The sequence below is a fragment of the Nonomuraea sp. NPDC026600 genome (genome assembly GCF_040638335.1).
Taxonomy (GTDB): domain Bacteria; phylum Actinomycetota; class Actinomycetes; order Streptosporangiales; family Streptosporangiaceae; genus Nonomuraea.
On the sequence record NZ_JBEZYD010000005.1, the window covers coordinates 55805 to 113168 of the forward strand.

Annotated in this window: 53 protein-coding genes and 1 pseudogene (2 of these 54 cut by a window edge); 35 read left to right on the plus strand and 19 right to left on the minus strand. The window is 69.8% G+C overall.

Annotation, left to right across the window (positions count from 1 at the left end):
• From AB0F17_RS13210 to AB0F17_RS13260, 11 genes are all read left to right on the plus strand, one after another.
• Positions 1–857, plus strand: partial view of a LysR family transcriptional regulator gene (locus AB0F17_RS13210; RefSeq protein WP_358021036.1) — the 3' portion only. The gene continues 52 nt to the left of window position 1, outside the view; the window shows 857 of its 909 coding nt (coding positions 53–909); its start codon lies off the left edge, out of view; its stop codon occupies positions 855–857.
• A gap of 212 nt (positions 858–1069) precedes the next feature.
• Positions 1070–1438 carry a hypothetical protein gene (locus AB0F17_RS13215; RefSeq protein ID WP_358021039.1) on the plus strand — a complete coding sequence of 123 codons (369 nt, stop codon included), beginning with the start codon at positions 1070–1072 and terminating at the stop codon, positions 1436–1438.
• Positions 1429–2634: a DUF6395 domain-containing protein gene (locus AB0F17_RS13220; RefSeq protein ID WP_358021042.1), complete on the plus strand. Its 1206-nt coding sequence runs from the start codon at positions 1429–1431 to the stop codon at positions 2632–2634. Before AB0F17_RS13215 ends, AB0F17_RS13220 begins: the two co-directional genes overlap by 10 nt.
• A gap of 65 nt (positions 2635–2699) precedes the next feature.
• Positions 2700–3542, plus strand: coding sequence for a M55 family metallopeptidase (locus AB0F17_RS13225; protein ID WP_358021045.1), 843 nt, complete (start codon positions 2700–2702; stop codon positions 3540–3542).
• A 224-nt stretch (positions 3543–3766) separates the two neighbouring features.
• Positions 3767–5317: a flavin monoamine oxidase family protein gene (locus AB0F17_RS13230; protein ID WP_358021048.1), complete on the plus strand. Its 1551-nt coding sequence runs from the start codon at positions 3767–3769 to the stop codon at positions 5315–5317.
• A gap of 74 nt (positions 5318–5391) precedes the next feature.
• The gene (locus AB0F17_RS13235) at positions 5392–5904 is read left to right on the plus strand and encodes a YbaK/EbsC family protein (RefSeq protein WP_358021051.1); all 513 of its coding nucleotides are present in this window, start codon (positions 5392–5394) and stop codon (positions 5902–5904) included.
• Positions 5905–6025: 121 nt separating this feature from the next.
• Positions 6026–8080, plus strand: a complete 2055-nt coding sequence (locus tag AB0F17_RS13240) for a protein kinase (protein WP_358021054.1) — start codon at positions 6026–6028, stop codon at positions 8078–8080.
• Between the two features lie 16 nt (positions 8081–8096).
• Positions 8097–9890 carry a serine/threonine-protein kinase gene (locus AB0F17_RS13245; protein WP_358022328.1) on the plus strand — a complete coding sequence of 598 codons (1794 nt, stop codon included), beginning with the start codon at positions 8097–8099 and terminating at the stop codon, positions 9888–9890.
• A 34-nt stretch (positions 9891–9924) separates the two neighbouring features.
• Positions 9925–11157 (plus strand): serine/threonine-protein kinase, encoded by a 1233-nt coding sequence (locus AB0F17_RS13250; RefSeq protein WP_358021057.1) that lies wholly within the window; start codon positions 9925–9927, stop codon positions 11155–11157.
• Between the two features lie 215 nt (positions 11158–11372).
• Entirely contained in the window at positions 11373–12152 is a 780-nt protein-coding gene (locus AB0F17_RS13255) for an electron transfer flavoprotein subunit beta/FixA family protein (protein WP_358021060.1), read from the plus strand.
• 21 nt (positions 12153–12173) lie between these two features.
• Positions 12174–13127: an electron transfer flavoprotein subunit alpha/FixB family protein gene (locus AB0F17_RS13260; RefSeq protein ID WP_358021063.1), complete on the plus strand. Its 954-nt coding sequence runs from the start codon at positions 12174–12176 to the stop codon at positions 13125–13127.
• Positions 13128–13343: 216 nt separating this feature from the next.
• Here the strand turns inward: AB0F17_RS13260 and AB0F17_RS13265 are convergent, their stop codons facing one another.
• The 3 genes from AB0F17_RS13265 to AB0F17_RS13275 all read right to left on the minus strand — a co-directional run bounded on the left by AB0F17_RS13265 (position 13344) and on the right by AB0F17_RS13275 (position 15901).
• Complete coding sequence (locus AB0F17_RS13265) at positions 13344–14018, minus strand: rhomboid family intramembrane serine protease (protein ID WP_358021066.1); 675 nt, start codon at positions 14016–14018, stop codon at positions 13344–13346.
• A 76-nt stretch (positions 14019–14094) separates the two neighbouring features.
• Positions 14095–15297: an MFS transporter gene (locus tag AB0F17_RS13270; protein WP_358021069.1), complete on the minus strand. Its 1203-nt coding sequence runs from the start codon at positions 15295–15297 to the stop codon at positions 14095–14097.
• 97 nt (positions 15298–15394) lie between these two features.
• On the minus strand, positions 15395–15901 hold the full coding sequence (locus tag AB0F17_RS13275) for a TetR/AcrR family transcriptional regulator (RefSeq protein ID WP_358021072.1): 507 nt from the start codon (positions 15899–15901) through the stop codon (positions 15395–15397).
• A gap of 53 nt (positions 15902–15954) precedes the next feature.
• On the opposite strand from AB0F17_RS13275, the gene AB0F17_RS13280 reads away from it, so the two are divergent.
• Positions 15955–17118: a cysteine desulfurase family protein gene (locus AB0F17_RS13280; RefSeq protein ID WP_358021075.1), complete on the plus strand. Its 1164-nt coding sequence runs from the start codon at positions 15955–15957 to the stop codon at positions 17116–17118.
• Between the two features lie 18 nt (positions 17119–17136).
• Here the strand turns inward: AB0F17_RS13280 and AB0F17_RS13285 are convergent, their stop codons facing one another.
• Positions 17137–18189, minus strand: a complete 1053-nt coding sequence (locus tag AB0F17_RS13285) for a DUF695 domain-containing protein (RefSeq protein WP_358021078.1) — start codon at positions 18187–18189, stop codon at positions 17137–17139.
• 79 nt (positions 18190–18268) lie between these two features.
• Here AB0F17_RS13285 and mnmA point away from each other — a divergent pair, with 79 nt between their 5' ends.
• Positions 18269–19399, plus strand: coding sequence for a tRNA 2-thiouridine(34) synthase MnmA (mnmA, locus tag AB0F17_RS13290; protein WP_358021081.1), 1131 nt, complete (start codon positions 18269–18271; stop codon positions 19397–19399).
• 119 nt (positions 19400–19518) lie between these two features.
• Here the strand turns inward: mnmA and AB0F17_RS13295 are convergent, their stop codons facing one another.
• Positions 19519–20151, minus strand: coding sequence for an MBL fold metallo-hydrolase (locus AB0F17_RS13295; RefSeq protein WP_358021084.1), 633 nt, complete (start codon positions 20149–20151; stop codon positions 19519–19521).
• A 24-nt stretch (positions 20152–20175) separates the two neighbouring features.
• On the opposite strand from AB0F17_RS13295, the gene AB0F17_RS13300 reads away from it, so the two are divergent.
• From AB0F17_RS13300 to gatB, 7 genes are all read left to right on the plus strand, one after another.
• Positions 20176–21168: a methionine synthase gene (locus AB0F17_RS13300; protein ID WP_358021087.1), complete on the plus strand. Its 993-nt coding sequence runs from the start codon at positions 20176–20178 to the stop codon at positions 21166–21168.
• Between the two features lie 14 nt (positions 21169–21182).
• Entirely contained in the window at positions 21183–21602 is a 420-nt protein-coding gene (locus AB0F17_RS13305; RefSeq protein WP_358021089.1) for a hypothetical protein, read from the plus strand.
• Between the two features lie 95 nt (positions 21603–21697).
• Positions 21698–23881, plus strand: coding sequence for an NAD-dependent DNA ligase LigA (gene ligA / locus AB0F17_RS13310; RefSeq protein ID WP_358021092.1), 2184 nt, complete (start codon positions 21698–21700; stop codon positions 23879–23881).
• A gap of 149 nt (positions 23882–24030) precedes the next feature.
• Positions 24031–26103 (plus strand): EAL domain-containing protein, encoded by a 2073-nt coding sequence (locus tag AB0F17_RS13315; RefSeq protein ID WP_358021095.1) that lies wholly within the window; start codon positions 24031–24033, stop codon positions 26101–26103.
• Between the two features lie 127 nt (positions 26104–26230).
• The gene (gene gatC, locus AB0F17_RS13320) at positions 26231–26530 is read left to right on the plus strand and encodes an Asp-tRNA(Asn)/Glu-tRNA(Gln) amidotransferase subunit GatC (RefSeq protein WP_214639933.1); all 300 of its coding nucleotides are present in this window, start codon (positions 26231–26233) and stop codon (positions 26528–26530) included.
• On the plus strand, positions 26527–28017 hold the full coding sequence (gene gatA / locus AB0F17_RS13325; RefSeq protein ID WP_358021100.1) for an Asp-tRNA(Asn)/Glu-tRNA(Gln) amidotransferase subunit GatA: 1491 nt from the start codon (positions 26527–26529) through the stop codon (positions 28015–28017). Before gatC ends, gatA begins: the two co-directional genes overlap by 4 nt.
• Before the next feature lie 15 nt (positions 28018–28032).
• A complete protein-coding gene (gatB, locus tag AB0F17_RS13330; protein WP_358021103.1) occupies positions 28033–29538 on the plus strand; it encodes an Asp-tRNA(Asn)/Glu-tRNA(Gln) amidotransferase subunit GatB in 1506 nt (501 codons plus the stop codon).
• Positions 29539–29766: 228 nt separating this feature from the next.
• On the opposite strand, the gene AB0F17_RS13335 is transcribed toward gatB, so the two are convergent.
• Complete coding sequence (locus tag AB0F17_RS13335) at positions 29767–30300, minus strand: hypothetical protein (RefSeq protein ID WP_358021105.1); 534 nt, start codon at positions 30298–30300, stop codon at positions 29767–29769.
• Positions 30301–30672: 372 nt separating this feature from the next.
• On the opposite strand from AB0F17_RS13335, the gene AB0F17_RS13340 reads away from it, so the two are divergent.
• Both AB0F17_RS13340 and AB0F17_RS13345 read left to right on the plus strand, forming a co-directional pair.
• Positions 30673–31944, plus strand: coding sequence for a helix-turn-helix transcriptional regulator (locus AB0F17_RS13340; RefSeq protein WP_358021108.1), 1272 nt, complete (start codon positions 30673–30675; stop codon positions 31942–31944).
• Between the two features lie 135 nt (positions 31945–32079).
• Entirely contained in the window at positions 32080–32412 is a 333-nt protein-coding gene (locus AB0F17_RS13345; RefSeq protein WP_358021111.1) for a hypothetical protein, read from the plus strand.
• 698 nt (positions 32413–33110) lie between these two features.
• Here the strand turns inward: AB0F17_RS13345 and AB0F17_RS13350 are convergent.
• Positions 33111–34232 (minus strand): CU044_5270 family protein, encoded by a 1122-nt coding sequence (locus tag AB0F17_RS13350; protein WP_358021114.1) that lies wholly within the window; start codon positions 34230–34232, stop codon positions 33111–33113.
• Positions 34229–34849 carry an RNA polymerase sigma factor gene (locus tag AB0F17_RS13355; protein ID WP_358021117.1) on the minus strand — a complete coding sequence of 207 codons (621 nt, stop codon included), beginning with the start codon at positions 34847–34849 and terminating at the stop codon, positions 34229–34231. The genes AB0F17_RS13350 and AB0F17_RS13355 overlap by 4 nt, the downstream gene beginning before the upstream one ends.
• Positions 34850–35138: 289 nt before the next feature.
• On the opposite strand from AB0F17_RS13355, the pseudogene AB0F17_RS13360 reads away from it, so the two are divergent.
• Together AB0F17_RS13360 and AB0F17_RS13365 are read left to right on the plus strand one after the other, a co-directional pair.
• Positions 35139–35829 (plus strand): annotated as a pseudogene (locus tag AB0F17_RS13360) (transposase); the annotation flags it as partial.
• A 128-nt stretch (positions 35830–35957) separates the two neighbouring features.
• Positions 35958–36377 (plus strand): transposase, encoded by a 420-nt coding sequence (locus AB0F17_RS13365; protein ID WP_358021119.1) that lies wholly within the window; start codon positions 35958–35960, stop codon positions 36375–36377.
• Here the strand turns inward: AB0F17_RS13365 and AB0F17_RS13370 are convergent.
• From AB0F17_RS13370 to AB0F17_RS13395, 6 genes are all read right to left on the minus strand, one after another.
• Positions 36374–36514 carry a hypothetical protein gene (locus AB0F17_RS13370; RefSeq protein ID WP_358021121.1) on the minus strand — a complete coding sequence of 47 codons (141 nt, stop codon included), beginning with the start codon at positions 36512–36514 and terminating at the stop codon, positions 36374–36376. The two genes, AB0F17_RS13365 and AB0F17_RS13370, sit on opposite strands and share 4 nt — an antisense overlap.
• A gap of 4 nt (positions 36515–36518) precedes the next feature.
• A complete protein-coding gene (locus AB0F17_RS13375) occupies positions 36519–36878 on the minus strand; it encodes a DUF6247 family protein (RefSeq protein WP_358022331.1) in 360 nt (119 codons plus the stop codon).
• Positions 36879–36916: 38 nt separating this feature from the next.
• Complete coding sequence (locus AB0F17_RS13380; RefSeq protein WP_358021124.1) at positions 36917–37372, minus strand: VOC family protein; 456 nt, start codon at positions 37370–37372, stop codon at positions 36917–36919.
• A 107-nt stretch (positions 37373–37479) separates the two neighbouring features.
• The gene (locus tag AB0F17_RS13385; RefSeq protein WP_358021127.1) at positions 37480–39006 is read right to left on the minus strand and encodes a tripartite tricarboxylate transporter permease; all 1527 of its coding nucleotides are present in this window, start codon (positions 39004–39006) and stop codon (positions 37480–37482) included.
• Positions 39007–39540: a tripartite tricarboxylate transporter TctB family protein gene (locus AB0F17_RS13390; RefSeq protein WP_358021130.1), complete on the minus strand. Its 534-nt coding sequence runs from the start codon at positions 39538–39540 to the stop codon at positions 39007–39009.
• Positions 39540–40514 carry a tripartite tricarboxylate transporter substrate binding protein gene (locus AB0F17_RS13395; RefSeq protein ID WP_358021133.1) on the minus strand — a complete coding sequence of 325 codons (975 nt, stop codon included), beginning with the start codon at positions 40512–40514 and terminating at the stop codon, positions 39540–39542. The genes AB0F17_RS13390 and AB0F17_RS13395 overlap by 1 nt, the downstream gene beginning before the upstream one ends.
• A 136-nt stretch (positions 40515–40650) precedes the next feature.
• Between AB0F17_RS13395 and AB0F17_RS13400 the strand changes: the two genes are divergently transcribed.
• From AB0F17_RS13400 to AB0F17_RS13410, 3 genes are all read left to right on the plus strand, one after another.
• Positions 40651–42234, plus strand: coding sequence for a sensor histidine kinase (locus AB0F17_RS13400; RefSeq protein ID WP_358021136.1), 1584 nt, complete (start codon positions 40651–40653; stop codon positions 42232–42234).
• A complete protein-coding gene (locus AB0F17_RS13405) occupies positions 42231–42893 on the plus strand; it encodes a response regulator (RefSeq protein ID WP_358021139.1) in 663 nt (220 codons plus the stop codon). The genes AB0F17_RS13400 and AB0F17_RS13405 overlap by 4 nt, the downstream gene beginning before the upstream one ends.
• A gap of 261 nt (positions 42894–43154) precedes the next feature.
• Complete coding sequence (locus AB0F17_RS13410) at positions 43155–45017, plus strand: VanW family protein (protein WP_358021142.1); 1863 nt, start codon at positions 43155–43157, stop codon at positions 45015–45017.
• On the opposite strand, the gene AB0F17_RS13415 is transcribed toward AB0F17_RS13410, so the two are convergent.
• On the minus strand, positions 45018–46064 hold the full coding sequence (locus AB0F17_RS13415) for a PQQ-dependent sugar dehydrogenase (RefSeq protein ID WP_358021145.1): 1047 nt from the start codon (positions 46062–46064) through the stop codon (positions 45018–45020).
• A gap of 149 nt (positions 46065–46213) precedes the next feature.
• Here AB0F17_RS13415 and AB0F17_RS13420 point away from each other — a divergent pair, with 149 nt between their 5' ends.
• The 5 genes from AB0F17_RS13420 (at position 46214) to ilvC (ending at position 53346) form a co-directional block, all read left to right on the plus strand.
• Complete coding sequence (locus tag AB0F17_RS13420; RefSeq protein ID WP_358021148.1) at positions 46214–47011, plus strand: 2-hydroxyacid dehydrogenase; 798 nt, start codon at positions 46214–46216, stop codon at positions 47009–47011.
• A 238-nt stretch (positions 47012–47249) separates the two neighbouring features.
• Complete coding sequence (locus AB0F17_RS13425; RefSeq protein WP_358021151.1) at positions 47250–49883, plus strand: GGDEF domain-containing protein; 2634 nt, start codon at positions 47250–47252, stop codon at positions 49881–49883.
• Between the two features lie 200 nt (positions 49884–50083).
• Positions 50084–51823: an acetolactate synthase large subunit gene (locus tag AB0F17_RS13430; protein WP_358021154.1), complete on the plus strand. Its 1740-nt coding sequence runs from the start codon at positions 50084–50086 to the stop codon at positions 51821–51823.
• Complete coding sequence (gene ilvN, locus AB0F17_RS13435) at positions 51816–52340, plus strand: acetolactate synthase small subunit (protein ID WP_358021157.1); 525 nt, start codon at positions 51816–51818, stop codon at positions 52338–52340. The genes AB0F17_RS13430 and ilvN overlap by 8 nt, the downstream gene beginning before the upstream one ends.
• 22 nt (positions 52341–52362) lie before the next feature.
• Positions 52363–53346: a ketol-acid reductoisomerase gene (ilvC, locus tag AB0F17_RS13440; RefSeq protein WP_358022334.1), complete on the plus strand. Its 984-nt coding sequence runs from the start codon at positions 52363–52365 to the stop codon at positions 53344–53346.
• A 297-nt stretch (positions 53347–53643) separates the two neighbouring features.
• On the opposite strand, the gene AB0F17_RS13445 is transcribed toward ilvC, so the two are convergent.
• The gene (locus AB0F17_RS13445) at positions 53644–53805 is read right to left on the minus strand and encodes an XRE family transcriptional regulator (protein WP_358021160.1); all 162 of its coding nucleotides are present in this window, start codon (positions 53803–53805) and stop codon (positions 53644–53646) included.
• A gap of 103 nt (positions 53806–53908) precedes the next feature.
• Between AB0F17_RS13445 and AB0F17_RS13450 the strand changes: the two genes are divergently transcribed.
• Positions 53909–54856, plus strand: coding sequence for a DUF1152 domain-containing protein (locus AB0F17_RS13450; RefSeq protein WP_358021163.1), 948 nt, complete (start codon positions 53909–53911; stop codon positions 54854–54856).
• Positions 54857–54866: 10 nt separating this feature from the next.
• On the opposite strand, the gene AB0F17_RS13455 is transcribed toward AB0F17_RS13450, so the two are convergent.
• Positions 54867–55124, minus strand: coding sequence for a hypothetical protein (locus AB0F17_RS13455; protein ID WP_358021166.1), 258 nt, complete (start codon positions 55122–55124; stop codon positions 54867–54869).
• A gap of 113 nt (positions 55125–55237) precedes the next feature.
• Here AB0F17_RS13455 and AB0F17_RS13460 point away from each other — a divergent pair, with 113 nt between their 5' ends.
• Complete coding sequence (locus tag AB0F17_RS13460; protein WP_358021169.1) at positions 55238–55618, plus strand: AAA family ATPase; 381 nt, start codon at positions 55238–55240, stop codon at positions 55616–55618.
• Between the two features lie 231 nt (positions 55619–55849).
• Positions 55850–56062, plus strand: coding sequence for a hypothetical protein (locus AB0F17_RS13465; protein WP_358021172.1), 213 nt, complete (start codon positions 55850–55852; stop codon positions 56060–56062).
• A 224-nt stretch (positions 56063–56286) separates the two neighbouring features.
• Here AB0F17_RS13465 and AB0F17_RS13470 read toward each other — a convergent pair whose 3' ends face one another.
• Together AB0F17_RS13470 and rbsD are read right to left on the minus strand one after the other, a co-directional pair.
• Positions 56287–56913, minus strand: coding sequence for a TMEM175 family protein (locus tag AB0F17_RS13470; protein WP_358021175.1), 627 nt, complete (start codon positions 56911–56913; stop codon positions 56287–56289).
• A gap of 256 nt (positions 56914–57169) precedes the next feature.
• Positions 57170–57364, minus strand: partial view of a D-ribose pyranase gene (gene rbsD / locus AB0F17_RS13475; protein WP_358021178.1) — the 3' end only. It continues 210 nt past the right edge of the window; the window shows 195 of its 405 coding nt (coding positions 211–405); the start codon falls outside the window, past its right edge — the gene reads right to left on this strand; it ends in the stop codon at positions 57170–57172.

Here is a 57364-nt window from a genome sequence, read left to right on the forward strand (position 1 = left end):
AACAGGGAGGCGTGGGCCGCGCCGCCGCCCACCTCTATGTCTCGCAGCCCGTGGTGAGTGGACACATCCGCTCACTGGAGGAGCGGCTGGGCGTTGAGCTCTTCCATCGCGTCGGTCAGCGCATGGAGCTCACCGACGCCGGCCGCGCCACTTATCAGTGGTCTCGCGACACCCTGCACAGCGGCAACGAGCTTGACCGCGAGCTCGCCGGCATCACCGGCGGCACCACGGGAGCCGTGGCCGTGGCCACCAGCATGACCGTAGGCAGCTACTTGCTACCGCCCATCCTCACCGACTTCGTCGTGGCCAATCCCGGCGCGCGGATCGCGGCACACGTGTTCGACCCGAACCAGATCTGGGAGGCGATCACCTCGGGACTGTGCGACCTGGCCGTGCCCATCGCCCCGCGAATCCCCTATGGCCGCGGCCTCACCGGCGAACTCGTCGGCCACCAGGACCTCGTGCTCACCAGCGCGCCGGACGCGGTGGACGTCGGCGACGGTGGCATCCCGGTGAGCGAGCTGGCCCGGCTCCCCTTCGTCTCCACCCCGCGTACGTCCATCCGGCGAGACATCGAGGACATGGCGTTCGCGGAACTCGGCATCACCGACCGCAAGGTGATCATCGAGTTCGGCCACCCCGAAGCGATCAAGCACGCCGTCCGGGCCGGGCTGGGCGTCGCGCTGCTCTTCCGCGCCTCGGTCGCCGCCGACCTGGCCACAGGTTCGCTTCAGGAAATCCCGCTCGCCGACGCCCGCCCGCGCCTGCCGGTCTTCGTCGTCTGGCGCGCCGACAAACGCCTGTCCGCCTTGCAGCGAACCCTGATCACCGTCATCCGCGACGCGCTGAACTTGTGACCGCGGGGTCGAGGAACATGGACATCGCCCAGGCAATGACCGCCGTGAAGTAACGGGTGCCGAGGGTCGTTGGCGGCTGATCGGGATTGCCCGGCTCGGCCGCCCCGCTGTGGCCGGTCCAGACAAGTGATTTTGACACCAGTTATATGGCTTGGTTGCCATTCGGAAACAGCGTCCTGAAGGCCGAAGATTTGCCACTATCGTGGCGTTTCATGATGCGCGTTCTGGTCCCCGCCCGCCTGCGCAAAGCCGTGCGCACGTGGTTCGATTCCCGCTATATCTCCATCGGCGATCACCGTCAGGACATCAGGGACGCTCTTTGGGAGGTCCAGACCCTGCGCCGGGAGATGGCGACCTTGCAGGACGAGGTCGAGCGCCTCAGGAACGCCAGACCCGCCGCTGCGCCCACCACCGACAAGGCCAGGCTCAACGACACCCACCGCCTCGCTCAGGAGACGGCCAAGGCGCTGGACGGCGTGCTGCAGAACGAGGTTCTGCTCTGGCAGGCGATCGACGACCTCAAGTCGCGGACGCCGGGCTCCGGTGATGGCGTTCGGGCGGAGGATCAGTCATGCGCGTGAGCTGGGCAGGAGGCGAGCTGACGTTCCGGCTCGGGGCCGCTGACGAGATCACCGGCAAGGCCGCCGACGAGCACCCGGTCAAGCTGGCCACCAACTCCTGCACGGTCGCCGGTGTCCCTGAGGACGCGCACCCCGATCTCTTCGCCGTCGCCGCGTGGACCGTGGTGGCGCCGTGGACGCGCAAGGAGATCGTGTTCGACCGGGCCATCTCCCCTGAGGTGGCCGCCGCGCTGCACGACGGGTGGGGCGTCGAGGCGGGGCCGGTGGGTGCGGAGGCCCGTCCTGCGGGGACGAACTTAGCGATCTCCTACAGCGGTGGCGCGGACTCCGTGGCGGCGGCCGCCATCTATCCCGAGGCGCCGTTCGTGCACTTCCGGCGGGTGCCGCATCCCCGCGTGCCGAACCGGTGGCCGCACTACCGCTCCGACGTTCTGGCCAGGCTGGCCCGGCGGACCGGACGGGATCTCACCATCGTGGACTCCGACCTGGAGTTCACGCTGTCCGAGCCCCGGCCCGGATACCCGGAGCACCACGCGGTCGCGGTCGGGGCGTTGCTGCACGCTGACCGGATGGATCTCGGAGGACTGGCGTTCGGGTATGAACTGGGTTCACGGTGGCTCGGCGGGGATCGCTATTTGCTGCGGTACACGCCCGACAACCTGATGTGGGCGCCGCACGGGGCGTGGGGGCGGTTGTTCGCGGCGGCGGGGGTGCACATCGTGCTTCCCGTGGGCGGGGTGAGTGAAGCGGTCACCATGCGGCTGGCCGTGAACTCCGAGCTCAAGGAGCACGTCCGATGGTGCCTTCAGGGCACCGACGGCCCGTGCCGTACGTGCGGCAAGTGCCTGTACAAAGAGCTCATCCAGGCCGCCGTCGAACGGCGGCCGCTCGACACGCCCTTCACCGCCGACGACCCCCGCGTGCGCAAGTGGCTCCAGCCGCCGCCGTACGGGGGACAGGAGATGGTCGAGTACGGCTTGGCGCGGGTGCCCGGCATCGAGAACACGCTGTTCGGGAAGGCGCTCGACTACTTCGACGCCACCGAGGAGTCCACGAGCTGGCTCGACCACTGCTACCCGCGGGCGCTCGCCGAGATCCCCGCCCCGTGGCGTTACCAGGCGGCCGAGTTCATGACGTCCGAGGTCGGGCTCATGACCGAGGCCGAGGTCCGCCGGGTGGAGACATGGGGCACGTGAACCGGCGCGCCGGCCGGTGATCCGCGGGTGGCCACAGGAAACTGGGACAGGTGAGGAGCAGGGCTGTGAAGGTGTACCTGTCGGTCGACATGGAGGGCGTGACCGGGCTCACCGACCCCGAGGAGATGCACGCCGGTAAGCGGGGTTATGAGCGGGGATGCGAGCTCATGACCGCCGACGCCAATGCCGCCGTCGAGGGGGCGTTCGAGGCGGGGGCGACCACGGTGCTGGTGAACGACGCGCACGGGTCCACCAAGAACCTGCGGATCGACCTCCTGGACCCGCGTGCCACCCTCATCCGCGGACCGGGCAAGGCGCAGCGGATGGCGCAGGGGGTCGACGGGTCGTTCCAGGCCGCCTGTTTCGTGGGCTACCACGCTCGCGCGGGGGTGCCCCACGGCGTGCTCAACCACACCTGGATGGGCAAGGAGATCCAGAACGTCTACCTCAACGGCGAGGTGTGCGGCGAGACGCGGCTGGTGGCGGCGTGCTGCGGGTTCCACGGTGTTCCGGTCGTGGTGGTGACCGGTGACGAGGCCGTCGGTGACGAGGCGCGCGAGTTGCTCGGCGATGTGGAGACGGTGGCGGTCAAGAAGGGGATCGACAAGTTCTCGGCCGAACTGCTGCCGCCGAGCGTCGCCCAGGCTCGGATCCGTGAGGCGACGGCAAGGGCGTTGGGGCGGTTGAGCGACTTCACGCCCTACCGGGTGGCGGCGCCGTACACGCTCGGGGTGGAGTGGAACTCCACTGCCATCGCGGCCGCTGTGGGGCTTGTGCCCGGCGTGAAGTCGGTCGGGGCGCGGCACACCGAGTTCACCACCGATGACTTCACCCAGATCATGGCGTTGTTCGGTATCTTCGCCACGATCGGCGGCCAGATCGCCTGCGGCAGCGGTCCGTACGGCTGAGCGCTCCCAAAGGGAGTGAGGTCGTACGGCGGCGCCCGATGGGTGAGGTCGTACGGCGGCGCCAACAAGTGACGGCGAGGTCCGATAGACGAGACGCGCGGCTGCTGGACCCGCGAAGATGGGCCGCGAAAAGCGAAAAGAGGGCGCGCGACAGCGAGCCCGCAAGGGCGGGCGCGCAAAGGTGAGTCCGCGGACGGTAGGCCCGCACAGTGGGGAGCAGGGGCATGGAGGGCGCGGCGCTGACCCGGCGGAGCTTGCTCGTCGGCATCGGGGCGGTGGGTGGCGCGGGAGCGATGTACGCCGCCATGGGCGCGCTGGGTCTGGCGCCGTCGGGGCAGGACAAGGACTTCGCCTCCCCCCGGCAGGGTGACTTCTCGCTGCGCGGCAAGGCGGCGGCCAAGGTGGTGATCATCGGGGCCGGTGTGGCCGGGCTGACCGCCGCGTACGAGCTGGGCAAGGCCGGCTACGACTGCACGCTGCTGGAGGCCAGGGACCGGGCCGGCGGCCGGAACCTCACGCTGCGCGGCGGCGATCGGCTGGCCGAGCTGAACGGCCCCGCCCAGGACGTGAAGTTCGGCGAGGGCGTCTACTTCAACGCGGGCCCGGGGCGGATCGCGCCGTGGATGGTCACCCTGGACTACTGCCGCGAGCTGGGCATCCCGATCGAGACGTTCATCAACAACAACGGGCAGGCGTTCGTCCACACGAACGGGCAGACGACCCGGGCAAGAGCCGCGCGTGCTGATATGTACGGATATGTCGCGGAGCTGCTGGCTAAAGCGACAAATGTCGGCGCGCTCGACAAGCACATCAGCAAGGACGACCAGGAACGCCTGCTGGAGTTCCTCCGCAGGTTCGGCGACCTGGGCCCCAAGCTCGGCTACGAAGGCTCCGACCGCCGCGGTTTCGTCAAATATCCGGCGCTGGACGGCGGCACCCCCATAGCGGCCCCCGGCACCCTCCACGCCGTCCTCGCCGCCGGCACCGGCCGTTCGATCACCAACGACTTCGGCTACGAGCAGTCCACCCCCATGTTGCAGCCGGTCGGCGGCATGGACGCCATCGTCACCAAGCTCACGGCGGCGGTCGGCGCGGACCGGATCAGGACCGGCGTCAAGGTCAACAAGATCACCAACCTGGCCGACGGCGTCGAGGTCACCTGGGACGGCGGCTCGGTCAAGGCCGACTACTGCATCGCCACCCTCCCGCCCCACCTGCTCGCGAAGATCCCGCACAACCTCGGCGCCCCCGTCACGGCCGCCCTCAAGACGCCCGTCCCGGTCGCGAGCGGCAAGATCGGGCTGGAGTACAGCCGGCGCTGGTGGGAGCTCGAAGACCGCATCTACGGCGGCGTGACCGAGACGGACCTGGACATCACCCACATCTGGTACCCGTCGGCCGGCTTCCACTCCGAGCGCGGCGTAATCGTCGGCTACTACAACACCGAGCGGAACGCCGAGCTCTACGGCGCGCTCACCCCGGAGGACCGCAGGCGCCGCGCCCTCACCCAGGGCAGGAAGATCCACGGCGACAAGTACGGCAAGGACCTGCTCTCCAGCGTCTCCATCGCCTGGGACCGTCAGGAGCACATCCAGGGCGGCTGGGTGCGCTGGCCCGCCATTGATTCGTCGTTCACTCTTCTGCAACGCCCCAGCGGAAGGGTCTACTTCGCGGGTGACTGGCTCACCTACCTGATCGCGTGGCAGGCGGGCGCCATGGAGTCGGCCCGCGGCGCCGTCACCCAGCTGCACCAACGGGTGTTGCAGTCACCGTGACGTCGCGCGCGACTCTGGAGACCGGCGTAAGGTCCTCAGAGAGCGATCGACGGAGAAGCGATCGAGGAGAAGGGATGACGTTGGACTGGGTGCCCGCGACCGACCGGACCGACCTGCTGGCCGAGCCCGTGGCACGTGCCGTGCAGGGACTCGGCGGCGTCGAAGTGGCCGAGATCGACCCTGAGCTGGCCGACACGGCGGCGTTCTGCGAGCGCTACGGCGTGACACTCGACGAGTCGGCCAACTGCGTGGTCGTCGCGGCCAAGCGCGGCGGCGAGACGCGTTACGCGGCGTGCATGGTGCTCGCGACGATGCGGGTCGACGTGAACGGCGTCGTGCGCAAGCATCTCGAGGCGCGCAAGGCGAGCTTCGCCCCGATGGCGGAGGCGGTCGAGCTCACCGGGATGGAGTACGGCGGCATCACCCCGCTGGGCCTGCCCGCCGACTGGCCGATCCTGGTGGACACGAAGGTGGCGGAGCATCACAAAGTGGTGATCGGAAGCGGGGTTCGGCGGTCCAAGTTGGCCATCGCCGGATCCACACTTGCCGGACTTAAGGGTGCAGAAGTCCTCCCTCTGGCGAACTGAAGCCAATTCGAGACCGTTGAACTGGAAACCGATGGGCCCCTTCGGGACGTTGTACGAGTGGGAATGTGGCCTCATGGTTCATCTCGTGGGCGGGGATTAAGCCGGTATGGTGCTTCATGCCATGAACGATGACCGACTCGGCCCTTACCGGCTGCTCAGGCGGCTCGGTGAAGGCGGAATGGGCGTTGTCCACCTCGCTGTCGACCCACAGGGGAGACAGGTGGCGGTCAAGGTCCTACGCGCCGAAGTCGCCGGCGACGAGGTCGCCAGGCGGCGGCTCTCGCGCGAGGTCGAGACCATGCGCCGGGCGCGCAGCAAGTACATCGCCGAGGTGCTCGACGCCGATGTGACCGGTCATCGGCCGTACATCGTCACGCGTTACGTCCCCGGACGACCGCTCGACGAGATCGTCAAGGACGACGGCCCGCTCGGCCTGCCCGCGCTGGTCAAGATCGCGCACGGGGTCGCCACCGCGCTGGCCGCCGTGCACGCGGTCGGGGTGATCCACCGCGACCTCAAGCCGGGCAACGTGCTGATCATCGACGGCGACCCGGTCCTGATCGACTTCGGCATCGCCCAGGCGGTCGACGCGACCAGGCTGACGCAGACGGGGATGTTCATCGGCACGCCCGGATACCTCGCCCCCGAGATCATCGAGGGGCAGGAGGCCGGTCCCGAGGTCGACGTGCACGCCTGGGCGGGCACGCTGCTGTACGCGGGCACCGGCCAGCCGCCCTTCGGCAAGGGCACGCTGGAGATGATCTTCTACAACATCACCGCGGGCAAGGCCGACGTGAGCGCGGCCCCGGTGGAGCTGCAGCCGCTGCTCAAGGCCGCCTTCCAGCGCAACCCCGCCAAGCGGCCCAAGGCCGCCGAGCTGGCCGAGCAGACCGCCAGGATGCTGCCCAGGCCGCCGGGTAACGTGCCCGACGAGATCTCGACCGTGCCGCGCTCCGACCGCTCCAACCCGTCGATCGAGCTGCCGACGCCGCAGCCGCTGGCCGACAAGCCGTCGTACGACGTCTCGACGCCGCCCATGACGCCGCGGAAGCTCGTCGACGGCCAGCTGCGCCAGCAGCCCGGACAGCCACAGCAGGGGCCCGGCCAGAACCGGCCGCCCCAGGGCCAGCCGCCCCAGCAGCCGCCGCAGGACCAGCAGTACGTCTCGCTGCTCCCCGAGCAGCAGGGCGACCCGTGGCCGACCCGCAGGGTGACCCCGGAGGAGCTGCGCAAGATGCAGCGCGAGGCCACCCCGCAGCCGTGGCAGGTCTCCGCCCAGAACAACAGCCACACGCCGCCGGCCGAGACCGACGTGCCGACCCGGCGCGTACGCCCGACGGACCCGCCCGACATCCCCACCCGCCGGGTACGCCCCGACGCGCCCGACTACGGCAGGGGCAACCCGGTCCAGCCGCCGCCCTACATCCCGGTCCAGGGCCAGTTCCCGCCCGATCCCCAGGCGAAGCGCGATCCGTACCTCCCGCCGGACCAGCAGGGCGCGCGCGACTCCTACCAGCAGCCCGACCTGCGGACCAAGCGCGAGCCGTTCATCCCGGCCGCCCGGCCGGGGCAGGTGCTCCAGCGCTCCAGGGCCTATGGCCTGGCGAGCGCGATGCTGCTGATCCTGATGATCGTGGCGGCCGTGGTGGCGCCCGTGCTGGTGGCCCTGGTGGCGATCCCGGTCGTGGTGCTGCTGCGCGCGGCCGACCTGGCCCAGCCGGAGCTCATCGCGCGCCGGTCCACCGGATCGGCGGCGCTCGACGTGGTGCGGGTGTTCGCCTTCCCCAAAGCGCTGGTCAAGTCGGTGGGCATCACCTTCGCGCTGGCCTTCTACGCGCTTATCCTGGGACTCCCGGTGACGTTGCTGCTCGCCGTGGTCGTCAAGATTAACCCTCTCAACGCTCTGGCCTGGGGCACGGCGATCGCCCTGTGGACCGTCTGCTCGGGCCCGGGAGTGGAGGGACCTGGAAGGCAGATGCGCAGAACCCTCTCATCGCTCGTACCCTCGAGAACAGCGGCGATGGTGATGGCGGGAGTTCTCGCGGCGGGGGCCGCGCTCTCCCTGATCCTCGCTTTTGGCACGTTCGACAACGCGAGGAGGGCCGTATGGGCTCCGCTGGACGTCGGACCTGTGGTGACCCAGCTCAACGAACTGAAGGGGAACCCAGGGGGATGATGCTGGGACGGTGGCGATGAGCACCCAGGCGCCGGAACGTCTCGGCCCCTATCGGCTGGTCAGGAAGATCGGCGAGGGTGGCATGGGCGTGGTTCACCTGGGCCTCGACTCCGAGGGCCGCGAGGTGGCCATCAAGGTGCTGCACCCGCACGTGGCGGCCGACCTGAAGGCTCGGGACCGGCTGACGCGCGAGGTCGAGACCATGCGCCGGGTACGCAGCCCGTACGTGGCCGAAGTGGTCGACGCCGAGCTCGTCGGCGGCCAGCCGTACGTCGTGACCCGCTTCGCTCCCGGCCGCACGCTGGAGCAGACCGTGCTCGAGGAGGGCGCGCTGGAGGCGCGGCAGATCATCAGCCTGGCGCAGGGCCTGTGCCAGGCGCTGGTGGCCATCCACGCCGCCGAGGTGATCCACCGCGACTTCAAGCCGTCCAACGTGATGCTGGTCGGCGGCCAGCCGCTGGTCATCGACTTCGGCATCGCGCACCTGGTCAACGCGACCAGGCTGACCCAGACGGGGATGTTCGTCGGCACGCCCGGCTACCTGGCGCCCGAGATCATCCGCGACTCGGAGATCACCCAGGCGGCCGACGTGCACGCGCTGGCCTCCACGGTGTTCTTCGCCGCGACGGGCGCGCCGCCGTTCGGCACGGGCACGTTCGAGGCGGTCTGCTTCAACATCATGGAAGGGCGCGCGCAGATCGACAAGGCGCCCGCCTGGCTGCGCGGCTGGCTGAGCCGCGCGCTGCGCGTCGAGCCCGGCACCCGGCCCGGCGCCCAGGAGCTCCTGCGGATGGCCAGGTCGCTGGACCCGACGGTGACCTCGTTCCACGAGACGTCGTCCGACGGCCCGACCGGCACCAAGCGGATGGGCAACCGGACGCGGGTCATGGACAACTACGCCGACGTGCTGCCGCCGGTCACGTACGGCAGCCCGCCCGCGCCGTCGCCCGCGCCGCCGCGCGAGGAGAAGCCGCCGCCCTACGTCCCGGCGCCGATGGCGGACCGGCACCCGGCCCCGCGCGTCGACCAGCGGGTCGCCGGCTACCCGGCGCCGCCCACCCATCCGCCCGCCTACCAGCCCACCCAGGCGGGTCAGCGGGCGCGGCCGCCCCAGCAGCCGCCCCCTTACTCGCCGCCGGCCGAGCGCAAGCGCTATCTGGTCGGCAGCCAGTTCGTCGGCCTGCTGCTGCTGGTCACGCTGACCGCGCTGGCGGTCATGCTGCCCGTCGCGGTGAGCGCGGTGGCCGTCGCGCTGGCGCTGGTGCTGCGGGTCGGCGAATACCTCTTCGGCGACATGGTCAAGCGCCGGCAGGTGCGCGGGAGCAGCGCGGCCGACCCGCTGCTCGTCCTGGTCGGCACGCCGTGGGCGCTGGTCAAGGCCGCGCTCGTGACTCTGGTCCACGTGCCGCTGGCGCTGATGTTCGGCGTCTGCGTCTGGGGCTTGCTGCGCTGGGGCGGCGGGATGAGCGTCAACGACGCCGCCGCGTACGGCGCAGGGGCCTTCTCGGCCGGGCTGTTCGTGCTGCCGGGCGGCGGCGCGCCGCGCAAGGCGGTCACGCGCTCGCTCACCGGGATCCTGCGCACTCCCGGCGCGGCCCTGGTCGCCGCCCTGATCGTCGGTACGGCCGCGCTGCTCGCGGTGATGTTCGCGCTGGGCCAGAACCCGTCGTGGGTGCCCTGGCGGGCTCCGGAGACGGTGATCCACGAGCTGACCAGCCAGGCGCGGCACAGCACGATGGGTTTGATCACCGGCCTGATCGGCAGTCTGCTCGACGGCATGGGAATGGGATTCCTGTCACCCTGGTCGTAAGTGTCTTGGCCCGCTCCGGGGGGAGAAAAGGGGTATGAGCCAGAAGCTGGGCCCGTATCAGTTACTCTCCCGGCTCGGAGCGGGCGGGTTCGGCGTGGTGCACCTGGCACTCGACCCCGAAGGCCGTACGGTCGCGGTCAAGGTCCTGCACCCGCACGTGACGGCCGACAGCGGCGCGCTGGCCCGGCTGGCCCGCGAGGTGCAGACCATGCGGCTGGTGGGCGGGCCGCACGTGGCCGAGGTGCTCGACGCCTCACTCGACGTGGCCGAGCCCTATCTGGTGACCCGGTACGTCCAGGGCCGGCCGCTCAGCGCGGTCCCCACGCCGGTGGCCGAGCTGCGGCAGTTGGCGTCCGGGCTGGCCGACGCGCTGCTGGCCATGCACGAGGCGGGTGTCGTGCACCGGGACCTGAAACCGGCCAACGTGATGATGGCCGAGGGCGAGCCGGTCGTCATCGACTTCGGCATCGCCAGCGCGCTCGACTCGCTCTCGGTGACGGCCTCGGGAGCCGTGGTGGGCACTCCCGGCTATCTGGCGCCCGAGGTGCTGGAGGGCAAGGAGTCGGGGATGGCGGCCGACGTGTTCTCGTTCGGGGCCACGCTGGCCTACGCGGCCACGGGACGCCAGCCGTACGGGCAGGGGCCGGCGTCGGCGGTCGCCTACCGTGTCGTGCATCACGACGCCGACCTGGAGGGGGTGCCGGACTGGCTGGCCCCGCTGCTGCATGAGTGCCTGGCCACCGACCCGGTCGCGCGGCCGACGGCCGCGCAGATCTGCGCCCGGCTGGGCGTCGAGGCCGTCCCTCGCGCCCACCACGCCGCCAGCCCGCCCACCGCCCTGCGCTCCCGGCCGGGCGAGACGAACGACCTGGAGACCCGCGAATGGCGGCCGGGCCAGGAGCGGCGCCGCCCGCCGGTCGAGGAGTCCAGGGCCAGGCACCGGGAGAAGGTACGCAGACGCTGGCTGATCGGCTCCGGGCTGTTCGTGGCGCTGCTGGCCGCCGCCGCGCGGGATCCGCTGCCGGAGGTGGCGCTGTTCCTGCTGGCCGCCTACGCGCTGGTGGCCGTGGTCGACGCGGTGGTGGCGCTGTTATCACGCGGCCTCTTGCGGCTCTTCAGGACGAGCCGGATCATTTACGATTTCGCGGCGATGCTCGGGGCCGCGGGGCTCTGTCTGGGGCTGAGCACGTTCTTCAGCACGTTCACGCTCGCGCTGTTCGCCGGGACGGCGCTGGTGGTCGGGATCGTCTTCCTGCTGTCGGCCTGAACTCAGGTAGCGGAATAAAGTTCGGTAGGGTGGTGGATGCTTTGGCGTGAGCCCCGCGCTTGCACCTAAGCTACTCATGGGTAACATGGCGGCAGGCGGGGGAGCCGACCCCCTGTCGCCGCCCCCATGGGGCACCTGGCAGTCTGTCAGCATGCATCAGGCGCCGGTCGCACCGAGCGACGGCGTACGCGAACACGGGAGGTCGTCCACCGGCCATGAACATCGTCGTCTGCGTGAAGCAGGTCCCCGACACGGCGACCGAGCGCAAGCTCCGGTCCGATGACAAGACGCTCGACCGTGACGCCGTCGACGGCGTGGTGAACGAGCTTGACGAGTATGCGGTCGAGGAGGCCCTGAAGCTCAAGGAAGCCCACGGCGGTGAGGTGACCGTTCTCACCATGGGGCCGAGCCGGGCCGCCGAGACCATCCGCAAGGCCCTGGCCATGGGCGCCGACAAGGCCGTCCACCTGACGGACGACGCGCTGCACGGCTCCGACGCCCTGTCGACCTCCTATGCGATGGCGCAGGTGCTCAAGAAGATCGGGTTCGACCTGGTGATCCTGGGCTCGGAGTCGACCGACGCGCGTACGGGCGTGCTGGCCGCGATGCTGGCCGAGCGCCTGGACGCCCCGCAGCTCACGCTCGCCAAGAAGGTCGAGGTCGAGGGCTCTCAGATCGTGATCGAGCGGATCACCGACTACGGGTTCGACAAGGTCGCGGCCGAGTTGCCCGCCGTCGTGTCCGTGGTGGAGAAGATCAACGACCCGCGCTACCCGTCCTTCAAGGGCATCATGGCGGCCAAGAAGAAGCCGGTCGAGACGCTGGCCATCGCCGACGCGGAGATCGCGGCCGACCAGGTCGGCCTGGGCGCGGCCTGGTCCGAGGTCGTCGACTTCGCCGCGGCCCCGCCGCGCGCGGCCGGCACGATCGTCAAGGACGAGGGCGACGGGGGCTCCAAGGCCGCCGACTTCCTCGCGTCCAAGAAGTTCATCTGAGCCCGGGAGAGAACAGCTGATATGTCGGAGATTCTCGTTCTCGTCGAGCACGTCGACGGAGAGGTCAAGAAGGTCACGCTCGAACTGCTGACTCTGGCCCGCTCGCTCGGCACGCCGGCCGCCGTCTGGGCCGGCCCCGGCATCACCGACGGCGCCAAGGCCAGGCTCGCCGAATACGGTGCTGACAAGATCTACGTCGCCGGTGCCGACGAGATCGTGGACTACGTCGTCGTGCCCAAGGCCGAACTGCTCGCCCACCTGGTGGCCGACAAGGCGCCCGCCGCGGTGCTGGTGGCCGCCACGACCGAGGGCAAGGAGGTGGCCGGCCGGCTCGCGGTCAAGACCGGCTCGGGCGTCATCACCGACGCCGTGGGCCTGGGCGAGGGCTTCGTGGCCGACCAGTCCATCTTCGGCGGCGGCGTCAACGTCCGCTCGAAGGTGAGCAAGGGCACACCGATCATCGCCGTCCGCCCGAACTCGACGGCCCCCGAGGCCGCCGCGGGGGCGGGCACCGAGGAGCAGGTGTCGCTCACGCTGACCGCGTCCGCCAGGGCCGCCCGCGTCCTCGAGCGGGTCAAGCAGGAGAAGGGCGCGCGCCCCGAGCTGACCGAGGCCGCGATCGTGGTCTCCGGTGGTCGTGGCGTCGGCTCGGCCGAGAACTTCTCGGTCATCGAGGGCCTGGCCGACGCCCTGGGCGCGGCCGTGGGCGCCTCACGCGCCGCCACGGACGCCGGCTGGTACCCGCACCAGTTCCAGGTGGGCCAGACGGGCAAGACGGTGTCGCCGCAGCTCTACATCGCGGCCGGCATCTCCGGTGCGATCCAGCACCGGGCCGGGATGCAGACCGCGAAGACCATCGTCGCGATCAACAAGGACCCGGAGGCGCCGATCTTCGAGCTCGCCGACTACGGCGTCGTGGGCGACCTGCACCAGGTCGTACCGCAGCTCACCGAAGAGGTCACCAAGCGCAAGTAGGTCTACGGGCCGATGGCGGGGAGCAGGACGTGGAAGGCCGCTCCCCGCCCCGGGCGTCGCTCCGCCCGATGATCTTCCAGTCATCTCGCCTGCCCCATAAGCAGAGCGCTCCACATGCCAGGAACGCCAGGTGGCGCTCGTCCTCGTAGACGATCTCCTCCAGGTCGTGAGCCGGGTCACCGGCCACGATGGCGCAGATGAAGCACGGCCCGTTCCTTACGCGGGCGACGTAGGCCGTGAGGTCGAACGGGACTTTCCGGTCAGAGCCCATGCCGCGATCATGCCACCCAGCAGAGCCACGCCATGGAGGTCGGCGAGGGCGGTGAGCGTGACGCCGACGACCGCGAGGACGATGGGAAAGACCCGCACGGGCAGCCGCTCGCGGTGGACCACCAGCTGGAACCCGGCCACGGCGAGCGCCACCGTCACCACCCAGCCCCAGGTGCCGTCGGACGGCGCGAGGGCGTACGCGGCCAGCGTCACCGCGTAGAAGGCGCCCACGGAGCGCTCCAGCGGTCCCTCGCAGGCGAGGGCCAGGCCCGCCGCCAGGCCGCACAGGGCGATCGAGTTGCCGGCTCCCGGGTCGTTGAACAGGTATCCGGCCGCCTGCCCGGCCACGGCGCCCGCGCCGTACAGGATGAGCCAGCGGGCGGGCCCGAGCGAGCGCTCGGCGAGGTAACCGAGCACCGCCAGGAACGCCAGGTTGACCAGCGTGCCGAGCACGCCGCCGTCCTGGACGACGAGGGAGGTCGCCGGCCGCCACCATTCCCCGGCGCCGATGGCCGCCGGGTCGCGCATGAGTGCGGGCTCCAGGCCGGGGAGGAAGAACTGGAGCACGCTCGGCACGGCGGTCACGACGAGGACCGCGGCGGTGGCGATCGGTTTGATCATGGGCTCAGCCTCGCACTGATCTGCGGATCGGGGCAGTGCTGAATGTAAGCCACTGAACCAGGACAAATGTTCCGGGTCAGGCGTGAGCCGGCTCGGGCTCCCTGGCCGCATCCTCGACGGCCGGCCAGACCGTGACCGACATGGGCTCCTGACGCGGCAGGAAGCGGGCGGCCACCGCGATCGCCACACCCAGTACGACGGCGATCCCGAGCGCGGCGCGCAGCGACGTGACGTCCGTGAGGAAGCCGATCGCCACGGGGCCGAGCAGCAGTCCCGCGTAGCCCATGGCGCCGGCCTGGGCGATCGCCGGACCGGGGTTGTCGGTGGCGGTCCCGGCCAGCGAGAGCGTCATCGGCGAGATCGTGGCCACACCGAGGCCGACGAAGAACATCGTCACCACCGCCACCAGCGGCGCGGGCGCGACCAGGACGACGGCGAAGAACCCCGCGGTGGCCACGCCGGAGGCGGTCATGATGCCGCGCACCCCGAACCTGGACCCCAGCCGGTCACCGGTGAGCCTGGCGACCAGCATGCCCACCTCGAAGACGGGGTAGCCGAGCGCGGCCAGCGCCTCCGGCGCGCCCAGGGTGTCACGCATGAACAACCCGTTCCAGTCGGCGACCGTGCCCTCCACCATGAACGCGAAGAACATGATGGCGCCGAGCAGGTAGACGACCGGGGGCAGGCGGCGTCCGGCCTTGGCGGTGGTCCGCGCGGCCGGGGCCTCGGGCAGGTAGGTACGGCCCAGCAGGACCGTCACCGGCAGCGAGACCAGGCCGACCAGCGCCAGGTTGGCGGTGAACGACAGGCCCAGGGCGATCGACAGGCTGCCCAGGGCGCCCGCCGAGATCGCGCCCACGCACCAGCCCGCGTGCATGCCGTTCAGCAACGGGCGCCCGTAGGCCCGCTCCACGGTGGATCCCTGCGCGTTCATCGCGATGTCCACCATGCCGAACGCCATGCCGAAGAACACGGACGCGGCCAGCAGCAGCGGAAGGTTCGGCGAGAAGGCCACGCCCACCAGGCCGAGCGCCGTGAGCGGGCCGCCGATCCGCAGGATCGTCTTGCTGCCCGCGCGGGCCATGATCTGGCGCATGGACTGCATGGTGATCAAGGCGCCCACACCCCATGCGAGCAGGACCACGCCGACCGCTGACTCGGACAGGCCGAGCTTGTCGGTCAGCGCCGGGATGCGCACGGTCATCGTGCCCACCAGCAGCCCGGCCAGAACGAAAGTAAGAACCGCCCCATAACGGGCAATCCTCAAGTCGCGGATCATTGGACATACCTCGCAAATCACTCATCAGTTGGCATGCGACGCGGCCCGGAGCTCATGACGTGAGCCCGGGCGGCGAAGAGAAGAAAGGTAAGGGGGGTCAGGGTTTGAGGAGGGCGCGGCAGCGGGCCTCAAGGGCGCGCAGGTCGCTCTCGGCGTTGAGGTCGGGATCGTGGCTCGCCACGTCCCAGAGCCCCTCGCAGGCCAGCCGGACGATCTGGGACGCCACCCGGTCGGGCTCGTCGTCCAGTCCCTCGCGGTGCCAGCGGGCCATCGCCACGCGCATCGGCGCGAGCAGGAACAGGTTGCCCGACGCCCCGGTGACCACGGCCCATCGTCGCAGCCGGTTGGAGCGCACGGCCTCCAGCGTCGCCGCCAGGTAGCGCTCGGTGTAGGTGGGGTCGCTCTGGGCGGCCATCAACGCGTCGAAATCGTCGATCAGCCGCTCGACCATGCCCTTGATCAGGGCTTCCTTGGAGGAGAAGTGGTAGAGGAGGCCGCCCTTGCTCACGCCGGCCCGATCGGCCACCGCGGACAGGGTCAGCGCGGTCGAGCCCTGGTCGCAGAGGAGATCCTCTGCCGCATCCAATAGCTCGTCCCTTCTCATGCCTCTACTGTACCGTCCGGACGGTACAGTGGCAAAGGGGATACGCTTTCATGGTGAGCAGACCGTCGGCCTACCTTGATCACGCGGCGACCACGCCCATGCTTCCCGAGGCGATCGAGGCCATGACGGAGCAACTCGGCCTGGTCGGAAACGCATCTTCGCTGCACGCGACCGGCCGCCGAGTGCGCAGGGTGGTCGAGGAATCCCGTGAGACCATCGCCGACACGCTGGGCGCCAGGCCGAGCGAGGTCGTGTTCACCTCGGGCGGCACCGAGGCCGACAACCTGGCCGTCAAGGGCCTCTACTGGGCGCGCCGGCCGAGGAAGCGACTGCTGATCAGCTCGATCGAGCACCACGCGGCGCTCGACCCGGCCCATTGGCTGGCCGACAGCCAGGGCGCGCAGGTCGAGCTGCTGGAGGTCGACGAGCTCGGCCGGGTGCATCCCGACACGCTGCGCGCCGCCATCGCCCGCGACCCCGACGACGTCGCCATGATCAGCGTCATGTGGGCCAACAACGAGGTGGGCACGGTCCAGCCCGTGCACCTCCTGGCCGCCATCGCGCACGACAGCGGCATCCCGTTCCACACCGACGCCGTGCAGGCGGTCGGGCAGCTGCCGGTGTCGTTCGCCGACTCGGGCGCCGACGCGCTGACGGTGACCGGGCACAAGGTCGGCGGCCCGCTGGGCGTCGGCGCGCTGCTGCTGGCCCGAGGGCAGACGCCGGTCTCGGTCATGCACGGCGGCGGCCAGGAGCGCGACGTGCGCTCCGGCACGCTCGACGGGCCCGCCATCGCCGGTCTCGCCGCCGCGATCCGCGTCGCGGTCAAAGAACAGCAGGAGCTGAGCCGCCGCCTGACCGAGCTGCGGGACGACCTCATCCAGCGCGTACGGCAGGCGGTCTCCGACGTGGTGCTCAACGGCGACCCGGCCGACCGGCTGCCGGGAAACGCCCACTTCTCCTTCCCCGGCTGCGAGGGCGACGCCCTGCTCATGCTGCTCGACGCCAAGGGCGTGGAGTGCTCGACCGGGTCGGCCTGCTCGGCCGGGGTGGCCCAGCCCTCCCACGTGCTGCTGGCGATGGGCGCCGACGCGGCGGCGGCCAGAGGCTCGCTCAGGTTCTCGCTCGGGCACACCTCGACCCAGGACGACGTCGACCGCCTGATCGAGGTGCTGCCCGCGGCGGTCGAACGCGCCCGCCGCGCCGGGCTGAGTTGATCGCTAGTTGCTGCCCGGCTAGTTGATGAAGGCCACCACCGCGGTCCACGCGGGGTCGGTCGCCACGTCCACCCGCGGCTCCCCTTCCTCCCAGCTCACGATCAGCTCCTTGGCGTGGATCGCCGCGTCGCCGGTCGGGTCGGCGTAGATGTGGATGACCCGGTGGCCCTCCGCGCTCAGGTGCGCGGCCAGCACCGCGTCGTCGTGGAGCTTGAGCAGCCGGGCCGCCAGGCGTTCCTCGAAGTCGCGCAGCGCCGCCAGCGACTCGGCGACGGGCAGCCCGTTCTCGTCGCGATGCGCGTACGGCAGCGTGATCGCGATGTGCTGGTCGAAGAGCGGATAGTCGACCGGCCGCAACGGATAGCGGGCGGTGGCGATCAGCGGCGCGCCCGCCGCCGTCTGGCCCTCCAGTAGCGCCCACTGCTCCTCTTCGTAGCCGGAGGCCAGGTCGGCCACCACGGCGGGCAGGTGCACGGCCGCGACCGAGTCGATCGGCTGGAACGTGGCCGGGGTGATCTCGCCCACCCAGCGCGCCACGTCGTCCTCGCCGAGCAGCCAGTCGAGGGCCAGCAGCGCGGCCTCCAGCCGGGTGTCCTCGTCGAGCTGGCCGAAGATCGGGTGATAGGCGGCCACGTCCACGCGCGGCGAGTTGGGCGGCACCCGCAGCCCCAGCATCAGTTTGTCCAGCGCGAACTCGAAGCCGCCCACGTCGAGTGTGAGCTCCAGCGCCTGGGGGTTGACCTGGCGTGATGGATGGAACTCCCACAGCAGGTCGGCGGGCGGCGCGCCCTTGACCCACCGGTGCGCCAGCGAGCGCAGCTCAGGGTCGCCGGCGGCGGTCACGACCAGCGCGTGCGCCGCGTTCCTGCCGGGGGCCACCTCCCAGACCAGGTCGGGATGCACCGCGGCCACGGCCGGGGCGATCCATTCCGACAGCCCCTCGGCCTCACCGGCGGCCACCAGCGAGTCGAGCCGCGGCCTGGTCTCCTCCCACCACGCCCAGAACGGCGCGATGCCGTCACTCGGCTCGGTGGGCTCTTCTTCGTCGTCCTTGCGCCCGAACAGTCGCATGGCCTGAATACTTCCAGACGCGGACCCCGCTTGTGCAGATGGCCGGGCACCCTTGGCGGGACAGTACGCTGGGATGGTCATGGGATTGCGTGTGCTTGCCGCCATGTCGGGCGGCGTCGACTCCGCCGTGGCCGCCGCCCGGATCGCCGAGGCCGGTCACGACGTCACTGGCGTGCATCTGGCCCTGTCGGCCAACCCCCAATCCCACCGCACGGGAGCCAGGGGCTGCTGCACGGTCGAGGACTCCCGCGACGCGCGGCGCGCCGCCGACGTGATCGGCATCCCGTTCTACATCTGGGACATGGCCGAGCGCTTCCAGCGCGACGTGGTCGAGGACTTCGTGGCCGAGTACGCCGCGGGCCGCACGCCCAATCCGTGCCTGCGGTGCAACGAGAAGATCAAGTTCTCGGCGGTGCTCGACCGGGCGCTGGCGCTGGGCTTCGACGCGGTCGCCACCGGCCACCACGCCAGGCTGGTGGACGGCGTGCTGTCCAGGAGCGCCGACCAGGGCAAGGACCAGTCCTACGTGCTGGGCGTGCTCACCCGCGAGCAGCTCGGCCACGCGATCTTCCCGCTGGGCGACTCGACCAAGGCCGAGGTACGCGAGGAGGCCGCCAGGCGGGGCCTGACGGTCGCCGACAAGCCCGACAGTCACGACATCTGCTTCATCGCCGACGGCGACACCCGGGGCTTCCTGGCCAAGCGGCTCGGCGCGGCCGAGGGGCCGATCGTCGACCAGGAGGGCGAGGTCGTCGGCAACCACCACGGCGCCCACGGTTTCACGATCGGCCAGCGCAAGGGGCTGCACATCGACCGGCCCGCCGCCGACGGCAGACCGCGCTACGTGCTGTCGATCGAGCCCGTGTCCAACACGGTCACGGTGGGGCCGCGGTCGGCGCTGGAGGTCACCTCGATCACCTGCGGCCGCCCGGTCTGGAACGGACCGACGGAGCCGACCGGCCTGACGGAGCCGACCGTGCCGGGCGGGCCGACGGAGTCGGTCGCGCTGGGCGGGCCTGTGGCACCGGGCGAGCTGAAGGTGCAGTTGCGGGCCCACGGTGAGGTCTACGTGTGCCGCTTCGAGGAGACCGCGGAGGAGCTGCGGATCACCCTCGACCGCCCCGCCACGGGGGTCGCGGCGGGGCAGGCGGCGGTGCTGTACTCAGGCGAGACCGTCATCGGCTCGGCCACCATCGCCGCGGCCAGCTGACGCCTCAAGGCGGCTCAGCCTCGGAACGGCGCGACCCTCAGAGCGGCGCGACCCGCAGGGCGACGCGACCCGCAGGGCGGCCGACTTGAGAGCGGCGCGGCCCGCAGGGCGGCCTGACCTCAGGGCAGCTCGACCGACTCGCCGACCTTGAGTCGTCGCATGTCGGCATGCTGCTTGTCGGACTCCAGCTTCAGGTAGTTGTCGACCAGGCTGAGGCCGATGTCGTTGAGCAGCCCGTCATGGGTGGAGAACGCCCTGGCCGGCCGGATCGCGCGCAGGTAGTCGACCGTCTCCAGAAGCTTCATCCAGGGAGCGTGCGTGGGCACCAGGAGGGTGGGCACCTCGACCCCCGGCACGGTCAGCGCGTCACCCGGGTAGAAGACCTCATCATCGACCATGAAGCCGACATTCTGCACAATCGGCACATCGGGGTGGTTCTTTGCATGCCACTCGCCGAACACCTTCACCGCGAAACCCGCCGCCGTGAAGTCGTCACCATGCCGTACGACCTGCACCTTCGCCGGCACCTCCGCCAACTGGGCGGCGACCGCCTCGCAGGTCCAGATCTCCAGGTCGGGAGAGGCGGCCTTGAGCCGCTCGACGTCGACGTGGTCCATGTGCTCGTGGGTGATGAGCACCGCGCCGGCACCGTCGAGCACGGGGCCCTCGGTGAAGGTGCCGGGGTCCACGACGAGGACGTTGCCGTCCTTCTCCAGACGTACGCACGCGTGGCCGTGCTTGGTCAGCTTCATATCTCCAGAGCCTACGCTGGTGACATGTCGACGTTGGAAGCCACCGGAGTTGGGTCGCATCCGGGTGAGGATCATTTCGAGGCGCTTCGGATGGTGTTCGGCGAATTGCCGGGCCTGCCGTACCTGCCTGAGTTGCCGGCCCGCGGTGTAGGCGCCGACCTGGTGGGGCGGACGGCGGCGCTGCTCGTCGACTTCGCGGTGGAGGTGCAACCGTCGGGATGGCGGCTGGCCGACCGGCCGGGACGCGACCACCAGCGGGCCGTCGACCATCTCAGGCGCGATATCGACGGCCTGGAGGAGGTCGGGCACGACTACACGGGGCCGCTCAAGTTGCAGGTCTGCGGGCCGTGGACGCTGGCGGGCGCCATCGAGCTCAAGTACGGCGACAAGATGCTCTCCGACGCCGGAGCCGTACGCGACCTGATCGCCTCGCTCGCCCAGGGCGTCGAGGACCACGTCGCGGAGGTGCGGCGGCGCGTGCCCGGGATCACCGAGATCGTCCTGCAGCTCGACGAGCCGGGCCTGCCCGGCGTGCTCGCGGGCACCGTGCCGACCGCCTCGGGCTTCGGGCGGCTGGCCCCCGTGGAGGGCTGGCGGGTGGCGGAGTCGCTGGGCCTGTTCGGCGACCCGGTCGTGCACTGCTGCGCGCCGTCGGTGCCTCTCCGCCTCCTCCGTACGGCCGGCGTCCGCGGCATCTCGCTGGACGCGTCCCTGCTCAGCCGCCGGGACGACGACGCGCTCGGGGAGGCCCTGGAGGCGGGGCTGCTGCTGTTCCTCGGCGTGGTGCCGGGCACCGACACCCGGCTGGCCGATGCCGGTGTCGTCGCCAGGCCCGCGCTGGACCTGTGGCGGCGGCTCGGCTTCCCGCCCGACAAGCTGGCCGGGCAGGTCGTGCTGACCCCGGCCTGCGGGCTCGCCGGAGCCTCTCCCCGCTACGCGCGGGCCGCCCTTGCCGCCTGCCGCAAGGCCGCTCAGGTGCTGCGCGACGATCCGGCAAGCGGGTTGCAACCCGGGTGAGTAGCCTCACTTTTATGATCTTTCGTACTGTGGCGGTCGGCGTCACACTCCTGATCTCGTCCGCGTCGCTGGCCGCTCCGGCCGCGGCCGCCGCCAACCCCGAGATATGGAACTGGGGCTCCATCTACTCCTCCGACCGGGCGGGCAAGGCCAAGGGCAAGGTCGTCCTCGACCGGCCGGGGTTCACGGTGAACGGCAAGCTCTACGACTTCCCCGGCCGGAGCGGGTGCTCGTGGCTGAAGTTCCGGTGGGTCAAGGACGACGGCGGCAGGGGCGCCAAGACGTTCCACAACTGCTCGGGGACCAAGCCGCTGGCGTTCTCCTTCCCCACCGGCTACATGCTCTCGATCGAGGGCCGGGTCTGCCGCGGCACGGCCACGAAGGTCACCGGCAAGTGCTCGTCCTGGGACGGCGTCTGGTCCCAGGGCGGCTGATCCCGTTCACGCCGCGACCGGGCGCCTCGGAAGGTGCCCGTTGTCGGTGCTCGGCGATAGCGTTTGCTCAGGGTGTTGGACGGAAGGAGACCCTGGTGAGCGAGCCAAGCGTCAATGGCGTGCCCGTGGCCGCGCGTGAGCGGCACGCCGAGGTGAGCGAGCTGGTGGAGGAAGCCCGCTATCGCTACTACGTGCTCGACCGGCCCACGGTCAGCGACGGTGAGTTCGACCAGTGGTTCAACGAACTGCTCGCGCTGGAGGCGGCGCATCCGGGCCTGCAGACGCCCGACTCGCCGACGCAGAAGGTGGGCGCGCCGGTCGCCGGCGACTTCGCCAAGGTCGACCACCTGGCGCCGATGGAGAGCCTCGACAACGCCTTCGACCCGGCCGGGATGGCCGCGTGGCAGGCGCGGGCCGAGCGGCTGGCCGAGCACGATCCCGGGCCCTATCTCTGCGAGCTCAAGATCGACGGGCTGGCGATCGCGCTCGTCTACCGCGACGGCCGGCTGGAGCGCGGCGCGACCAGGGGCGACGGCCGGACGGGCGACGACGTGACGCCCAACGTCCGCACCATCGAGGGCGTGCCGCATCGGCTGAAGGGCACCGACGTGCCCAGCCTCATCGAGGTCCGGGGCGAGGTCTACATGCCGGTCAAGGAGTTCGGCGGGCTCAACGAGCAGCTCGTCGAGCAGGGGATCGCGCCCTTCGCCAACCCGCGCAACGCGTCGGCCGGCTCGCTGCGCCAGAAGGACCCGCGGATTTCCGCGCAGCGCCCGCTGCGCATGATCGTGCACGGTGTCGGCGTCTGGGAGGGCGCGGCCGAGCCCAAGGCGCAGTCCGAGGTCTACGAGCGGCTGCGGGGGTTCGGCCTGCCGGTCAGCGACCTCTACCGGGTGGTCGGCGACCTCGCCGAAGTCGACGCGTTCATCGAGCACTACCGCGTGCACCGCCACGACCCGCCCTACGAGATCGACGGCGTGGTGGTCAAGGTCGACGACTTCCGCACCCAGCGCGAGCTCGGCTCGACCTCGCGGGCGCCGCGCTGGGCGATCGCCTTCAAATACCCGCCGGAAGAGGTCAACACCAAGCTGCTCGACATCCAGGTGGGCGTCGGCCGCACCGGCCGGGTCACGCCGTTCGCCGTGATGGAGCCGATCAGCGTGGCCGGTTCCACGGTCGAGCGCGCCACGCTGCACAACGCCGCGGTGGTGGCCGCCAAGGGCGTGCTCATCGGCGACACCGTCGTGCTGCGCAAGGCGGGCGACGTCATCCCCGAGATCCTCAGCCCGGTCACCGACCTGCGTGACGGGTCCGAGCGCCCGTTCGTGATGCCCACCCACTGCCCCGAGTGCGGCACGGAGCTGGCCTACGAGCAGGAGGGCGACGCCGACCTGCACTGCCCCAACGCCCGCGGCTGTCCCGCGCAGATCCGCGAGCGGGTGTTCTTCGCGGCCCGGCGCACCGCGTTCGACATCGACGGGCTCGGCTACGTCGCGGCGACCGCGCTCACCCAGCCGCTGCCGCCGCAGGAGCCGGTCGTGCGCACCGAGGCCGACCTGTTCGACCTGACGCTGGAGCGGTTGATCCCGATCAGGTCCGTGGTCCGCGACAAGGACAGCGGCCTGCCCAAGATCGACCCGAAGACGGGCGAGCAGAAGGTCGTCTCGTTCTTCTCCAACGTCGACGGTGAAGCCAGCCAGAACGCCCACAAGCTCATCGAGGAGCTCGAGCGGGCGAAGCAGGCGCCGCTGGCCAACGTGCTGGTCGCGCTGTCCATCCGCCACGTCGGGCCGCCCACGGCCCGCGACCTGGCCGTCGCCCTGCGCTCGATCGACGCCGTCATGGCCGCCTCGGAGGAGGAGCTCGCCGCGATCAAGGGCATCGGGTCACGGGTGGCGGCCACCATCCGCGCCTGGTTCGAGGTCGACTGGCATCGCGAGATCATCACCCGCTGGCGGGCCGCGGGCGTCCGCATGGAGGACGAGCCCGCTCCCGAGAAGGGGCCGCAGACGCTGGAGGGGCTGACCTTCGTGGTGACGGGCACGCTGCCGGGCTTCACCCGCGACTCCGCCGCCGAGGCGCTCAGCGATCGGGGCGGCAAGGTCGCGAGCTCGGTGTCGAAGAAGACCTCGTTCCTGGTGGCGGGCGACAACGCCGGGTCCAAGTACGACAAGGCCGTCAGTCTGGGCGTGCCGATCCTCGACGGGGCGGGCTTCGAGGTGCTCCTGACCGAGGGGCCGGAGGCGGCCGCACTGGTGGCTGTCACTCCGGCGCCATAGGTCATATACGGATCGTTGCGGGTGGCATACGAAGAGTGGTTTTGGGGTATATGTCCGAAGGATAAGTGACGGAACGTACGCGGTTGGTTTCGCGAAGTGGGGTAAAGGTCGTACCCTCCCATAGTGACCTAATGGGGGTTCTGTTACTGATGGCTGACCCAACTGACACCCGCGACACAGGGCCACGCGTCGGGACGCCTCTGTGGGCGTTCCTCGCCGGCATCACCGTGATGGGCTTCACCGCGCTGGCCGTGGCCATGCTCCGACTCGACCCGGCCGGTCTGGCGGAGCTCGCCCGCACGCCCTTGTTCTGGGTGCTGACCGTCCTTGCCGTCCTGGGCGAGCTCAGGCCCGTCATGGTGTCCTCCGCGACCGCCGTCGGCGGCACGTACCCCTCCACCATGTTCACCTTCGCCGTGCTCCTGCACTTCGGCCTGCCCGTGGCGGTGCTGATGCAGGCGGTGGCCGTGGCGATGAACGGCATCGTCACCCGCAAGGCGTGGCACCGGGTGATGTTCAACATCGCCCAGTCGACGCTCGCGCTGACCGCCGCCGGCGTGGTGCTCGGCCTGTTCGGCATCGTGCCGCGCCCGGCCGCGCCGTGGGTGCCCACGGGCTCCGACATGCTGGCGATCACGCTGGCCGGCATCGCCTACTTCGCCGTCAGGGCCGCGCTGGTGAGCGGCGCGGTGGCGCTGCACGAGCGCCGGTCGATCACCCGCGTGCTGAGGGCCAGCCTCGGCCCGCAGAGCCTCGTCTACGCCGCGCTGCTCGGCCTGGCGCCCCTGGTCGTCGTCGTGATGACCCACGCGCCCTCCCTCGTGCCGTTGTTCGTGGCGCCCCTGGCGGCTGTCTACTTCACCGCCACGCTGTCCATGCGCCGCGACCACCAGGCCATGCACGACGAGCTGACCGCCCTGCCCAACCGCAAGATGCTGATCGTGAGCACCGAGGAGGCGCTCGCCGAGGCCCGCCAGGACGAGCGGGTCGGCCTGTTCCTGCTCGACCTCGACCGGTTCAAGGAGGTCAACGACACGATGGGCCACCCGGTCGGTGACCGGCTGCTGCAGATGGTCGCCCATCGGCTCACCCACTCCGTACGGCCCGGCGACGTCGTGGCCCGGCTGGGCGGTGACGAGTTCGCCGTCCTGCTGCCCTCGATCAGGGACGCCCACGCGGCCCGCGAGGTGGCGGCCAGGCTGCGGGCGGCGCTCAGGGAGCCGGTGCGGCTGGAGGGCATGTCGTTCGACCTCGACGGATCCGTCGGCATCGCGCTCTATCCCGACCACGCCCCCGACTTCGAGCTGCTGCTCCAGCGCGCCGACGTGGCCATGTACCTGGCCAAGGAGGGGCGTACCGGTGTGGAGCTCTACCAGCCGGACAAGGACCGCAACTCGCCCGAACGCCTCAACCTCCTCGGTGACCTGCGGCGCGCCGTCGACAACCGTGAGCTCAGGCTGCACTACCAGCCCAAGGTCGGCCTGGCCAACGGCGCCGTGCACGGTATGGAGGCCCTGCTGCGCTGGCGCCACCCGGTGCACGGCCAGATCCCGCCGTCGGAGTTCATCCCGCTGGCCGAGCAGTCCTACCTCATGCGCCAGCTCACCGAATACGTCATCGAGGCCGCCCTGGAGCAGGCCGCCCGCTGGTGGCACAGCGGCCTGCGGGTGCAGGTCTCGGTCAACATCTCCGCCCGCGACCTGCTCGACTCGGCGCTGCCCGACCAACTGGAGGCGGGGCTGGCCAAGCTCCGGCTGCCGCCCTCGGCGATCCAGCTGGAGGTCACCGAGCGCATCCTGATGGGCGACCAGGCCTACACGCACGAGACGATCAAGGCACTGGCCGTGCTCGGCGTGCCGCTGTCCCTCGACGACTTCGGCACCGGCTACTCCTCGCTGATCAGGCTGCAGCGGCTGGCGGTGTCCGAGGTGAAGATCGACGCGTCGTTCGTCAAGCGCATCGCCGAGTCCGACGACGACTACCGGATCGTGCGCTCCATCGTCGACCTGGTCCGCTCGCTCGGCCTGCACTCGGTCGCCGAGGGCGTGGAGTCGGACGACGTGGCGATCCGCCTTACCGAGATGGGCTGCGAGATGGGCCAGGGCTGGCTGTTCAACGAGGCCATGCCGCCGGCCGAGGCCACGGTCTGGCTGCGCGAACACTTCGAGAGCTCGCCCGGGATCGAGTACGGCTACCGCTCCGAGGTCACTCAGACTGCCTGACCGGACGCGCCAGAGGGCAAAGGCCGCGCACATCCCTGTGGCGAGGGTTAACGGTTCGGTCTCGCTCCGTCAAGGCCCCTAGGATGACAGTGTCCCAACTCCATCCACGAAACGGGTTAAACGACTCATGTCCGCCATAACCCGCGACGAGGTCGCACACCTGGCCCGGTTGTCCAGGCTGGCCCTCACCGATGACGAACTCGCCCACTACGCCACCCAACTCGATGCCATCATCGAGTCGGTCGCGAAGGTGGCCGAGGTCGCCGCCGAGGACGTTCCGCCTTCGTCGCACGCGCTTCCGCTGACCAATGTCTTCCGCGCCGACGAGGTGCGACCGTCACTGACGCCCGAGCAAGCGCTGTCCGGCGCGCCGGCCGTCGAGGACAACCGCTTCCGGGTCCCGCGCATCCTTGGGGAGGAGGCATGAGTCTGATCCACAAGACCGCCGCCGAGCTGGGCGCGCTGATCGCCGGTGGCGAGGTGACCGCCGTCGAGGTGGCCGAGGCGCATCTCGACCGCATGGCCGAGGTCGAGCCAAAGATCAACGCGTTCCTGCACATCGATCGCGAAACCACTGTCGAGCAGGCCAGGGCCGTCGACGCCCGGCTGGGCGCCGGTGAGCGGCTCGGTCCGCTGGCCGGGGTGCCGATCGCGCACAAGGACATCTTCGCGACCGCCGACATGCCGACGACGGCCGCGTCCAAGATCCTCGAAGGCTGGCGCCCGCCGTACGACGCGACCGTCACGAGCCGCCTGCGCGCGGCCGGGCTGGTCATCCTCGGCAAGACGAACCTCGACGAGTTCGCCATGGGCTCCTCCACCGAGAACTCCGCCTACGGCACGACGCACAACCCGTGGGACCTGACCAGGATCCCCGGCGGGTCGTCCGGTGGTTCCAGTGCCGCCGTCGCCGCTTACGAGGCGCCGCTGTCCACCGGCACCGACACCGGCGGCTCGATCCGGCAGCCCGCCTCAGTGACCGGCATCGTGGGCATGAAGCCGACCTACGGCGGTTCGTCGCGTTACGGGCTGATCGCGTTCGCCAGCTCGCTCGACACGCCCGGCCCGTTCGCCCGCAACGTGCTCGACGCGGCGCTGCTGCACGAGGCGTTCTCCGGGCACGACCCGATGGACTCCACCTCGATCGACGCGCCCGTGCCGTCCGTGGTCGAGGCCGCTCGCAACGCCGACATCTCCGGCATGCGCATCGGCGTGGTCAAGGAGTTCGGCGGCGAGGGCTACCAGGCCGGCGTGCTGGCCCGCTTCCACGAGGCCGTCGAGCTGCTCGAATCACTTGGCGCCAAGGTCGTCGAGGTCTCCTGCCCGTCGTTCTCGACCGCGCTGCCCGCCTACTACCTGATCGCGCCCTCGGAGTGCTCCTCCAACCTGGCGCGCTTCGACGCCATGCGCTACGGCCTGCGCGTCGGCGACGACGGCACCCGCAGCGCCGAGGAGGTCATGGCGATGACCAGGGCCGCCGGGTTCGGCCCCGAGGTCAAGAGGCGCATCATGCTCGGCACCTACGCGCTGTCGAGCGGCTACTACGACGCCTACTACGGTCAGGCGCAGAAGGTGCGCACGGTCATCTCGCGCGAGTTCGAGGCCGCCTTCCACCAGGTGGACGTGCTGGTGTCGCCGACCACGCCGACGACGGCGTTCCCGATCGGCGAGCGCGCGGACGACCCGATCGCCATGTACCTCGCCGACCTGTGCACGATCCCGTCCAACCTGTCGGGCAACGCGGCCATCTCGGTCCCGTGCGGCCTGGCCGATGAGGACGGGCTCCCGGTCGGCCTGCAGATCATGGCCCCGGTGCTGGGCGACGACCGCTGCTACCGCGTCGGCGCCGCCGTCGAGCAGGCCCTCGAAAGCCGCTGGGGCGGCAGCCTGCTGTCCAAGGCTCCGGCTCTCTGAACTAAGGACTCCACCATGACTGTCGATACGCACATGCCGTACGACGAGGCGCTCGCCCGGTTCGAGCCGGTGCTCGGGCTGGAGACGCACGTCGAGCTCGGCACCGCGTCGAAGATGTTCTGCGGGTGCAAGACGGCCTTCGGCGCCCCGCCCAACACGCAGGTCTGCCCCACCTGCCTGGCGTTTCCCGGCTCGCTGCCGACGGCCAACGCCGTCGCGATCGAGTCGACGATCCGCATCGGCCTGGCGCTGAACTGCTCGATCGCTGAGTGGTGCCGCTTTGCCCGGAAGAACTACTTCTATCCGGACATGCCGAAGAACTACCAGATCTCCCAGTACGACGAGCCGCTCTGCTTCGACGGTTACCTCGATGTCGAGGTCGACGGCCGGATCGTGCGGGTCGAGATCGAGCGGGTGCACCTGGAGGAGGACACCGGCAAGTCCACCCACGTGGGCGGCGCGACCGGCCGCATCCAGGGCGCCGACTACTCGATCGTCGACTACAACCGGGCCGGCATCCCGCTGGTGGAGATCGTCACAAAGCCGATCGAGGGCACCGAGAGCATGGCGCCCGACGTGGCCAAGGCGTACGCGACCGAGCTGCGCGAGATCATGCGCTCGCTGGGCGTCTCCGACGTGCGCATGGAGGAGGGCTCGATGCGCTGCGACGTCAACGTCTCGCTCATGCCCCGCGGCGCGTCCGAGTGGGGCACCCGTACCGAGACCAAGAACGTCAACTCGCTGCGCAGCATCGAGCGCGCCGTGCACAGCGAGATCGAGCGGCAGGCGGCGATCCTCGCCGATGGCGGCCGGATCATCCAGGAGACCAGGCACTTCCACGAGGACACCGGCGTCACCACGCCCGGCAGGTCCAAGGAGGAGGCGCAGGACTACCGCTACTTCCCCGAGCCCGACCTGGTGCCGATCGCGCCCGACCCGGCCTGGGTGGCCACGCTCAAGGAAGCGCTGCCCGAGCTGCCGTCGGTCAGGCGCAAGCGGCTGCAGGCCGAGTGGGGGGTGTCCGACCTCGACATGCAGGCCATGCACAACGCCGACGCGTTCGACCTGGTCGAGGCGACGGTCGCGGCGGGCGCGCCGGCCGCCGACGCGCGTAAGTGGTGGATGGGTGAGCTGGCGCGGCGGGCCAACGAGTCCGGGGTGGCCCTGGCCGGCCTGCCCATCACGCCCGCGCAGATCGCCCGCGTCACCGAGCTGGTGGCCTCCGGCGCGCTCAACGACAAGCTGGCCCGCGAGGTACTCGAAGGCTTGCTGGCCGGGGAAGGCTCGCCGGACGAGGTCGTCGAGCGGCGCGGGCTGCGGATCGTCAACGACGAGGGCGAGCTGTCGGCGATCGTCGACCAGGTCATCGCCGGCAACGCCGACGCGGCCGACAAGGTCCGCTCAGGGAAGATCGCCGCGGCCGGTGCGCTGGTGGGCGGCGTGATGAAGGCCAGCCGCGGCAAGGCCGACGCGGGTAGGGCCCGTGAGCTGATCTTGGAGAAGCTGGGCGTCCCCGAGTAACCCACCGACGAATAACCCCAGGTAGCCCGTCGCCGAAGGCCCCGTCACCCCGCTGATGAAGCGAGGCGGCGGGGCCTTCGTGTGCCCTTGTCCTGCGGAGAGCGTCAGTGCACTTCCTGCCGGTCGTCTTCCGGCTGCGCGGCCCGGGTAGCGGCTCCGCTATCTCGGGAGGTTGCCGCTACCTCGCATACGGCTGCGCGATCTCGAGCATTTTGCTCTTCTCCGGGGCTATCCGCGGCTGATCGACCATGTTCCGTCCGCCGTGATCGTGGCATAGCGGGTACCAGCGGGCAGCACGACACGGCCTCTGTAATCGCCGACCTTATTGGCGAGCAGCCCCCGGACATGGCCGCGGTTGTCGAGCGCCCAGACGATGAAGTTCGATTCGCCGCTGTGCCGGATCGTCAGCCGGCGCATGCCCTTGCTCGGCGAGGTGAGGCGCAGCACGTCCGACCCGGCGCCCTTGGCGTTGATCGCCCAGTAACGCGCCTTCGTGATGGGCAGGACCTGGAGCGTCCAGGCGCCGTCAGCGGTGACGCTCAAGGAGCGGATCTTGTTGGTGCCGTTGACGTTGAACGCCATCGTGCCCTTGTAGTCGCCGATTCCGTTGGCGACTAGATCCACCTGCTTGCCGCTTGTGGAGAGCGCCCAAACGATGAAGTTGGATTCGCCTTGGTGGGTGGCCTTCACGATGCTCGGCGTAGACGTGAGCGGGAGGCGGATCACGTCGTCCCCTTCGCCGCGGTACGTGCCTGCGGCCATGAGAGTGGCTTGGGCGGGGACTGGCGCCGAAATGAGGAACGCGCCAGCGAGCGCGGCCAGGGCGGCGAGATCACGTAAGCGGAGACGCATCGGTGACTCCTGGGAGTAGGGATGTGGGCGGGGTAGGACGCGCGGTCTGGGGGAGGGGAGTACATCTGTCGCCGACTGTCACGAAGGTGTCAGCGCGGGGTGTCGGAGGTGTCGCGACAGGTGACGCGTGGCGTTGACCTGTAACTCCCTCCCGCCTTTTGCGAGGGTCGCGGGTGGGTGCCCCGAGGGGTGCCACGGATCAAGGAAGTGACCCGCCGATCTTGCAACCGGAGGGGCCGTGCGTTCCCTGCCCTGGCCGCAGCCCTCGGGCGTAGCCTGGCAGTGGATACGGAACGAATCGAGAGAACCCTGATGCTCGACGACCTCGAAGGGAAGCGCACAGGCGAGCGGATCCAGACGATCCGGGAACGCAAAGGGATGAGCAGGGCAGTACTGGCCGGCCTTGTCGGCTACTCTGCGGAGTGGCTCAAGGGCATCGAGTCCGGCCGACGCCTTCCGCCCCGCCTGCCTGTGCTCATCCGCCTCGCCGAAGTGCTCGCCGTGGGCGACGTCGCCATCCTTGCCGGAAGCGACATGGACCTCGGCGGGAACATCACCATCCCCATCAGCGCGTTCGCCCGGATACCGCACGAGGCGGTGCCCGCCATCCGTGAGGCTGTCCGGGCGCCCCTGCTCACGATCACCGAGCAGCCGCAACAGGTCGCAGCGCTTCGCCAACGCACCGCCGACGCCTGGCAGGTGTGGCACACCTCCCGCAGCCACCGCACAGACGTAGGCCGGGTCCTGCCCTCCCTCATCCGCGACGTGCGGGCCTCTGCCCGCCAGGCGCAGGGCGAGGAACGGCGCAATGTCCACGCCGTGCTCGCTGACCTGTGGGCGCTCGTACAGCACGTCATCGTGTGGGCGAGCGAGCCAGAGCTGATCTGGGTGGTCGCCGACCGGGCCATGGCCGCCGCCCAGGAGGCCGACCAGCCCGCCGCGCTGGCCGGGGCCGCCTGGACCTACGCCATCGTGCAACGCTCCGGGGGCGACACCGACGCAGCCCTCACCCTCGCCCTCGACGCGGCCGGTCTGCTCCGCGACCGGCTCGACGACGGCGGCGACGAACTTCGCGCCCTGTACGGCGCGATGCAGCTGCACGCCGCCACCACCGCGGCCCGCGCCGGCCGGGAGGGCGACGCCTGGCGGTTCTGGGATGAGGCCGCCGCCGTCGCCCGTCGCCTGCCTACCGGCTATCACCACCCGTGGACCCAGTTCGGCAGCTCGAATGTCGCGTTGCACGCGGTGTCGATCGGTGCCGACCTGACCAAGTCGGCCAGCGCGAAGGACCGGGCAGAGCAGATCGACCCCGACAGCATCCCGTCCCGAGAGCGGCGGGCCCGGCTACACGTAGAGATCGCCCGCACCTACCACCAGCGGCGCGACTGGTCGTCCATGCTCGACTGGCTGCAACAGGCGTATGCAATCTCCCACGACTCGGTGCACTTCAGCCCAACCGGCCGCTTGATGGCCTCCGACGCGGTCGACCAGGGCGGCCCGCTCATCGAGCGTCGAGCACGCGGTTTCGCTCAGGAGCTCGGACTGCCCCTGTAGGTCAGGGGTGCACACTGCACCCCTGCGGCGAGGGGTACAGATGGCACCGGTGCCCGGTATCGGTGCGCATACGGTGCGTGCATGACGGAAGCCAGCAGCCGGATAGTCGATGAAGGCGGGTCGGTCGGAGGACCAATGACCGACGACGAGCTACTCACCCTCCTTCGCGCCACCAGCGAGAGCGCCCGAGAGGCCATGGCACAGGCGGCTCTCCTACAGGACTTGAGAGGCCGTCAACTGTCGGTGCTGCGCAATACCTACCCAGGGTGGGACATCGATTTTGAGCGCTCTGTGTCCGGCCAGGTGTGGTGGACGGCCGAGCTGCGCAAGGCCGTCACCGTCGAAATGGTGGCGGCCGGGGTTGTGCAGTGCATCCGCCAACCGGATGCGGTTGCGCTCGCGGCAACACTGGCCTGGCAGTCGGCTCTTGTCCACAACAGCCGAGCCCACAACATGTTCGGCACATGAACTCCCCGGCTCGCCGCGTCGCCCCCGTCGAGGCGGGCCGGGTTGGTGGCCCCGCAACTCGTTGGCCTGCTGTCCCGATGTCTGCGGCCGGCGGGACGGCGCGGGGCCACTTTCCACCGGCCGGGGCTCGCAATCCACCGCTTGCGTGGCCCCGGCCCCCACAGTCCGCCCAGCCTGAGGCTTCTTGCCTCTTCGCACAGGCTGGGCTGCCGGTCCTGCGCCGTCGGTCAAGGCCCCCGAGGGCCTAAGACAGTCGAGGCAAACGTGGGACCGCCCCAACGTCCGGCAGGCCCACGTCTACTGCCGGGCCCGGCCCCGTCCTGCATTGCGCTGGACGGCGCCGCCACGACCAGGGCTCAGCCGCCACTACTGATCCAGGCCAGCTCTTCCGCGATCTGATCGTTATGGGCATTGGCGATGGCAGGTGCCTTGTGGTCCTAGCTGATGCAGAACTCGTTGCCCTCCGGGTCGTGCAGGGTGACCGCGTAGTTGTCGGGCAGGCCGTCCACCAGCAGCACCTTCGACAACGTCGCCCCCAGCCACCAGCCGTTCGGCCTCGGTGCCGAAGGCCCCGCCGCCCCACTGATGAAGAGACACTGTTGGCGAAGTAGACCAAACAGAAACGGCCCCGTGATCACAGAAGCGATCACGGGGCCTTTCCCATGCTAGGAGCTGTCGAGCCCGCGCAGCCCGCTGCTCTAGTCGGGAGGGGTGGGCTTGGCGTTGCTCCAGCCCGAGTCCAAGACCGCCCGGTAGCCCAGCGTCCTGCCGGGAACCTTCCACTTCTGGCTGTTGGGGCCTGGTTCAAGCTGGATGTCACGGCTGCCCAGGACCTTGCCGGTCCGCTGGTCGAAGAGCGCCTCTCGCTGGAATTTCCCACGGCCGTCAGCGCGCTCGAGTGGGGCCGCGAGGCCGACCGCCGGTCGGCCGAGCGGATCCGTGACGGCGCCTAGCTGCCGCACGCCCGGATAATCGGTGATCAGGCGCATGAGACCGGCTCGCACCTTGGGCGGCACGGGCGTATCTACAAGGGCGGAGAAGACCCCGCCGAACACCTCTGTAGGGCCGTTGCAGCGCCTCGGCGCTCCAGACCCGCCCGCGATGAACCTGACCGAGCCTTCGCACAGCAGCTTGCGCAGCTCTTCGGGGTCGGTAGGCAGCTCTTGGAGCTCCTGATAGGTGAACTGGCCGACGCCGCGGATGAGGAATGTGCCGCCGCCCTGGTCGTTCGGATGGTCCTCCTGCCAGGCACCCGACTTCGTCCTGACGATCCTGCTCGCGCCCGACGAGCCCACCGTCCAGCTCGAAGGGGAACCCGCCGCGCGCCAGGCGTCGGCGTCGGCGCGGGTCTGGGGCTTACCCGCGAAGTCGCGGCCGTAGAAGGACTCGCCGTCGCCGCGGGTTCTTCCCGTCCACTCGAAGTACTCGGTGCGCTTCTCCACGACGTACCCGCCGGTCCTGCCGAGCGCGAGCGCCGCGAAGCCGGAGCGCTGGTGCGTGTACCAGTAGCGACCCTGCTGTTGCAGCTCCGCCTGAGAGGCGGCGGCCAGCATCATGTCGCGAGGCGACAGAGCATGAGGCATGGCCTGCACGCCCGTCTGCGGTCGTGCGGGATCGTCGTGGGCGAGCGTCATACCCGCTGCCACGGCCGCGACCGTGGCAGCGGCCACCAAGCCGAGCGGCATGCGCCACGTACGGCGAGAGCGCGGCCGTGCGGTGTCGTCCTGGCTCAACATCCGGGTACGGGCGGCCGCCGCGGCCTCCTCGGAGGGCGGGGGCGGGTCGTCGTACACCCCACGTACGAGATGCAGCTCGTTCATCGATGTGTCTCCTCCTCATCGAGCAGCGGATTCGTTCCGCCCAGCGCCTTGCGTAGCTTCTTGCGAGCCCGGTTGAGCCGCGAGGACACCGTGCCGAAGGGCACGTCCAGAGCCTGCGCCCCCTCGTCGTAGCTCAGCCCCGAGAGCGCCACCAGTAGCAACACGTCACGCTGGGCCGCGGGCAGGGCGGCGATGGCCCTGGCCAGCGTGCCTTTGACGGCTTGCGCGCTCACCTTCGCCGTCACCTCGTCCTCGTGACCTCGGGCCGAGTTCGCCCCCGGATGCAGCCGGTCCACGGCACGAAGGAGGCGCACCTCGTTGCGGCGGTGCCGGCTGATGAGGTTGGTCGCGATGCCGTAGAGCCAGGGGCGGGCGCTGCGGCGGCTCATGTCGTAGCGGCGACGCTGCCGGAAGGCGAGGGCGAACGTCTCAGCGCAGACGTCGTCGGCGGCGTGCGGGCCGAGTCGGCGGGAGACGTACCGGTGGATCTCCGCGTAGTGCGCGTCGAAGACGGCGCCGAAACGCTCGGGTTCGTCCCAGGACCGTTCGATCACCACGGCATCGTCCTGCGACGGTGAGGCAACGTCCCGAGGATCGGCCAGGTGTGGCTCATTCATGCATGTGACTCATTCAGTCAAAGCCTTAAGGTCGGCGGGACATCGGTCACCTGTTGTTGTCCGCAGGCCGCCTTCGCCTTCCCCTGAATTTCGGCGCGTCGGCTGGGGAGCAGTCTCAGCGTGGACCCGTCCCATAGGCCGCAGCGCGTGGGTGCTCCGTTGGAAGCTCTCCGGCTATCTGGCCGGGTCCATCTCCGGGCCGTTTTTCGCGTTGAGGCATTCGGGTTGTTGATCAACCGACTCCGTAGCAGGCTAGGGAATACCTGGGCCGCGAGATCGGAGTCTTCCCATGTCTCTGCGGCCCCGCTCCTACTGTGAGGTGCCTGAGGAAACCGTTCGAGTAGCGCGAGCGGCGTTCCCGGGCGCAAGCCCGGTCATCCGAATCCGCGACGCCCTCGGAGTGATCTACGAAGACGAGCAGTTCGAGGGCCTGTTCTCGTCGAGAGGGCAGCCCGCGCTGTCTCCAGGACGCCTGGCGATGGTATTGGTGCTGCAGTTCAGCGAGGGCTTGCCTGACCGGCAGGCCGCTGAGGCAGTACGGCGCGCATCGATTGGAAGTACACTCTGGGCCTCGACTTGACCGATCCGGGCTTCGACTTCTCCGTGCTGAGCGAGTTCCGGGCCCGGCTGGTGGCGGGAAGCTGCGAACAGCAGATTCTGGACACCGTGCTGGAGCGGGCGGCTGAGGCTGGACTGCTCAAGACGGCAGGGCGTGCCCGGACGGACTCCACCCACGTGCTGGCGGCCATCCGCGAGCTCAACCGGCTGGAGTTGGTCGGCGAGATGCTGCGGGCCGCGCTCAACGCACTGGCTGCGGCAGCACCCGAATGGCTGACCAGCGTGGCCGAGCCTGACTGGTAGGACCGGTATAACCGCCGGATCGAGGATTTCCGGCTGCCCAAGGCGCTGCCCAAGGCGCTGCCCGCGCGCATCGAACAGGCGGAGATCATCAGGTGTGGGTGCAGCAGTTCCACACCGTCGATGACGTGGTGCGCTGGCGGCACCCCAAAGACCTTCCCGCCACCGCACTCGTCCATGACAGCCTCACCCGTCGCGAAAGGGCGGCTACCCCGCGTCGGCGTTCACCATCGATTGGGACAACCGCCAGGTGACCTGCCCCAGCGGCAAGACCAGCATTCGATGGGCGATCGAACCCGGCCGAGACAAGAGCGAGATTCGGGTCGAGTTCTCCCAGCGTGACTGCAGCCGCTGCCCCGTCAAAGCCGAGTGCACTCGAAGCCGGCGTCGGCGGATGACGTTACGCCCCCAGGCCGAACACGAGGTCCTGGCCCGGGCACGGGCCGAACAGCAAACCGACCAGTGGAAAAATCGCCACCAGGCCCGGCAGGGCATCGAAGCCACCATTGCCCAGGGCGTCAAGGCGTTCGGCCTGCGACGATCACGCTACCGGGGCACGGGCAAGACGCACCTGCAGCACCCGTACACGAGTCGACGATCTTCCATGACGACGTACGTGGCCAGGCCGCGACTATCGCCGAAGGGGTGGGTAAGCATGTTCGCCTTTTAGTTCTCCCGCCTGAGCGGCTCTCCGCTCCACGGGGCGACCTCGAGCATGGCGAGCAGCTCCATGAACGTGGCGAGGGCTGCCGCTGGCAAGGCGTCGCGCTGCTGCTCGGCCACCGGATCGAGCTCGACGGCGTACATCTCTTTAGTCGCCGCGCCGCCGCATGCGGGCTTTGTAGGCGTCATCCACCCTGACGGCGCCGGGTGGTGACTCTCCCCGCTCCAGGTACTCCAGGGCGCGTTCGGCTGCCTGGATTGTCTCTGTGTACTCGTACGGGTCGGCCTTCTGGTACGCGGTCCACCACCAGCTGTCCTGGAAGGACTGGATGGGGGCCAGGTCATAGTCGAGCTTGGCCTTGTCGAGCGCATGCCAGTACTCGCGATCGAACATGGCCCGATCCTCCGGAGGGAGCGCGGCCCGGATGTTCTTCGGGCTGCGGTTGCTCTTGAGCGACGCGCGGATCTCCTCCGGCGTCCGGTGAAGGTCGTGCGCTTCAGGCGTCATCACTCTGCCCCTCCTTCAGCCGCCCTCTAAGCCGAAACCTAGCTGATGCAGAACTCATTGCCCTCCGGGTCGAGCAGGGTGATCGCGTAGTAGTCGGGCACGCCCTCCACCAGGAGCACCTTCGACAGCGTCGCCCCCAGCCCGATCAGCCGCTCGGCCTCGGCGTCGAGCTGGGTCTTGCGGACCTCCACCGGCCGGTCGCGCCCGGACGTGATCGACAGGTCGAGGTGGAGGCGGTTTTTGACCACCTTGCCCTCGGGCACCTTCTGGAACCACAGCCGCGGCCCCACCCCGGCCGGATCGACGACCGAGTCATAGCCGCCGTCGCCGGTCAGCTCCTCCTCGGGCAGCCCCCGGGCGCGCCAGTAGTCCTGCCAGGTGGCGAAGCCCTGCGGGGGCTCCTCCAGCCGGTAGCGGAGCGCCTCGGCCCAGAACCTGGCCAGCTTGTCGGGGTCGGCGCAGTCGAACGCCACCTGAAGCTTCACGCCCGTCATGATGCCCGGTCGGTACGACAGAAACGGGGCTCCACCGGCCCGGACAGACCGGTGGAGCCCCGACAGGAAATCCCAGGAACCACCCGAGTGATTCCCCGGGAGGCCGCCTAGTCCTCCTCTCGTGACGCAGGCGTGACCGGTTCGATGTGGCGCCGTTCCATCAGCTTCCTGAACAGCGGCGCGAGCAGCGCGAGCAGGGAGAGCAGCAGCAGGATCACCGCGATGGGGCTGCGCACCAGCACGGTCACGTCGCCCGCCCCGATGGCCAGGGCCCGGCGGAGCTGGATCTCCGCCATCGGCCCCAGGATCAGGCCGATCACCGCCGGGGCGACCGGCAGTCCGAAGCGCCGCATCGCGTATCCGAGCAGGCCCAGCAGGAAGAGCGCGACCAGGTCCACCACCGAGCCGTTCAGGGCGTACACGCCGAGCGCGGCGAACAGCACGATGCCCGCGTACAGGTACGGCCGGGGAATGCGCAGCACGCGCGCCCAGAGCGGCGCCAGGGGCAGGTTCAGCACGAGGAGCATCGTGTTGCCGATGAACAGCGACGCGATCATGCCCCACACCAGGGCCGGGTTGTGGTCGAACAGCTGCGGCCCGGGCTGCAGGCCGTACTGCTGGAAGGCGGCGAGCAGGATCGCGGCCGTCGCGGACGTGGGCAGGCCCAGCGTCAGCAGCGGCACCAGGGTTCCGGCGGCCGAGGCGTTGTTGGCCGCCTCGGGCCCGGCGACGCCTTCGATGGCGCCCTTGCCGAACTCCTCCTTGGCGACGCCGCGGGCCAGCCGCTTCTCGGCCGCGTACGACAGGAAGGTCGGGATCTCGGCGCCGCCGCCGGGCAGCGCGCCGAACGGGAAGCCGAGCGCGGTGCCGCGCAGCCAGGGCAGCCACGACCGGCGCCAGTCGGTACGGCCCATCCAGGCCCGGCCCACGGGCACCACTTCGGGCAGTGAGTGGCGCAGCCGCGAGGCCACGTACAGGGCCTCGCCCAGCGCGAACAGCCCGACGGCCACGACCACCACGTCCACGCCGTCGAGCAACTGGTCCATGCCGAGCGTGAGCCGCGCCTGCCCGGTCTGCTGGTCGATGCCGATCAGCCCGATCACCAGGCCGAACCCGAGCGAGGCCAGCCCGCGCACGACCGAGCGGGACAGCACCGACGACACCGCGGTGAAGGCCAGGATCGCCAGCGCGAAGTAGTCCTCGGGACCGAAGGAGATGGCGAAGCTCACCACCGCGGGCGCCGCCACGACCAGCAGCGCGGTCGCGATGGTGCCCGCCACGAACGAGCCGATGGCCGCGGTGGCCAGCGCCTGCGCCGCCCGGCCGCGCCTGGCCATCTTGTTGCCCTCCAGCGCGGTGATCATCGAGGACGACTCGCCGGGGGTGTTGAGCAGGATGGAGGTGGTCGAGCCGCCGTACATGCCGCCGTAGTAGATCCCGGCGAACATGATGAACGCGCTGGTCGGCGGTACGGTGAAGGTGATGGGCAGGAGCAGCGCCACGGTCATGGCGGGCCCGATGCCGGGCAGCACGCCGACGAGGGTGCCGAGGGTGACGCCGATGAGCGCGTACATGAGGTTGATCGGCGTCAGTGCCCCGGCGAAACCGTCGAGCAGGAGCTGGAACGAGTTCACCTAGATCACCCCCCGCAGCAGCCCGCCCGGCAGCGACACGCCCAGGCCCTTGACGAACAGCAGGTACGTGGCGATCCCCAGGACCACCCCGACGCCCGCCGCGCGCAGCTTGTGCTCCGCGCCGAGCACCAGCGACAGGCCGAAGAACAGCAGGCTCGCGGCGATGATCCAGCCGAGCACGTTCAGCACCGCGGTGAACGCCAGGAAGATCCCGCTCACCAGCCCGACGCTGCGCCAGTCGGCGGGCGCGTCCACGTCGACGTCCTCGCTCTCCTCGGGGTCGCCGCGCCCGCCCCTGAGCACGTCGGCCACATAGAACAGGCCGACGACGATCATGGAGCCGCCCACCAGCATCGGGAAGAACCGCGGCCCGATGCCGAGCTGCGAGGCGGCGGCGGACACGTCGAGCGTGCCGATCACGACGAACACCCCGAGCGCGAGCACGATCAGAGCCAGCCCCAGCTCGGGCCGCCACCGCAGGCGCCGCTTCTCGCCCTCACCGGGGCCGGTAGGACCGGTCGTGGTCTCGGACATCAGGAGACGACGCCCAGCTCGGCGATGATGGTCTTGACCTTGGCCTGCTCGGCGTCGAGGTAGTCGGCGAACTGCTGGCCGGTCTGGAAGGAGTCGATCCAGCCGTTCTTGGCCACCGCGTCCTTCCACACCTGCGAGTCGTGCATCTTGGTCACCAGGTCGGTCAGCGACTTCTTGGCGGCGTCGTCGAGCCCGGGGGGCGCCACGAAGCCGCGCCAGTTGGTCAGCTCGACGTTCAGCCCGGCCTCCTTGAGCGTGGGCGCGTCGAGATCGGGCAGCCGCTGGCCCGAGGTCACGGCCAGTGCGCGCAGCTTGCCGGACTTCACGTGCTCGGCGAACTCTCCGACGCCCGAGATGCCGACGCTCACCTTGTTGCCGAGCAGCTCGTTCAGCGCCTCGCCGCCGCCCGAGTGGGCGATGTAGTTGACCTGCTTCGGGTCCACGCCGGCGGCCTTGGCCATCAGCCCGGCCGCGATGTGGTCGGTGCCGCCGGCCGAACCGCCCGAGATGGACACCTTCTTCGGGTCGGCCTTCCAGGCGGCGACCAGGTCGGCCACCGACTTGAGCGGGGAGGCCGCCGGGACCACGATGATCTCGTACTCCTCGGTCAGCTTGGCGATCGGCGTGGTCTGGGCCAGCGTGACCTTGGACTTGTTCTGCTCGATCGCGCCGACCATCACCAGGCCCATGGTCATCAGCAGGTTGCCGTTGCCCTTCTCGCCGGCCAACTGGGCGAGGCCGATCGTGCCGCCCGCGCCGGGCACGTTGTACACCTCGACCCGGCGCTTCGGGTCGACGGCCTTGAGCGCTTGCTCGGCCGTACGGGATGTCTGGTCCCAGCCGCCGCCCGGTGAGGCGGGAGCCATGATGCGCAGAGCGCCGGTCCCCCCGCCGTCAGAGCCGGAGCCGGCGCCGCAGCCGGACACCGCGGCGACGGAGAGCGCCGCGACGGCGGCGAGTATGCGGAGACGCATGATCACTCCAAAGGGGGGATTTCACGTTACGAGATACTGGATGGTGAAGTCCGTTGCCGATGGAGTCGACCTTTTTACGATAGCCGTCGTATAGGTCGTATTGGTCGCAACCCCCCTGTGACCTCGGCATGTTTCCATGGGCCAGGTGAGACGGGTACGTGACGCCTCCCTCGGAACCCAGCTGTTCGTGCTCCAGATGGTCATCGTGCTGCTGGCCGTCGGAGGCACAGGAGGCGTGTGGGCCAATCACACGCGCGCCCAACTGGACTCGCTGTACGAGCAGCGGGCGCTGGCGATCGCCCAGTCCGTGGCGGGGCTGCCTCAGGTCAGGGCCGCGTTCGACATCAAGGATCCGCAGAGCGTGCTGCAGCCGCTCGCGCTGAGCGTCCAGCAGGCGACCGGCGCCGACTACGTGGTCATCGCCAACCGCGAGCAGACGCGGTACGCCCACCCCAACGCCGCGTTGATCGGCAAGCGGCTGTCCACCGACGGCGCCTCGGTGCTGAGGACCGGCAGGAGCTGGGTCGGCACCGAGACCGGCACGATAGGCACCACGGTCAGGGGCAAGGCGCCGATCTTCGACGAGTACGGCAACGTCATCGGCCTGGTCTCCGTCGGCGTGCTCCAGACCACGGTCACCGGTCAGCTCGCGGGCGCGCTGCCGCCGCTGGTGTGGACCGCGCTGGCCGTGCTGCTCTCCGGCCTCGCGGCGGCGGCGCTGATCACCGCGCGGGTGCGCCGGCAGACGTTCGGCCTGGAGCCGCGCGAGATCGCCGGGCTGCTGGAGCAGCGCGAGGGCGTGTTGCACGGGGTCAAGGAGGGCGTGCTCGCGCTCGACCTCGGGGGTCGCGTGACGCTCGTCAACGACTCCGCCCGCGAGCTGCTCGGCGAGGTGGGCGAGGACCTTACCCAGATGCCGGTCTCCGAGCGGATGCGCGACGTGCTCGGCGGCGCCGACCCGGGGGAGGACCGGATCGTGCTGCACGGCGAGCGGGTGCTGGTCCTCAACCGCACGCCGGTCTCCGTACGCGGCCAGCACCGCGGCTGGGTGGTCACCCTCAGGGACCGCACCGAGCTCGTACGGCTGGCCCGCGAGCTCGACGACACCAGCAGCGCCACCGAGGCGCTCAGGGCCCAGGCGCACGAGTTCGCCAACCGCATGCACACCGTCGTCGGCCTGCTCGAACTGGGCGAGCACGACGCCGCGATCGGCTTCATCACCCGCACCACCCGCGGCACGTACGTCACCGGCCTGCGCGACCGCGTCCAGGACCCCACGCTGGCCGCGCTGCTGCTCGCCAAGTCGGCGGAGGCGGCCGAGCGCGGCGTCCAGCTCGTCCTGTCCGAGGACTCCGCCGTGGCGGAGGACGTCCTCGGCGACCCGCAGGACGCGGTCCTGGTGGTCGGCAACCTGGTGGCCAACGCGATGGACGCGCTCGACGGGGCCACGGGCACGATCGAGGTGTCGGTGCTGACCGACGCCGAGGGCCTGCACGTCCGGGTCGGCGACTCGGGCCCCGGCATCGCTCCGGACCTGGTCGAAGAGGTGTTCAGGGAGGGGTTCACCACGAAGGCCGCCCATTCGGGGCCGCGCGGGCTCGGCCTGGCGCTGACCCGGCAGGCGTGCCTGCGCAGGGGCGGCTGGGTGAAGGTGGGCAACGCGGACGGCGCCGTCTTCACCGCGCTGCTGCCCGCACCGGTCCGGGAACCGGTGCGATGAACGAGATCCGGGTGCTGGTCGTGGACGACGACTTCATGGTGGCGCGCATCCACAGCGGCTACGTGGCGCGGATGCCCGGCTTCCGGGTGGTGGCCGCCGCGCACACCGGGGCCGCCGCGCTCGCCATGACCGCCGAGCACCGGCCCGACCTCGTGCTGCTCGACATCTACCTACCCGACATGTCGGGACTTGAGGTGCTCAAGGCGCTGCACGACGTGGACGTCCTCATGATCAGCGCCGCCCGCGACGTGTCCACGGTCAGGGAGGCGATGCGCGGCGGCGCGGTCAACTACCTGATCAAGCCGTTCACCGCCGCCGCGCTGACCGAGCGGCTCCAGCAGTACGCCGACACTCGCAAGCGGCTCACCGCCATCGGCGCGGAGGCCCGTCAGGACGACGTGGACCGGCTCTTCGGCACGCAGCCCATCGCGGCGCCGCTGCCCAAGGGCCTGTCGTCGGCGACGTGCGCGCTGGTCGCCGACACGCTTCGGGAGTCGGGCGGCGACCTGTCGGCGGCCGAGGCCGCCTCGCTCGCGGGCCTGTCCCGCGTCAGCGCCCGCCGTTATCTCGAATACCTGTGCGTCGCCGGGCATGCCGAACTCAGGCCCCGGTACGGTACGGCCGGACGCCCCGAACATCGCTACCGGTGGCTAGGTTGACACACTTCCGTAGTCATTTCTCGTGACATATCCCAATGCCCGTGCCTTACTGTTGCCTGAGGATGTGGCTGCGGAGCGGGAGGAGATTGAGGCGTGCGTAACGCCGGACCGATCGAATCGCCGACCGACCCTTTTGCTTCAGTGCCTTTGCCCATGTCAGGCGGCAGCAAGAAGCCTCGGGTCGAGGGGCTGCCCCCGGGGGTGTCCCGTGACATCTTCGGGCCGCCCGGTCAGCCGGAGCCACGACCACCGACTCCCAGCGTGTCGAATGGTCCGAACGGCCAGAGCGGCCCGCAGGGCGGCGGAGCCCTGCCTCCGGTGGCACCCCCGCCCCAGCCGTGGCCGGTGAACGAGGGGCGGTGGCAGGATCCGCCCGCGCCGCCCGCCCCCGTGTTCGGCCTGCCGGGCGCCGCCGAGCGGCTGCCCGCCTTCCTCGATCCGGAGCCGTCCCGCCGCCGTCGCCTCCTGCCCGCGGTGGTCCTGCTCGTCGTGGTCCTGCTGGCGCTGGCGTACCTGGTGCCGGCCGTGCTCATGTCGGGGTCCGTACTGCGTGGCACGCGCGTGGCCGGTGTGGACATCGGCGGACTCACCGTGACGCAGGCGGCCGACAAGCTCCGCACCGAGCTCTCGACCAAGCTGAACAAGCCCGTCGTCGCCGACATCGGTGGTCGCAAGGAGACCATCCAGGCCGATGAGGCCGGCCTCGAGCTCGACGTGGTCAGCACGATCGGACAGGCGCCCAGCGGCTTCCCCAGCCCGGTCGAGGTATGGCGGGGGCTGACCGGCACCACCGATCTCCAGCCGAAGATGACGATCGACTCCTCCCAGCTGGCCAGGACCGTCGAGGGGCTGGCGGAGACCTACGACAAGAAGCCGCGCGACGGCCGGGTGGCCTTCAAGAACGGGAAGCCCGTCACCTCGGAGCCGCACGACGGCGTGGTGCTCGACAAGAGCGACGCCGTCCGCGTGATCACCGACGCCTTCCTCACCAGCCGCGAATCGGTCTTCCTCGCGCTCAGGCCCGCCAAGCCCGACACCACGCCCACCGCCGTCAAGCAGGCCGAGACCGCCGCCAAGCGGGCGGTCTCCGCTCCCCTGACGCTGAAGCTCGGCGCCAAGCAGGCCCTGCTGCCCCCGGCCGCGATCGCCGCCAACCTGACCTTCGTCTCCGACGACAGCGGCGGGCTGGCCCCCCAGTTCGACGCCGAAGCGGCGCTCACCTCGGTGGAGAGCAAGCTCGTCGACGCGGCGCAGGCGCCGCGTGACGCCACCTACCAGATCGTCAACGGCAAGCCGGTGCTGGTCCCCGCCCACCGCGGCAGGGGAGTCGACGCCAAGCAGCTGGCCCGCGACGTGGCCAAGGTGGTCAGCGGCAGCGGCCCGCGCGTCATCCCGGTGTCGCTCGCCGTCGTCTCCCCGAGGGTGGGCACCGAAGAGGTGAGCGGGCTCGGCGTCAAGGAGAACATCGCCGAGTTCACCACGACCTTCGACTGCTGCCTGCCCCGCGTGACGAACATCCAGCGGATGGCGGCCCAGCTCGACGGCTACCTGGTGAAGCCGGGGGAGACGTTCTCGATCAACGACATCGTGGGCGAGCGCACCGTCGAGGGCGGCTACGTCCAGGCGGGGCAGATCGTCGGCGGCCGGATGGTGCCCATGATCGGCGGCGGCGCCTCGCAGTTCGCCACCACGATGTACAACGCGGCCTTCTTCGGCGGGTTCGACGATGTCTACCACCTGCCGATGGACTACCACGCCGCCCGCTACCCGGCCGGTCGCGACGCCGCCCTGCTCTACCCGGACATGGACCTCAAGTGGCGCAACGACTCCGACTACGGCGTGCTGATCAAGACGGCGTCGACCGGCACCTCGGTCACCGTGCAGCTGTGGAGCACCAAGCGCTACGACAAGATCGAGGCCGTCGAGTCGGAGAAGCGGAACTTCACCCCGTTCCGCCGCGAGACCAGCTCCGTCCCCGGCTGCATGGCCACGATCGGCGAGCAGGGCTTCACGATCGACGTCGCCCGCGTGTTCGTCAAGGACGGCAAGGAAGTCAAGCGGGACAAGAAGCTGACCACGAAGTACCGGCCGCAGGCCCAGACGACGTGCGCGACCGGCAACTAGCTAGGAACGGCGCGGGCTGACGGACAGGATCCGGTCGTCGCCGTCCCTGGGGTCGCCCCGGCGGTCCTTGTTGCTGGTGGACATCCACAGCGTGCCGTCAGGGGCCGTGGCCAGGCCGCGGAGCCGGCCGTACGTGCCGGTGAAGTGCGCGACCGGCGTGCCGGGCGAGCCGTCCTGGCCCAGCGGGATCTGCCACAGGCGCTCGCCGCGCAGCGCGGCCACCCAGAGCGAGCCGTCGGCGTAGGCCGCGCCGGAGGGTGAGGCCTCCGAGGGGGGCCAGGTGACGATCGGGTTGACGAACTCCGGGTCGTCGCCCTTGCCCTCCACCTCGGGCCAGCCGTAGTTGGCGCCCGGCTTGATGAGGTTGACCTCGTCGTGGCGGTTCTGGCCGAACTCCGACGCGTACAGCCGCCCTGCCGGATCCCAGGCCAGGCCCTGCACGTTGCGGTGGCCGAGGCTGTAGACGAGCGTGCCGAACGGGTTGCCGGGCGCGGGGGCCCCGTCCACCGTCATGCGCAGGATCTTGCCGCCGAGGGAGTCGCGCCGCTGGGCGAGTTGCCGGTCGCCCGTCTCGCCCGTGGTGGCGTACAGGTAGCCGTCGGGGCCGAACGCCAGCCGGCCGCCGTTGTGAATGCCGCCCTTGGGGATGCCCCGGACGATCACCTTCGGGTCGGACACCGTGTCGCCGGTGAACCGGTAACGGACGATCCGGTTGTCGTCGGCCGCGGTGAAGTACACGAAGAGCTGGTCCTGCTTGACCGCCACGCCCATCAGCCCGCCCTCGCCGCCGGGGGCGACCCCGTGGATCCGGCCCAGCTCGGTGACCTTGCCCGCCGGGGTCACCCGCAGCAGCCTGGCCGTGTCACGCTCGGTCACCAGCGCGTCGCCGCCGGGCAGGAACGCGATCCCCCACGGCACGGCCAGATCTCTCGCCACGGTCTTCGGCTCACCGGGCGGTGGCGCCGCGGGAACGGTCGACACCGCGCCACCGGCGCTGGAGCAGGCGGTCAGCACGGTGGACAGCAAGAGGATCAGGAGCTTTCTCATGTGTTCCATACTTCCTCCCTGGCCGTAAGGTTCTCGGCATGAAGATCTGGGTCCCTTCTGGTGCCGTTGCCGATGTTCTGACCGATCTGCCTGGGGTGGAATGCGACGTTTATGACGGTACGGGCCCAGTCCCTGTTGGCATAGGCGAGGTGGAGGTGTGGATCCCGCCGCTGGTCACGGTCGCGGACGTGCAGGGCCTGCTGGCCGCGATGACCTCGCTGCGCCTCGTACAGACCGTCACCGCGGGCGTGGAACCGTACCGGCCCCACATGCCCGAAGGCGCGGTGCTGTGCAACGCGCGCGGCGTGCACGACGCCGGCACCGCCGAGTGGGCGGTCGGCGCGATGATCGCGGTGCTGCGGGAGTTCCCGGGCTTCGTCGACGCGCAGCGCCAGGGGGAATGGACCTACCACCACACGGACGTGCTGGCCGACTCCAAGGTGCTGATCGTCGGCTACGGCTCCATCGGCGCGGCGCTGGAACGGCGGCTCGACGGCTTCGAGGTCGAGGTCGTCCGGGTGGCCAGGAGCGCGCGTGACGGCGTGCACCCCCTCGACGAGCTGCCCGCGCTGCTGCCGGACGCCGATGTGGTGGTGCTGCTCGTGCCCGCCACGCCGGAGACGGCCGGGATGGCCGACGCCGGGTTCCTGGCCCGGATGAAGGACGGCGCGGTACTGGTCAACGCGGCGCGCGGCGGCGTCGTCGACACCGACGCGCTGGTCTCGGAGCTGAAGACCGGCAGACTGCGCGCGGCGCTCGACGTGACCGCCCCCGAACCGCTGCCGGCGGGCCACCCGCTGTGGAGTGTGCCCGGCCTGCTGATCACCCCGCACGTCGCGGGCAGCACCCCCGCGTCGGGGCGGCGCATGCTGCGCCTGATGCGCTCGCAGCTCCTCCGCTATCTGTCCGGTGAGCAGCTGAACAACATCATCACCGACGCGTATTGAGAGGATTCCGGAACGTGGCTGGCCCGTGACCTTCGGTGCGTACGGTTGCCTCTAACTGAGGCTTCCTGACTCGCTGTCAAGTGAATCTTCGGGGCAATTGGTCTGTGTGGTTATCAGATCGGTGACGACATCGTCGTTGTCACCACCCGCACACCCGCAAACGCACACACTGGCGATGTGATCGACCGGACTTCGGCGATCGCTGAGACAGTGTTCGAGACGGGATGGGCTAACGACTGTGATCCGCTGGCGTGATCCACGGGCACCACTGGCCGCCGCGGCGGCGTTCGGTGCGGCGGGGTTCGCGGCTGCGCTCCTTGCGGGCGGCCCGGCTCTGCTCACCGGCGCGATCGCCGGACTGCTCGCGGCGCTGCTCGCCGCCGCCTCACTCCTGGTCGCCTCGATCAAGCTGGGCGAGCCCGGCTCGACCGCGATGGGCGCCCGCTGGATGGGCAGCGGTGCCATCGTCTGGGCCGCCGGGGTCGGGGTCCGCCCGATCGCCGACAGTTCCAGTGTCGCGGTGAGTTTCGCGGACCTGCTCGTGCTGCTCGGCGGGGTGCTCACGGCGGGCGGGGTGCTCATCGCGGCCCGGCGCAGGCTGCCCGCCACGGTGGTGCTGCGGCACGTCACCGGCGCCTACCTGTGCGCCGCCTCGCTCTTCGTGATCGCCTGGGTGGTGCTGCTGCGGCAGGTCTACGCCGACGCCGCCGACCCGGCGATGTTCACCTTCGCCATGGTGCCGCCGATGATCACCCTGCTGGTGACCTGCGCCGTGATCCCCTCCGTCATCACGAGCAGGAGCGCGGCCTGGCCGATCGGCCTCGCGGGCATCGGGGTGCTCGCCACCACCACGGTCGCCGGAGTGGCCGCCGCGATCGCGCGTCTCACCGGCGGTGTCCCGCCGACGTGGAGCATCATGATCGCGCCCGTGGCCTACCTGCTCCTGGCCGCCGTGCCCTGGGGGCGGCGGCCGGCCGACCCGGAGGCCCGCCCGGACCGTAGCTCCATCGGCAACCTGATCGCGATGGTGCCGATGGCACTGGTCGCCGTCGCGACCTGCACGCTGCTCGTGCACCTGGCGGGCGGGCAGGCGCAGACCCCGGTCACCGGCGTCGTCGTGCTCATCGCCTCGGTGGTCCTGCTCCTGGTCATCCGGTTGTTCGTGCTCGCCGCGGCCAACATGCGGCTGCGCAGGCAGGTCTCGCTCGGCGACCGGCAGCTCAGGGAGCTGGCCGAGAGCACTGGCGACGTGGTGCTGATCTGCGACTACGAGGGCGTGGTGTACGAGATCGGCGCCGGGGTCGAGGTGACGTACGGCTACCGCCCCGAGCAGCTCGTCGGCGGGACGATCTTCGACTACATCCACCCGGAGGACGTACCCGGCATCCAGGCCGCGCTGCGCGCGATGGGCCTGGACGACGAGGGCGCCACCTCCGGCGCCTGCCTGATCGCCTGCCGCGTACGCGCGGCCGACGGCACCTGGCGGCCCACCGAGTCCGTCGCCACCCGCCACGTGGGCGGTGAGGACCAGCTACTGGTGACCATCAGGGACGTGAGCGACGAGGAGGCCCTGCGCAACCAGGTCGCCCACCTGACCTTCCACGACGGCGTCACCGGGCTGCCCAACCGCTCCTACTTCGAGGAGCGCACGCGCGAGGTGCTGTCCGGCAGGACGTCGGGCAACGTCGCGGTCATCTTCCTCGACCTCGACGGGTTCACCTCGGTCAACGACTCCGTCGGCCACGCCAGCGGCGACTACCTGCTCGGGCAGGCAGCGCGCCGGCTGCGTGGGGCCGTACGCCCCGACGACACGCTCGCCCGGTGGGGCGGCGACGAGTTCGCGGTGCTCCTGGAGACGGGCGGCGAGGCGCAAATAGCCGTCGACCTGGCCGAACGGCTGGTCAGGGCGGTCTCGCAGGAGCCGTTCCGGGTGGCCGACCGCGACGTGGCGCTCACCGCGAGCGTGGGCGTGGCCTTCGCCGAGGACGACATGCCCTCCGGCGACCTCATCCGCAACGCGGACGTGGCCATGGCCAGGGCCAAGGAGCTGGGCGGGCGCCGGGTGGAGGTGTTCGCCGCGCAGATGCACGCCGACGTGGTACGCAGGCTGGAGCTGGCGGCCGACCTGCAGCGGGCGCTGATCGAGCACCAGTTCGCCATCGAATACCAGCCGGTCGTCGACCTGGCCACCTCCCGGGTGACCGCGGTGGAGGCGCTGGTGCGGTGGTGGCGCGGCTCGGAGTTCGTGCCGCCCGACCAGTTCCTCGGCCCCGCCGAGGACACCGGCCTGATCGTGCCGCTGGGCGAGTGGATCCTGCACGAGGCGTGCCGCGAGGTGGCCGCCTGGCGGGCCTCCTCCTGGGACATCGGGCTGTCGCTCAACCTGTCGGCCCGCCAGATCACCGCGCCGCGCTTCGTCGAGACGGTCGAGGAGGCGCTCGCCGAGAGTGGGCTGCCCGCCTCCGCCCTCACCCTCGAAGTGATCGAGGAGATGCTGGTCGAGGACGCCGAGGAGACGGTCAAGCGGCTGTCGGAGCTGCGCGCCCTGGGCGTACGGCTGGCCATCGACGACTTCGGCACCGGCTACGCCTCGCTGGCGTTCCTCAGGCAGCTCCCGGTCGACATGATCAAGATCGATCCGTCGTTCGTGTCCGGGCTGGGCATGGACGAGACGCTGACCCTGCTCACCCGCACGATCGTCCGGCTCGGCCACGACCTGGGCCTCATCGTGGTGGCCGAGGGCATCGAGCGCCCCGAGCAGCTCGAACTCCTGCGGGAAATGGGCTGCACCAGAGGCCAGGGCTTCCTGGTGGCGCGGCCGATGGCGGCTCGCGGAGTGGACTCGCTGATGCGGACCAGTCTCACGGTTTGAGACATGTGTCCACGAAGTTGACACCAGGCCCTCCGGTGGGGCTAAGGTGTGGCCATGCTTCGCAGTGAGATTCTCGTAGTACTTCGCCGGCGCGCGGGCCGATAGCGAAGCACTACCGCCTGCGCGCCGCCCCAGTCCCACCTCCGGTGGATGGGGCATTTTTTATGTCCTTAAGGTGTAGCCACGCAAGGAACGAGCCGATGACCGAACGGATGACAGGTGCACAGGCCCTGGTCAGGGCGTTGGAGCACGTGGGAGTCGACACTGTGTTCGGGATTCCCGGCGGCGCCATCCTGCCCGCCTACGATCCCCTGTACGACTCGACCAAAGTCCGGCACGTGCTCGTACGGCACGAGCAGGGCGCGGGTCACGCGGCCGAGGGGTACGCGCAGGCCACCGGCAAGGTCGGGGTCTGCATGGCGACCAGCGGCCCCGGCGCGACGAACCTGGTCACGCCCATCGCCGACGCCTACATGGACTCGGTGCCGATCGTGGCGATCACCGGCCAGGTGGCCAGCGGGGCGATCGGCACGGACGCCTTCCAGGAAGCCGACATCTCCGGCATCACCATGCCGATCACCAAGCACAACTTCCTGGTCACCGATCCGCAGGACATCCCCCGCACGATCGTGGAGGCCTTCCACATCGCCTCCACGGGCCGTCCCGGTCCGGTCCTGGTCGACATCTCCAAGGACGCGTTGCAGGCCGACGCCACGTTCAGCTGGCCGCCGGTCATGCAGCTGCCCGGCTACCGGCCGGTGACCCGGCCGCACTCCAAGCAGATCCGCGAAGCCGCGAAGCTGATCGCCGAGGCCAAGCGCCCGGTGCTCTACGTGGGCGGCGGCGTGCACAAGGCGGGCGCCGCGCCCGAGCTGCTCCGGCTGGCCGAGCTCACCAACATCCCGGTCGTCACCACGCTGATGGCGCGCGGCACGTTCCCCGACAGCCATCCCCAGCACATGGGCATGCCGGGCATGCACGGCAGCGTCACGGCCGTCGGCGCGCTGCAGAAGTCCGACCTGCTCATCGGCCTGGGCGTGCGCTTCGACGACCGGGTGACCGGCCAGCTCTCGACGTTCGCGCCGCACGCGAAGGTCGTCCACGCCGACATCGACCCGGCGGAGATCTCCAAGAACCGTCACGCCGACGTGCCGATCGTGGGCGACTGCAAGGAGGTCATCACCGACCTGCTCGCCGCCTTCGAGACCGCCGGGCTGGAGGGCGACTACGCCGACTGGTGGAAGCTGCTCAACGGCATGAAGGAGACCTACCCGCTCGGCTACGAGGAGTTCGAGGACGGGTCGCTGGCCCCCCAGTACGTCATGGAGCGGCTCAGCGCCATCGCCGGGCCCGACACCTACTACGTGGCGGGCGTGGGGCAGCACCAGATGTGGGCCTCGCAGTTCATCGACTACGAGAACCCGGGCACGTTCATCAACTCCGGCGGCCTCGGTACGATGGGCTTCGCCGTGCCGGCCGCGATGGGCGCCAAGATGGGCCGGCCGGACAGCACCGTGTGGGCCATCGACGGCGACGGCTGCTTCCAGATGACCAACCAGGAGCTCGCCACCTGCGCCGTTGAGGGCGTGCCGATCAAGGTCGCGATCATCAACAACGGTAACCTCGGCATGATCCGCCAATGGCAGACGCTCTTCTATGACAAGCGCTACTCCAACTCCGACCTCCAGACGACCCGCCGGATCCCCGACTTCGTCAAACTGGCGGAGGCCTATGGTTGTGTCGGGCTGCGGTGCGAGCGACCGGAAGACGTCGACGCGACCATCAAGAAGGCCATGGAGATCAACGACGTGCCCGTCGTGGTCGACTTCGTGGTCCACCAGGACGCGATGGTCTGGCCGATGGTCGCGGCGGGCACGAGCAATGACAGCATCAAGATCGCCCGGGACATGGCGCCGAAGTGGGAGAGCGAAGATGAGTAGGCATACGCTTTCTGTGCTTGTGGAGAACAAGCCGGGCGTACTGGCGCGCGTGTCCGCGCTGTTCAGCAGGCGCGGCTTCAACATCGACTCGCTGGCCGTGGGTCCGACCGAGCACAGCGACGTCTCGCGCATGACCATCGTCGTCAGCGTCGAGGAGCTGCCGCTGGAGCAGGTCACCAAGCAGCTCAACAAGCTGGTGAACGTGCTCAAGATCGTGGAGCTCGACTCGACCCAGTCCGTGCAGCGCGAGCTCATGCTGATCAAGGTCAAGGCCGACGCCGACAGCCGCTCGCACGTGCTGGAGCTCGTCCAGCTCTTCCGCGCCCGCTGCATCGACGTGGCGGCCGACGCCGTGACCATCGAGGTCACCGGCACTCCCGACAAGCTCGAGGCCTTCGTCAAGGTGCTCGAACCCTTCGGGATCAAGGAGCTCGTCCAATCGGGCATGGTGGCCATCGGCCGCGGCGCCCGTTCCATCACCGACCGGTCCCTAAGGGCACTGGACCGTACCGCCTGAAAGGTTTATGCAAGTGACCGAGATTTACTACGACGACCAGGCCGACCTCTCGATCATCCAGGGGCGTCACGTGGCCGTGCTGGGGTACGGCAGCCAGGGCCACGCCCACGCGCTCTCCCTGCGTGACTCGGGCGTCGACGTGCGCGTCGGCCTCCCCGAGGGCTCCAAGAGCCGGGAGAAGGCCGAGAACGACGGCCTGCGCGTCCTCACGCCCTCGGAGGCGGTCGAGGAGGCGAACCTCACGATGATCCTGGCGCCGGACCACATCCAGCGCCACCTGTACGCCGACCACGTCGCACCGAACCTCGTCGAGGGCGACGCCCTGTTCTTCGGCCACGGCCTGAACATCCGCTACGGCCTCATCGAGGCCCCCGAGGGCGTCGACGTCTGCATGGTCGCCCCCAAGGGTCCCGGCCACCTGGTCCGGCGGCAGTTCGAGGCCGGGCGCGGCGTGCCGGTCCTCGTGGCGGTCGAGAAGGACGCCTCGGGCAAGGCCCTCGACCTCGCCCTCTCGTACGCCAAGGGCATCGGCGGCACCCGCGCCGGCGCGCTGCGCACCACCTTCACCGAAGAGACCGAGACCGACCTCTTCGGTGAGCAGGCCGTGCTGTGCGGCGGCGTGTCGGAGCTCATCAAGGCGGGCTTCGAGACCCTCATCGAGGCCGGCTACCAGCCCGAGGTGGCCTACTTCGAGTGCCTGCACGAGATGAAGCTCATCGTCGACCTCATGTACGAGGGCGGCATCTCGAAGATGTACTGGTCGGTGTCCGACACCGCCGAGTACGGCGGCTACACGCGTGGACCGCGCATCATCACGGACGAGACGCGCGCGGAGATGCGCCGCATCCTGGGCGAGATCCAGGACGGCACGTTCGCTCGGCAGCTCGTGGAGGAGTTCGACGGCGGCCAGAAGGAGTTCACGCGTTTCCGCGAGGAGCTGGCCGTGAACCCGATCGAGAAGACCGGCGCCAAGCTGCGCCCGATGATGAGCTGGCTCAAGGCCTAACCAAAGGTCCTCGCTACGCTCGGACTGTTTTTCTTTTGAGCTACAGGCGAGGTCCTCGTTTGAGGGCTTCGCCCGATGGCTCGGGCTGTGTTTTTTGGGGGCTCAGCGCCCCCCACAAGGGCGTGGTCCTCGCTACGCTCGGGCGTTCTGCCCGAGGGCGAGGGCTGCGCCCTCGCGCTGTCGCCAGATCTTGGCTGTTGGGGCTTCGTTCTGGTTGGGCCGCAAGAGCCCCCTCACAAGTGCTGCTGTGTCGCGAAGGGCATCGGCGCTGTCCCTCGCGGTTGGGATTGGTCCTGGTCAGGCGACACGTACCGAGTGAGGTCCGACGCTGATCGTCACATCGACATGTCCGCCGAGTGCGGCCGCATAAGCGCGGATGGTCTCCAGCCCCATCGATTCCAGGTCGCCGTTCTCGATCTGGGAAACGCGCGCTTGTGAGATGCCCAGGGCGGCTGCCACCTCGGACGGACCTGCGCACACCCGCTGTCCACCGAGCCTAAGGCTTGTTTACCGAGGCGGAACCTTCGCCTGGCTGATCCAGCGATACGGCAAGATGTGACGCATGTTCGGCTCACCCCTGTCCGCCCGGCTTGAGCGTTCCAGCCGGATCCTCGTCGCCGGCGCGGGCGGGGGCTCCGACGTGTACGCCGGGTTACCCCTCGCCCTGTCCCTTCGGGAGGCCGGCAAGGAGGTGCATCTGGCGAACCTGTCGTTCAGCCACCTCGACGCCCTCGACCTCGACGTCTGGCTGTTCGAGGACGTCGCGGAGATACGCCCGGACACCGAGGCCCGCGACTGGTACTTCCCCGAGGGCTGCCTGGCCCGCTGGCTGGCCATGCACGGCCAGCCGTCGACCGTGTACGCCTTCCCCAAGGTGGGCGTCCGCCCGCTGCGCGCCGCGTACGCCAAGCTCGCCGAGCACCTCGACCTGGACGCGATCGTCCTGGTGGACGGCGGCACCGACATCCTCATGCGCGGCGACGAGGCCGGCCTGGGCACCCCGGCCGACGACATGACGAGCCTGGCCGCCGCCCACGCCCTCGACGTCCCTGAGAAGATCGTGGCCTGCCTGGGCTTCGGCGTGGACGCCTATCACGGCGTCAACCACGTACAGGTCCTAGAGAACCTGGCAGCCCTGGAACGCGATGGCGCCTACCTGGGCGCGTTCTCCGTCTCCAGGTCCACGAAGGCGGGCGCGCTCTACCTCGACGCCGTCGCCCACGCCCAGGCCGAGCTGGCGGCCTACCCGAGCATCGTGAACGGCTCGATCGCGGCGGCCGTGCGCGGCGAGTTCGGGGACGTGCGCTTCACCGACAGGACGAAGGGCAGCGAGTTGTTCGTCAACCCGCTCATGGCCATCTACTTCGCCGTGGACCTCGACGCGCTGGCCCGGCGCTCGCTCTACCTGGACCGGCTCCGGGACACCGCGCTCATGCGCCAGGTCGTCTCCGTCATCGAGGCGTTCCGCGACGAGGTAACGCCCCGCCCGCCGAAGGCATTTCCGCATTAGAGGCTTGATTTCACAATTGCGCGCGGAGGAGGCTGCCAGCCAGGCGGTCAGCATCTATCGCTCCAGCGGTGTGGTCCAGTCCGTCGAAGCCGAGGAAGTGGAACGCTGTACCGCCTACTTGCGCACGTTCGGGAAGGTCGCACAGGTCCAGTTGCGCGCAGTTCTCGAAGGACTGGCGGACGAAGTCAACAAGCTGGGCACCCTGCCGGAGTTCCTTCTCGGGAAGCTGGCGAGGGAGCTCGGCCGGTACCCGCGATGTGACGATCACGAAGGATGTGAACAAGGGACTTTGGTTGCGGGCCAGAGGCCAGCGGTCCCTACCTCGGGGTGTGTGACCTCGGGGGAGGAGGGGTCTCGCGGCCCGAGCGTCATCAGGCCGAGTTGTCCAAGCGTTTGGCCGACGAGCTGTCCGCCGTTCGCCTGTGCCCTGATGAGTGGCTGGCTGGGCTGGGCATCGATCTCCATGAGGCGGACGCGCGTGACCGGCTGGAAGGTCTCTTCCGGCAACACGCGTACAGCCTTCTGGGTCTCGGCCAGACTGTGATCTTGGAGTTCGGTTTCTGGGCTCGAGTTGAACGTGATGAGCTGCGGTTCCGTGCTCGCGTACTTGGTGCTGCGGTCGAACTGCGCTACTTGGATGTGCCCCTCGACGAGCTGCTGCGGCGCCTGGAGGCCTGTAATGGGGCAGGCGCGCCGGACGCGGCTGTCATTACGAGGAACATGATCGAGCAATGGGCCAAGGACTTTGACCGGCCAGAATGAGCTTGCTCTCTTCGATGGGGCGCGGGTCCGGCAAGGCCAATAGCTGGCAGTTGGAACGATCCGTCGGCGTGGCACGCCGGACCTCCCTTTTTGTCATGCGCGAGAGGTTGTCCGCAAGGGCGAGAGCTGACCATATTGATTAGATCAGTTGATAAATCTCCCCGGTCCCCGGCTCGTCCCGCCCTGCGATGATCTTCGTGCATTGTCCCAAGTGGTGAAGGGGAGTCAAATATGCGTGTACGGACTGCGCTCGCGGGTGCGGGAATCGCCGCCCTGGCGGTCATCGGACTCGGTGTGCCCGCCCAGGCTGCCAGTTGGCAGCCCTACGGGGTCTACGGCAGCCACTACGCGTGTGTGGACGCCGGTCAGCAGTATGTGCGTGAGAACTTCAATGCGTACAAGTGCACCGACGTGCCCACCGGCTACATGCTCTGGCTCAAGTAGTCCTGCAACCGGCCCCCGGTGAGCCGGGGGCCGGTAGCCGGCGGCGTGGCGGTCACGGTGAGCACGTGAAGGTAGCTCAACGCCCCTGGCGTTACACACGGGCAACCGCCACCGGGCCTCGAACAGCTCCGCGACCACCTGCGGGAGACGTCCGCGCCGAGTTCCGCGCGAGACCCGGACTCCGGACCGGGCGCGTACCTGACGCGGGGCTTCCGGGTGGATGTTCAGGCTCCGGCGGGCCGGACACGGACGAGTAGTCGTACGAGCGGGAGCAGGACCAGCCAGCAGGCGACGCTCAGATAGATGTGGATCAGAGCCGCGCCGGCGCCGAGGAGGAACACCACCGGCGTTGCCAGCGTCTTGAGCTGGATCTCCCGTTGCAGGGCGGGCGAGATGTCGTCCAGCAGCGAACGGTGCTTGGCGTAGTGCCACAGAGCCGCGCTCAGGGTGCTCGGCGCGAACAAGCTGAGGCCGTAGATCAAACCAACCATGGGCGAGGAGAAATAGTTGCCGAGCAGCGCCGTGGGGAACGGAAGGAACGCGACGCCGAGCAAGTACACCAGGTTGAGCCACATCAGGATCTGGTCGTAGCGGCGGACGTGCCGGAACATCCGATGGTGGGTTATCCAATACTGGCCGATCACCAGAAAGCTGAGTACGAAGGCGAAGAACTTGGGCGCGCGCTCCCACAGGGCCGCACTCAGGTCAGCGAGGGGTTCCTCAGGGACCGACAGTTCGACGACCAGCAGCGTGATCGCGATCGCGAAGACCGCGTCACTGAAGAACGCGATTCGCTCCACCTCGGAGGCGGACTCGGAGATCTCGGGCCTGCGCCACAGCCGTGGAGGCACTGTCCGATCACCGCCCCCGTTTGTCATCGGCTGCTGGAGCATCCCAGTAAGGCCGCAGAATGCCCGCTGATCGGTGAGTCCAGCCATTCCGCTGCCCATTGATGTCGGTGTCTCCGCGCCCGCCGGCGCTGAGGCTGTCCCCCAGGGCGAGGTAGTTCTTCCACGCCATTTCGGCCTCCGCCACTGAGAAGGGACGATCGGCTTGATCTTGACGCCGGATAGGCGTGTTTGACAAGGACGTGTGAACGTCGAGGAGTCAGAACACGACGCCCGCGGTGAGCAGGACGTTGGCGTACGGGGTGAACTCGCCGGAGCGGACGGCCGCCCGCGCCGAGGCGGTGGCCTGCTTGAACTCGGTGTGCGGGACGAACCGCAGAGGGATGTTCAGCCGCGCGAACCGCTCCTGGAGCTCCTCCAGCATCGCGGGACTGCGCTGCCTGATCTCTTCGGC

Coding starts and splice junctions, on each gene's coding strand:
- AB0F17_RS13215 (WP_358021039.1), top strand. CDS start 1,070: ATGATGCGCGTTCTGGTCCCCGCCCGCCTGCGCAAAGCCGTGCGCACG.
- AB0F17_RS13220 (WP_358021042.1), top strand. CDS start 1,429: ATGCGCGTGAGCTGGGCAGGAGGCGAGCTGACGTTCCGGCTCGGGGCC.
- AB0F17_RS13230 (WP_358021048.1), top strand. CDS start 3,767: ATGGAGGGCGCGGCGCTGACCCGGCGGAGCTTGCTCGTCGGCATCGGG.
- AB0F17_RS13235 (WP_358021051.1), top strand. CDS start 5,392: ATGACGTTGGACTGGGTGCCCGCGACCGACCGGACCGACCTGCTGGCC.
- AB0F17_RS13240 (WP_358021054.1), top strand. CDS start 6,026: ATGAACGATGACCGACTCGGCCCTTACCGGCTGCTCAGGCGGCTCGGT.
- AB0F17_RS13245 (WP_358022328.1), top strand. CDS start 8,097: ATGAGCACCCAGGCGCCGGAACGTCTCGGCCCCTATCGGCTGGTCAGG.
- AB0F17_RS13250 (WP_358021057.1), top strand. CDS start 9,925: ATGAGCCAGAAGCTGGGCCCGTATCAGTTACTCTCCCGGCTCGGAGCG.
- AB0F17_RS13255 (WP_358021060.1), top strand. CDS start 11,373: ATGAACATCGTCGTCTGCGTGAAGCAGGTCCCCGACACGGCGACCGAG.
- AB0F17_RS13260 (WP_358021063.1), top strand. CDS start 12,174: ATGTCGGAGATTCTCGTTCTCGTCGAGCACGTCGACGGAGAGGTCAAG.
- AB0F17_RS13265 (WP_358021066.1), bottom strand. CDS start 14,018: ATGATCAAACCGATCGCCACCGCCGCGGTCCTCGTCGTGACCGCCGTG.
- AB0F17_RS13270 (WP_358021069.1), bottom strand. CDS start 15,297: ATGATCCGCGACTTGAGGATTGCCCGTTATGGGGCGGTTCTTACTTTC.
- AB0F17_RS13275 (WP_358021072.1), bottom strand. CDS start 15,901: ATGAGAAGGGACGAGCTATTGGATGCGGCAGAGGATCTCCTCTGCGAC.
- AB0F17_RS13285 (WP_358021078.1), bottom strand. CDS start 18,189: ATGCGACTGTTCGGGCGCAAGGACGACGAAGAAGAGCCCACCGAGCCG.
- mnmA (WP_358021081.1), top strand. CDS start 18,269: ATGGGATTGCGTGTGCTTGCCGCCATGTCGGGCGGCGTCGACTCCGCC.
- AB0F17_RS13295 (WP_358021084.1), bottom strand. CDS start 20,151: ATGAAGCTGACCAAGCACGGCCACGCGTGCGTACGTCTGGAGAAGGAC.
- AB0F17_RS13300 (WP_358021087.1), top strand. CDS start 20,176: ATGTCGACGTTGGAAGCCACCGGAGTTGGGTCGCATCCGGGTGAGGAT.
- AB0F17_RS13305 (WP_358021089.1), top strand. CDS start 21,183: ATGATCTTTCGTACTGTGGCGGTCGGCGTCACACTCCTGATCTCGTCC.
- AB0F17_RS13315 (WP_358021095.1), top strand. CDS start 24,031: ATGGCTGACCCAACTGACACCCGCGACACAGGGCCACGCGTCGGGACG.
- gatC (WP_214639933.1), top strand. CDS start 26,231: ATGTCCGCCATAACCCGCGACGAGGTCGCACACCTGGCCCGGTTGTCC.
- gatA (WP_358021100.1), top strand. CDS start 26,527: ATGAGTCTGATCCACAAGACCGCCGCCGAGCTGGGCGCGCTGATCGCC.
- gatB (WP_358021103.1), top strand. CDS start 28,033: ATGACTGTCGATACGCACATGCCGTACGACGAGGCGCTCGCCCGGTTC.
- AB0F17_RS13335 (WP_358021105.1), bottom strand. CDS start 30,300: ATGGCCGCAGGCACGTACCGCGGCGAAGGGGACGACGTGATCCGCCTC.
- AB0F17_RS13345 (WP_358021111.1), top strand. CDS start 32,080: ATGACCGACGACGAGCTACTCACCCTCCTTCGCGCCACCAGCGAGAGC.
- AB0F17_RS13350 (WP_358021114.1), bottom strand. CDS start 34,232: ATGAACGAGCTGCATCTCGTACGTGGGGTGTACGACGACCCGCCCCCG.
- AB0F17_RS13355 (WP_358021117.1), bottom strand. CDS start 34,849: ATGAATGAGCCACACCTGGCCGATCCTCGGGACGTTGCCTCACCGTCG.
- AB0F17_RS13370 (WP_358021121.1), bottom strand. CDS start 36,514: ATGTACGCCGTCGAGCTCGATCCGGTGGCCGAGCAGCAGCGCGACGCC.
- AB0F17_RS13375 (WP_358022331.1), bottom strand. CDS start 36,878: ATGACGCCTGAAGCGCACGACCTTCACCGGACGCCGGAGGAGATCCGC.
- AB0F17_RS13380 (WP_358021124.1), bottom strand. CDS start 37,372: ATGACGGGCGTGAAGCTTCAGGTGGCGTTCGACTGCGCCGACCCCGAC.
- AB0F17_RS13390 (WP_358021130.1), bottom strand. CDS start 39,540: ATGTCCGAGACCACGACCGGTCCTACCGGCCCCGGTGAGGGCGAGAAG.
- AB0F17_RS13395 (WP_358021133.1), bottom strand. CDS start 40,514: ATGCGTCTCCGCATACTCGCCGCCGTCGCGGCGCTCTCCGTCGCCGCG.
- AB0F17_RS13400 (WP_358021136.1), top strand. CDS start 40,651: ATGGGCCAGGTGAGACGGGTACGTGACGCCTCCCTCGGAACCCAGCTG.
- AB0F17_RS13405 (WP_358021139.1), top strand. CDS start 42,231: ATGAACGAGATCCGGGTGCTGGTCGTGGACGACGACTTCATGGTGGCG.
- AB0F17_RS13415 (WP_358021145.1), bottom strand. CDS start 46,064: ATGAGAAAGCTCCTGATCCTCTTGCTGTCCACCGTGCTGACCGCCTGC.
- AB0F17_RS13430 (WP_358021154.1), top strand. CDS start 50,084: ATGACCGAACGGATGACAGGTGCACAGGCCCTGGTCAGGGCGTTGGAG.
- ilvN (WP_358021157.1), top strand. CDS start 51,816: ATGAGTAGGCATACGCTTTCTGTGCTTGTGGAGAACAAGCCGGGCGTA.
- AB0F17_RS13450 (WP_358021163.1), top strand. CDS start 53,909: ATGTTCGGCTCACCCCTGTCCGCCCGGCTTGAGCGTTCCAGCCGGATC.
- AB0F17_RS13465 (WP_358021172.1), top strand. CDS start 55,850: ATGCGTGTACGGACTGCGCTCGCGGGTGCGGGAATCGCCGCCCTGGCG.